This window comes from Azospirillum sp. VT-I1 (assembly GCF_055698305.1).
Map to the genome: position 1 here is coordinate 230,685 of NZ_CP168804.1, position 54,316 is coordinate 285,000.

The window sequence follows — 54,316 nt, forward strand, 5'->3', positions numbered from 1 at the left end:
TTCAACATCGGCTCTCCCAAGCAGCTGGGCGAAATCCTGTTCGACACGCTGAAGCTCGGCACCGGCAAGAAGGGCAAGACCGGCGCCTATTCCACCGACAGCAGCGTGCTGGAGGAACTGTCGGAGCAGGGCCACACCATTGCCCAGCGCGTGCTCGACTGGCGCCAGCTCGCCAAGCTGAAGAGCACCTACACCGACGCGCTGCAGGAGAAGATCTCCCCCGTCACCGGCCGGGTCCACACCGCCTTCGCGCTGGCGGCGACCAACACCGGCCGCCTGTCCTCCACCGATCCCAACCTGCAGAACATCCCGGTGCGGACGGAGGAGGGCAAGAAGATCCGCCGCGCCTTCGTGGCATCCCCCGGCCACAAGCTGCTGAGCGTCGACTATTCGCAGATCGAGCTGCGTCTGGTGGCGGAGATGGCGAACATCCAGGCGCTGAAGGACGCCTTCCGCGACGGCCTGGACATTCACGCCGCCACCGCCGCCCAGGTGTTCGGCATCCCGCTCGATCAGATGACGCCGGACATCCGCCGCAAGGCCAAGGCGATCAACTTCGGCATCATCTACGGCATCTCCGGCTTCGGCCTGGGCCGCCAGCTGGGCATCGCGCCCGGCGAGGCCAACAGCTTCATCAAGACCTATCTGGAGCGCTTCCACGAGCTGAAGGTGTGGATGGAGTCGATCAAGAGCTTCGCCCGCCAGCACGGCTATGTGGTGACGCTGTTCGGCCGCCGCTGCTACATGCCCGGCATCCAGGACAAGAACGCCGCCCGTCGCGCCTTCGCCGAGCGCCAGGCCATCAACGCCCCCATCCAGGGCACCGCCGCCGACATCATGAAGCGCGCCATGAACCGCATGCCGGCAGCGCTGGCCGCGGCGGGGAGCAGCGCGCGGATGCTGCTGCAGGTGCATGACGAACTGCTGTTCGAGGTGCCGGAAGCGGAGGCCGAGGACGCGGCGCGCATCGTGCGCGGGGTGATGGAGGGCGCAGCCCATCTCGGCGTGCCGCTGGTGGCGGAGGCGGGGATCGGGGACAATTGGGAGGAGGCGCATTGAGGGGGGACGCGGCGCCTTCTTAAGCGCGCGCAATATATTGAGTCCGCATCGTTATGTGTGTTAGCCCGGACGGATCAATAATATCCCTTTGATATGGAGGGGTTAGCGTGCCGTCCGTTGCCCAGACTGTCGCCTTCGCGCCGGCTGAAACCCGCCGTGCCCTGGTCCATGCCGCATTGTCGCGGAGCCAGGGCGCGATCGCCAAGAAGATGGACGTGGATTCCATCGAGACTTCGATAGACCGTCTCAAGCGGTTGCTGTTTCCCTGGATGGTGCTGGATTTCCGCGCCGAGCCGACCAAGACCAAGGCGATTTGCATCTTCAAGATGTTCCTGGGCGACAGGGAAGACGGCAGCGCCGCCTACGCAAAGCTCGCCAGCGAAATGAAGACGGTCGAACAGAATTCGAAGCTGGCAAAGAGCATGAGCTGGTTCAAGCGGGTGAAGACGTCTAGCACCCGCACCGTCGACAGCAACATCTTCGACGACATGTTCCTGCTGCATCTGGAAAGCGATCCGAAGAACATACTGCGATACCAGATGAACCAGGAGCTGTTCGCGCAGATTGTCCGGACGCCGCCGACCCTCAGCCACAGCAAGGAGCTGCTGGCCGCCGTCCGCAAGATCCGCCAGACCTGCAAGGAGGCCGGGTTCTCTCTGAAAAATCTCGGTTTGGGCGACAGCTTCACCTGATCCGCGGCTCCCACCCCTTGCCGGTTCTCGATTGCCCTGCGCAGCCTCGAAACCGGATACCGCTTTCGGCGTAACTCCGCCGGGCTAAGAGGGGGCAGGGCAATGCAGTGGGATGGAAATGGCCGGAAGGATGGGGCTTCCTCCCGGCATGGGCGCTTGCTCCGGCTGACCTTGGCCGCGGTGCTCCTGCTGGGCTCCGCGGTCCCGTCCGCCCATGCGGCCGACCGCCTGCAGCGCCTCCTCGACCGCTTCCTTGAGGATGAGGAACTCGATGGCGGCGTCCTGCTGGTGTCCGGCCCTGATCTCCGGCGCGTCGTCGTCTCCGGCATCGCAGACCGGCGCGGGGAGCGGCCGGTGACGGAGGACACGCGCTTCTATGTCGCCTCCGTCGGCAAGATGGCGACCGCCGCCGCCGTGATGCAGCAGGTGGAGGAGGGGCTGCTCTCGCTCGACCGGCCGGTGCGGGAGCTGGCGCCGGACCTGCCGCTGGGCAAGGTCGCCAATGCCAACCGGGCCCGGCTGGTCCATCTGCTCGACCACAGCTCGGGCATTCCCGATTACATCACCGATGCCTATGAAGAGGACGAGGCGGCAAAGCCGGAACGGCTGCCGCGCAGCGGTGCGCTGCTTGCCTATGCGGCGGGGGAGGAGGCGACCGGGCCGGTCGGCGGGCATTACGAATATTCCAACAGCAACTATGTCCTGCTCGGCCACATCGCGGGGCTGCGCGACGGCGTTCCCTTCGCGCAGGTGCTGCGGAATCGGGTGATCGACCGGGCCGGGATGGGCTCCACCACCGTCGGTGCCGATCCGCGCGACCGCAGCCTTGCCCATGGCTATACCGAGGAGGGCGACGTCAGCCGCCGGTCCTGGGCGGCGACCACCGGCGACGGGCCGCTGGTCACCACCGCCGGCGATCTGGAACGCTTCGTCTTCGCCCTGTTCCGCGACAACCGCTTGCTGAAGCCCGAGACGGTCCGGCGGATGATGACCCCGTCGGAGAACGAGGAGGGGCAGGGGCTGGGCGTCGCGCTGTCGAAGGACCGCTGGGGGCGTAGCGTCGGCCATGACGGCCGCTATGACGGGTTCGAGGCCGTTGTCCGCTATTACCCCGGCCGCCGCACCGCGCTGATCTTCCTGACGAACGGAAACCAGCAGAGCGACGAGGCCCTGCTGGATGCCGTGGCGGAAGAGGTGTTCAGGCGGTAAGCAGTCAGTGGTAACCGGTCAGTGGTGCGTCACCGCTCCCGCCGGGGTGGCGGGGATGTCCGCCGACCGCTCCGCCTTCGCGCCGGCCAGCCGGCGCAGCAGGACGTAGAAGACCGGAGTCAGCACCAGACCGAACAGGGTGACGCCGATCATGCCGGCGAACACCGCCACACCCATGGCGTGCCGCATCTCCGACCCGGCGCCGGTGGAGGTCACCAGCGGCACCACGCCCATGATGAAGGCGATGGAGGTCATCAGGATCGGGCGCAGGCGCAGGCGGCTGGCCTCGATGGCGGCTTGGATTGTGCTGCGGCCCTGCTCCTCCAGTTCGCGGGCGAACTCGACGATCAGGATGGCGTTCTTGGCGGACAGGCCGACCAGAACCATGAAGCCGATCTGGGTGAAGATGTTGTTGTCGCCGCCGGTGATCCACACGCCGGCAAGGGCCGACATCAGGCTCATCGGCACGATCATCAGGATCGCCAGCGGCAGGGTCAGGCTCTCGTACTGCGCCGCCAGCACCAGGAAGACCAGGAGGATGCTGATCGGGAACACCCACAGCGCGGAGTTGCCGGCCAGGATCTGCTGGTAGGTCAGGTCGGTCCACTCGAACCGCACGCCGCGGGGCAGGGTCTCCGCCGCGATGCGCTCGGCCGCCGCCTGCGCCTGACCGGAGGAGAAGCCCGGCGCCGGCCCGCCGTTGATGTCGGCGGCGGTGTAGCCGTTGTAGCGCACCACCATCTCCGGCCCGTAGCTGGGCGACACCCGGACCAGCGAGGACAGCGGCACCATGTCGCCGCGGTCGTTGCGGGTCTTCAAGAGGCCGATGTCGCCGGACTCCGCCCGGAAGGGCGCGTCCGCCTGCACCCGCACCTGGTAGACGCGGCCGAAGCTGTTGAAATCGTTGACATAGAGCGAACCCAGATAGATCTGCATGGTGTCGAACACCTCGCCGACCGACACGCCCTGCTGCTTGGCCTTCACCCGGTCGAGGTCGACGTCCAGCTGCGGCACGTTGATCTGGTAGCTGGAGAAGGTCGGCCCCAGCTCCGGCGTCTGCATCGCCTTGGCGACGAAGGCGCCGACCGCCGCGTTCAGCGCCTCGTAGCCCAGCGCGCCGCGGTCCTCCAGCTGCATCTTGAAGCCGCCCAGCGTGCCGAGGCCCATCACCGGCGGCGGCGGGAAGATGGCGACGAAGGCCTCCTTCAGGCCGGCATAGCGCATCTGCAGGGCGCCGGCGATGGCGTTGGCCGACAGGGCGGCGTCGCCGCGCTCGGCGAAGGGCTTAAGCGTGACGAAGACGATGCCGGCGCTGGAGCTGTTGGTGAAGCCGTTGACCGACAGGCCGGGGAAGGCGACCGCGCTCTGCACTCCCGGCTGCTTCAGCGCGATGTCGGTCATCTCGCGGATCACCGCCTCCGTGCGGTCGAGCGAGGCGCCGTTGGGAAGCTGGGCGAAGCTGATGAGGTATTCCTTGTCCTGGGCCGGGACGAAGCCCATCGGCACCGCGCGGCCGAGCAGGACGGTGGCGCCCAGCAGCAGCACATAGACCAGCATCATCATGCCCTTGTGCCGCACCACCCCGCCGACGCCGCGGCCATAGCCGGTGGAGGCGCGGTGGAACACCCGGTTGAACAGGCGGAAGAAGCCGCCGAACACCCGGTTCATGGCGCGGGTCAGCCAGTCCTGCGGCTGGTCATGGCCGCGCAGCAGCACCGCCGACAGGGCCGGCGACAGGGTCAGCGAGTTGAAGGCGGAGATGACGGTGGAGATCGCGATGGTCATCGCGAACTGCTTGTAGAACTCGCCCGACAGGCCGGTCATGGCCGCCAGCGGCACGAAGACGGCAACCAGCGTCAGGGCGATGGCGATGATCGGCCCGCTGACCTCCTGCATCGCCTTGTAGGTGGCTTCCTTCGCCGACAGGCCGGACTCGATGTTGCGCTCGACATTCTCGACCACGACGATGGCGTCGTCCACCACGATGCCGATGGCCAGCACCATGCCGAACAGCGACAGCGCGTTGATCGAGTAACCCAGCAGAAGCATGAGGGAGAAGGTGCCGACGATCGACACCGGCACGGCCAGCAGCGGGATGATCGACGCCCGCCAGGTCTGCAGGAAGACGATGACCACCAGTACCACCAGGGCGACGGCTTCCAGCAGGGTGTGGATCACCGCTTCGATGCTCGACCGCACGAACTGGGTCGGGTCGTAGACGATGCTGAAATCGACGCCGTCGGGCATGTCGGCCTTCAGCTCCGCCATCGTCGCCCGGACATTGTCGGCGATGTTCAGCGCGTTGGCGCCCGGCGCCTGGTTGATCGCCAGCGCCACCGCCGGCTTGTTGTCCAGCAGCGACCGCAGGCCGTACTGCGCCGCAGCCAGCTCCACCCGCGCCACGTCGCGCAGGTAGGTGACGCCGCCGTCCTTGCCGATCTTCAGGACGATGTTGGAGAATTCATCGACCGTCTTCAGACGGCCCTGCGCGTTGATTGACAGCTGCAGCGGCGTGGTCGGCAGGCTGGGGGAGGCGCCGATGACGCCGGCCGCGACCTGCACATTCTGCTCGCGGATCGCCGCCACCACGTCGGACGCGGTCAGCCCGCGCTCCGCCACCTTGTTGGGGTCGAGCCAGACGCGCATGGAATAGTCGCCGGCACCCCACACCTGCACCTCGCCGACGCCCTGGATGCGGCTGAGCCGGTCCTTGACGTTCAGGATGGCGTAGTTGCGCAGGTAGGTCATGTCATAGCGGTCGTTGGGCGACAGCAGATGCACGACCATGGTCAGCGTCGGCGAACTCTTCACCGTCGTCACGCCCAGCCGCTGCACATCCTCCGGCAGGCGGGGCAGGGCTTGGGAGACGCGGTTCTGCACCAGCTGCTGCGCCTTGTCCGGATCGGTGCCGAGCCGGAAGGTGACGGTCAGCGCCATGTTGCCGTCGCTGTTGGCCTGCGACTGCATGTACAGCATGTTCTCGACGCCGTTGATCTGCTCCTCAAGCGGCGCGGCGACGGTCTCGGCGATGACCTTGGGGTTGGCGCCCGGATATTGCGCCCGGACGACGACGGAGGGCGGAACCACCTCCGGATATTCGGAGATCGGCAGCTGGAACAGCGAGATCGCACCCGCCAGGAACAGCGCCACGGACAGGACGCCCGCGAAAATCGGGCGGTCGATGAAGAATTTCGAGATGTTCATGACGGCTCTCCCGGCGGGCGTGGATCATTGCGCCGTGGATGCGGTGCGGATGGGTTCCGGCGTGCCGTTCATCGCGACCATGCGCGGGGTGACGCGGCTGCCGGGGCGGGCATGCTGCAGGCCGTTGACGACGATGCGCTCGCCGGGCTCCAGCCCGCTCTTCACCACCCGCAGGCCGGATTGATGGGCTCCGGTGACGATGGCGCGGTAATTGACGGTGCCGTCCTCCGCCACCACCAGGACGAACTTCTTGTCCTGGTCGGTGCCGATGGCGCGGTCATCCACCATCAGCGCGTCATGCGGCTGGCTGCCGCCGACCTTGATGCGGGCGTAGAGGCCGGGGACCAGCAGCCCGTCGGCATTGTCGAAGCGGGCGCGCACGCGGATGGTGCCGGAGGCGGCGTCCATCCGGTTGTCGACATGCTCCACCGCGCCGTCGCGGGAATAGCCGGCCTCGTTGGCGAGCCCCAGCTGCACCGGCACGCCGGCCGCGTCCTTCACTCCGGCGATGTGGGTCAGGTAGGTCTGCTCATCCACGTCGAAGGAGGCGTAGATCGGCGAGACCGAGACCAGCGTGGTCAGCGGCGCCGCCGCGGCGCCGGCAGCCACCACGTTGCCCACCGTCACCTCGGCGCGCGACACGCGGCCGGAGACCGGGGCGCGGACCTGGGTGTGTTCCAGGTCGATGCGGGCGATCTCCAGCGCCGCCTGGGCCGCCTTCAGGTTGGCGGCGGCGGACCGGGCCTCGTTCTCCTTGCTCTCCAGCGACTGGCGGGAAATGGTGTCGTCGCGGACCAGCCGCTGGGCGCGCTCCAGGTCGGAGGCGGTGAAGCGGACGCGGGCCTGGGCGGCGGCGACCTGGGCTTCCTGCCGGGCGACCTCCGCCGCGAAGGGGCGCGGGTCGATGGTGAACAGCACGTCGCCCTGGCGGACCAGCGCGCCGTTGCGGAAATGCACGGCGGTGATGGCGCCGGCCACCTGGGGACGGACCTCCACCCGGTCGACCGCTTCCAGCCGGCCGGAATAGGACTGCCAGTCCGTGATCTTGCGCACTACCACCGGGGCGACGTCCACCTCCGGCGGGGGCGGGGCGGCTGCCGCCGTCTGCGGGGCGTCGGCATGGCCCTGGCTGACGACGATGCCGGCGGCGCCCGCCGCGGCGACCCCGGCGATCAGGAGAAGGGCGAGTTTGGAACGTGACTTGGTCATGGCGTCTGTCTCCGGAACAGGAGGAAAATGTCAGGCGCGCGTGGCGGGCAGCCGGCGGCGCAGGAAATCGGTGACGGCCTGCAAAGCCGGCCGGTGGCCGGGCAGGGCGTCGTGCGAGATGGCGGGAAAGCGGGTGACCTCGGTCGGCACGCCGGCGGCGATCAGGCCGGCGGCATACTGTTCGGCCTCGGTGCGCAGCATGTCGTTCTGGGCAGTGACGATCAGGGCCGGCGGTAGCCCGGCCAGCCGACGCGATTCCAGCGGGGCGGCGTAGGGGTGCAGGCGCTGCGCCGCCTCCGGCAGATAGGCGCGGTAGCAGCGGGCGCAGTCGGCCATGGTGCTGTCGAACAGGCGGGCCGTGGTGGCGGCCTTCCCGCCGTCCTTCCAATCGGCGTCGCCGATCCCGCCGCGGCTGGCCCGCGTCAGGCTCGGGTCCAGCATCGGGCCGAGCAGCGCCTGTGCCGCAAGGCTCACCCCGCCCAGATCGCGGGCGAGGAAGGTGAGGGAGGTGGCGACATGGCCGCCGGCATCATAGCCGACGACGCCCAGCCCGCCGCGGGCGAAACCGAGCGAGCGTGCCTCGCCGGCGGTCCACAGCGCCGCGCGGTAGGCATCCTGTGCGGCGGTGGGGAAGGGGTGGGCGGGGGCCAGCGAATAGCCGACCGACACCACCAGGGCCGGGGTTTCGGCGGCGATGGCCGACGCCGTCTCCTCCGCCTCCTCCAGCGAGCCGGAGGTGAAGCCGCCGCCATGCAGATAGAGCAGCGCTGGAACCGCCAGCCCGATCAGCGGCCGGTAGAGCCGCAGCCGGATGTCCTGGGCATGGCCGGCGATGGTCCGGTCATCGACGGCGAAGGGGCAGGGCGCCATGCCCAGTGCCCCGCCGCGCTCCGCACCCGTCCCTTGTGTCCTTGCCGACCGTCCCATCGCCGTCCGGTGCCGTGGCACCCCTCCCGCATTGCAGTGCGGTGGAGTGTGGCTCCCATAGGCACACGAATAAATACCGGGTCAGCGGCAACACAATTCGGCTGGGACGAACAATCGCCGGCCATTGGTCGGGCGGGACCGGCGCCCCCGGTCCTCACCGCTCGTTGAAGCTGTCCGACAGGGCGAAGTAGATCGGCTTCAGCAGATATTCCAGCAGCGACCGCTCGCCGGTGGTCATCTCCACCTGGGTGGTCATGCCGGGCAGCACCGGATGCCGGACGTCGTCGCGGCCGACATGGTTGCGGTTCAGCGCGATCACCGCCTTGTAGTAGGGGCGGTGCTGCTCGTCCAGGAAGGTGGTGGCGGAGATGCGCAGCAGCTTGCCGGTGACGGCGCCGTAGCGGGCGAAGTCGTAGGTCAGCACCTTGACCGTCGCCTCCTGCCCGACATGCAGATGGCCGACGTCGCGCGGGGTGACGTGCGCCTCCACCGTCATCTCATGGTCGACCGGGACGATCTGCATCAGGACGCCGCCCTCCGGCACCACGGCGCCGACGGTGTTGACGCGCAGGTCCTGCACCAGCCCACGCACCGGCGACAGAACGGTCAGCCGCTGGGAACGGTCGTCCAGCTTGGCGCGGGCCTCGCGCAGCTGGGCGATCTCGGCGGTGACGGTGCCCATCTCGGTCACCGCGTCCTGCGCCAGCTTGGCCGTCTGGTCGAGGATGCGGTTGCCGGCCTCGGTGATCGCCTGCTGGGTGGCGATGATCTGCCCCTCGATCCGCCGCTGCTCGCCCATCAGGCGGGACTGCTCGCGCTGGGTTTCCAGCGACTGCAGTTTGGACGACAGGCCCATGGATTCCAGCTTGTTGCGGATGTCGACCGAACCGGTGATGAAGGTGATCTGGTCCTTGATGCTGGCCAGCTGGCCCTCGTACAGCGCCAGTTCCGCCTCGCGCTGGGAGACCTGGGCGCGAAGCACGGCGATGGCGGTGTCGCGGGCCTGGCGCTGGGTGTCGTAGATCAGGCGCTGGTCGGCGATCTGCGCCTCCGCCTGCGGCGTGTCGGCGCCGGTGACGCGCACAAAGTCCGGCTCCCGCCCGGCGGCGAAGGCGCGCAGCCGCTCCGCCCGCAGCTCCAGCGTCAGCAGGCGGGCGTTCATCTGCTCCCGCTCCGCCTGGACCTGCTTGGGGTCGAAGACGATAAGGGGCTGGCCGGCCTCCACCAGATCGGTCTCCTTCACCAGGATGGTGGACACGATGCCGCCTTCCAGATGCTGGACGACCTGGGCGTTGCCGGACGGCACCACCTGCCCGGCGGTGACGACGGCCTCCTTGACCGGCATCAGCGTGGCCCAGGCCAGCAGCGCCGCCATCAGCAGGACCAGCACGACGATGGTGGCGCGGACCAGCGACAGCGTCGCATCGTCGGCGCTGAGCGATTTGCCGGTGGGGCGGGCGAGGTCAGAAGCAGCGGCCATGATGCGGTTCACACGGGATCGGAGAGGAATGGGGAAGGCGGATCAACGCTGCGGGTTGGCGGCGACGCCGGGCGGGCGTTGCAGCCCGATCCCGCCCAGAAGCGCCCCGGCGATGCCATTGGCGACGCTGTTGCCGCCCGCCGGACCGGCGCCGGGGCCCGACCCCGGGCCGACCGGACGCGGACCGGGCAGGCCGCCGGCCGGGCTGGCGGGGGCGATCATGCCGGCGTCCATGGTCAGCACCGTGTCGGCCAGCGTCAGGTGGCTCGGCCGGTGGGTGACCAGGAAGATGGTGCTGTGCCCGCGCAAGGCCGACAGCGCCGCATGCAGGGCCTTGTCGCCCTCGAAGTCCAGCCGGCTGGCCGGCTCGTCGAGCAGCAGGATGCGCGGGCGGCGGATGTAGGCGCGGGCAAGGCAGATCTTCTGCGTCAGGCTGGGCGACAGGCGCAGCGACTGGTTGTCGCCGATGCGGGTGTCGAGGCCGCGCGGCAGCGCCTCCACCTCATCCAGGGCGCCGGCCAGCGACAGCGCCCAGCGCAGCTCCGACACGTCGGCGGTCTGGTCGGCGAAGCGCAGGTTCTGGGCGATGGTGCCGTAGAACAGGGTGCTGGCCTGCGGGACATAGCCGATGGACTTGCGCAGGTCGATCGGGTCCATCTGGCGGATGTCGACGCCGTCGATCCGCACGTTGCCGGCCTGCGGCGCATAGAGCCCCAGCATCACCTTCAGCAGCGACGACTTGCCGGCACCGTCCGACCCGACGATGGCGACGATCTGCCCCGGCTTGACGGAGAAGGACACGCCGACCAGTGCCGGGTCGGCATCGTTGCGGTAGCGCAGCGAAACGCGGGAGAAGGACACCTCGCCCTTCAGCTTGCGCGGCTGCAGGGTGGCGCAGCGCGGCTCGCGCTCCGGCCGGATGCTCATCAGGCCGTTGATCTGGCGGGCGTTGGCGCGCAGTTGCTCAATGCGCGGCAGCATGGAGACGGCCGTCTGCAGCGGCACCATCACCCGCCACAGCAGCATCATCGACGCCATCAGCGCACCCGGCGTCATCGCACCGGTGAAAACCTGGAGCGCGCCGACGCCGACGGTCGCCAGCCCGGCGACCGGCACGACGAGGCCGGCCAGCGCCGCGTGGGTGGCCGACAGGTTGGCGGCGGTGTGGCCCGACCGGGCGGTGCGGGCGGACAGACGGTCGTAACGGTCGCGCCAATGGGCCAGCCCGCCGATGGCGCGCAGGGCCGGCATCTTGGCGACCATCTCCACGAAGAATTCCTGCCGCTCGGTGTCGGCGCGGGCGGTGGTCGCGGTGCGGGCGCGCACCAGCGGATGGACGGCGGCGCCGATGGCGGCGGTGATCAGCACGGCGGCCAGCGGCACCAGCGCCAGCGGCCCGCCCAGCACCGCCATCACCCCCAGATAGAACAGGGCGAAAGGCACGTCGAACAGGGCCGCCACCTGCCCCTGGCTGATGAAATCGCGGATCGATTCCAGATCCTTCACCCGGGCGATCTGCGTGCCGATGGCGGCGCGCTCGCTCATGCCCACCGGCAGCATCAGGATGCGGTCGATGGTGGCGTTGCTGATGGTGCGGGCGATGCGCGACCCGGCATGGGCCAGCGCCCGGCCGCGGATCTGGCGCAGGGCGAAATCGCCGCCGATCACCAGCAAGGCGCCGACGGCGATGGTGGCGAGCGTGTCGAAAGACCCGGTGCCGATCACCTTGTCGTAGATCGCCATGGTGAACAGCGGGGCGGCAACCGACAGCAGGTTGATGACGGCGCTCAGCCCCAGCACGGCCCACAGCAGCGGGACATAGCCCTGGATGACCGTGCCGACCCAGTTCTGCGTCCCGGCACCGGCGGCCGTCGCCTCCAGCGGGGTGAAGACATAGGCGGTGCCCTTGCCGAAGTTCAGCGTCACCGTCTCGCGCGACCGGCCGCTGAAGGCGACCACCCCGTCGGCGTCGGCGGACAGCAGCGTGTAGACGCCGCCGTCGCGGCCGCGGAACAGGCAGGGCATCAGCGACGGGTCCGGCCGCGCGAGGTCGATGCGCAGGCTGCGCCCTTCGAAATGCAGGCGCTGGAGGACGTCGCACAGCTCCTCCACCGTCTGCACCTCGGAGAAGTGGGGCAGGGCCTCCGCCAGGGTCTGCGGGGCGCCGCGCCAGCCCAGCGCATCCAGCAGCGGCACCATGCAGGCGCCGACCGCCGAGGCTTCCGCCAGCCGGCGGCGCAGGATGTCGCCGTCGTCATGGGCGGCACGGATGGGTTCGGCATCCGGCGCAGTGGGCCCGCCGACAGGCGGTGTGCCGGGATTGGACGCGACCAGGGCGGGCTGGCCGCCCGCGGCGTCGCCGCCTGCCGGGCTGCGGCTGACCGCATGGCCGTCAACGATCTGCACCACCCGGTCGGCCAGCGTCAGCAGCGACGGGCGGCTGGTGACCAGCAGGATGGTGACGCTGCCGCGCAGTTCTTCCAGCGCGCGGCGGAACAGCTTGTCGGATTCGGTGTCGAGGGAGGAGTTGGGCTCGTCCAGCAGCAGCACCGCCGGTTCGCGGACCAGGGCGCGGGCAAGGCAGATCATCTGGCGGGCGCCGCGCGGCAGCGCCTCCTGCGAGGCGTCGCCGACGATGGTCTCGTAGCCCTGCGGCAGGCTGGCGATGCGGCGGTCGAGGCCCAGGCGCCGGCAGACCTCCATCGCCAGATCGGCCCGGCCGGGATCGAACAGCGTCAGGTTCTGCAGGATGGTGCCTTTGAACAGTTCCGGATGTTCGCCGACATAGACGACGCCGCCGATGCCGATCATGGCGTCGGTTTCGGTCCGGCTGCGCACCCCCACCCGCACCTCGCCGGAGCTGGGCCGCAGCACGCCCAGGATCAGGCGCAGCAGGGTCGTCTTGCCGGTCGAGTTGGTCGCGACCACGCCCAGGAACTCGCCCGGCCCGACGCTCAGCGACAGGTCGCTCAGGATGTCCGGGCCGCGGTCGTAGGCGAAGCGCACCTTGTCCATCTCGATGGTGCCGGGGACGAGCGAATGCGCCACCGCCCCGCTGCTCCCCCTCGTCCGCGCCGCGCAGCGCGCCGCCGTCCGACCCGACCTCCAGCAGGACATGGCCGATGCGGCGCAGCGACAGCGACACCGACTGGTAGCGCACCCAGCGGTCGAACAGGGCCTGCACCGGCTGGACGCAGCGTCCGGCCAGCATCGAGCAGGCGGTGAGCACGCCCGTGGTCATCATGCCGTCGATGACCGACACGCTGCCCAGGATGACCACCAGCATCATCGTCGCCTGCGACAGGGTGGTGGCGACGACGGAGGCGGAGCCGCTCAGCCGGGCGACGTTGAAATCCTCCTCGCTGCAGCCCTGCTGCAGGCGCTCGTGGCGGCGCAGCAGGCCGGCCTCGGCCCCCAGACCCTTCACCGTGTGGACGCCGCCCAGCACCTCGCTGATGAAGTTCAGGCGCCGTTCCTCCAGCACATGGCGGTTCTCCAGCGCCCGGCGCATCCGCCGGCCCAGTAAGGCGCCGACCAGCAGGAACAGTGCCAGCACGCCCAGCGGAATCAGCACCAGCCAACCGGCCAGCAGCGCGATCAGGCCCAGGTAGAGCGCCGCGAAGGGGATGTCGATGGCCGATTGCAGCGCTTGGCCGGAGTAGAACTCGCGCACCATCTTGATGGCGCGGTAGACCTCGAAATGCGTGCCGATCCCCTGCTGGGAGAAGGCGTTCAGCGGCATGTGCATCAGCCGGTCGATCAGCGACGCACTCGACCGATGCTCGATCCTCGCGCCCATCCAGGTGGTCAGCGCCGAACGCGCCACCCGCAGGATCGCCTCCATCACCGCCGCCGCCCCGCAGCCGATGCCGAGCAGCAGCATGGTGCCGTAGGATTCGTTGGGCAGGATGCGGTCGTAGACGTGCAGCAGCGTCACCGGCAGGGCCAGCCCGAAGACGTTCAGCGCGAAGGAGGCCAGCACCAGCATCGCCCGGTCGCGGCGCGGCCCCAGCATGCCCGACAGCAGGCGGCGCGCAGCCTTCTCGGCCGCCCGGTCGCGGGCGGCGGCGGATTTGACCGAATCGGTCTTCGCCGCTTTGGAAGCGGCGGACTGTTCGATGCGGGTGGCGGACGGGGATACGGGCTGCAAAACGACCAACCTGTGCACAGGGTTAACCCAGCAGCCAATCAACAGCATAATTGCTAGTGATAGGTAAATCGACGAATAGCAACAAAAGGCAACCGAGTGACAAAGCTTCCTGCGCGCAGCCCTTTCGAAACTGCGCAAAAGAGGTGATAAACCGTTATGCCGCAACGGTTTTTAGATGTATGCGCACATATGGATGCGGGGGTGGTGCAGGGGGCGGCATCAGCCAAGCTGTTGAAAATCATCACAGGAAGTTTCTTATCACAAGCAAGTAGGAGCGCTAGAACCTAGGGTCGTGACGAGTAGCGTGGCGCGATTTTGCACCCGACTTATGGAGCGGTCCGATGGCTGAGGAAGCGGTTCAGGGCAACACCCCGGCGGTCGACGACCGTCAGATCCTGGACGACCTGACCCTCCTGCAGCAGGTCGATGCGACCCGGCTGGACGGTGTGATCCACGAGGCCAGCTCCGTAGAGCTTCAGCGGCCGGACGATACGCTGGGCTATGTCCAGACCGATTATCGCGGCGCCGAGGATCTGATGATCGGCGGGGCCGTGCAGTCCGGCGAGGTGGTCGGCGAGTCCGTGGCGGTGGCGACCGACCAGGCGGCGGTGGCGTCCTTGCTGGCCGGCGACGTGCTGCGTACGGATGGTACGCGAGGCTCCGGTCCGTCCGGCCCGGACGGGTCTGGGATTTCCACGGAGGAGCGCCGCGAAACGGTCGCCGAGACGGTGGAGCGGGTGGAACTGCTGTCCAACGCGCGCACCACCACCGCCTTCACGGAACTGCCGGCCTTCCCGTCCGACATCCCCGTTCCCGAGACGCCCGACCAGATCCTCAGCGACGGGACCCTCCCCGCCATCGACGCACCCGTGCTTGCCCAGGACGGGGCGGAGGCCGCCGGCGACCAGCCCGTCGCGGGGACCGCGGCCCCAGTGTCGGACACGCCGAACCTGACGGTGAACGGAGTGTCCGGCGACGAGGACACGGCCATCGCCCTGAACATCGCCGCAGCCCTGACCGACACCGGCGGGACGGAGGTGCTGACCGTCACCCTGTCGGGGATTCCCGACGGCGCGGTCCTGCGCGACTCCTCCGGCACCATCCTGGCGGTGGTGAACGGCACCATCCTGCTGACCTCCTCGCAGCTGCCCGGCCTGACCCTGACGCCGCCGCCGAACAGCGGCGACAGCTTCACCCTGACCGTCACCGCGACCAGCACCGACGGCACCGCCGCTCCCACCAGCGTCACCGCCACCCTTCCGGTCACCGTCAACCCGGTGTCCGACACGCCGACGCTGAGCGTCGCCGCCACCACGGGGGCGGAGGACACGGCGATCCCGCTGGCCATCACCTCTGCCCTGACGGACACCGACGGGTCGGAGACGCTGAGCATCACCATCAGCGGCATCCCCGCCAGCGCGGTCCTGACCAATGCGGCCGGCGAGGCGCTGGTCATCGCCAACGGCTCCATCACGCTGGCGCCGGGCCAGCTCGCCGGGCTGGCGATCACGCCGCCGCTGAACAGCGACGCCGACTTCACCCTGACGGTGACGGCGACCAGCACCGATGGCACCGCGACGCCGGCCAGCACCAGCGCGCCGCTGCTGGTCACGGTCAATCCGGTCTCGGACATGCCGACCCTGGCCGTCTCGGCGGCGAGCGGCAGCGAGGACACGGCGATCCCGCTGACCATCAACCCGGCCCTGACCGACACCGACGGGTCGGAGACGCTGAGCATCACCCTGTCCGGCATTCCGGACGGGGCGGTCCTGCGCAATGCCGCCGGCACGCTGGCGGTGGTGAACGGCACCGCGACCCTGACCCCGGCGCAGCTCGCCGGCCTGTCGATCACGCCGTCGAACAACAGCGATACCGACTTCACCCTGACGGTGACGGCGACCGCCACCGACGGCACCGCCGCTCCCGCCAGCGTCACCGCCACCCTGCCGGTCACCGTCAATCCGGTGTCCGACACCCCGACGCTGACCGTCGCCGCCACCACTGGGAACGAGGACACCGGCATCCCGCTGGTCATCGACCCGGCCCTGACCGATACGGACGGTTCGGAGTCGCTGAGCGTCACCATCAGCGGGATTCCGGTGGGCGCCAGCCTGCGCAACACCGCCGGCGATACGCTGACGATCAGCAACGGCACCATCACGCTGGCGCCCGGCCAGCTTGCCGGGCTGAAGATCACGCCGCCGCTGAACAGCGACGTCGACTTCACGCTGACCGTGACCGCCACCGCCAGGGACGGCGGGGCCGATCCCGCCAGCACCAGCGCGCCGCTGCGCGTTACGGTCAACCCGGTGACCGACACGCCGACCCTGAGCGTTCAGGCGGTGACGGGCAACGAAGACACCGCGATCCCGCTGACGATCAACCCGGCGCTGACGGACCTGGACGGGTCGGAGACGCTGACGATCACCATCGCCGGTGTTCCGGCGGGGGCGACGCTCAGCGCCGGCACCTCCGTCACCCAGGCTGACGGCACCACCACCTGGACCCTGACTCCGGCGCAACTGACAGGGTTGACCATCACGCCGCCGCTGAACAGCGACGTCGATTTCGACCTGACCGTCACGGCGACCGCCAAGGACGGTGTCGCCGCGCCGGTTTCGGTCAGCGAGACCCTGTCGGTGACGGTTAACGCGGTGTCGGACACTCCGACCCTGAGCGTCCAGGCGGCGACGGGCGACGAGGACACGGCGATCCCGCTGACGATCAGCCCGGCCCTGACCGACACCGACGGCACGGAGGTGCTGACCGTCACCATCGCCGGCATTCCGTCCGGCTCCAACCTCGCCAACGATCTGAACGGGGTGCTGACGGTCACCGGCGGTTCGATCACCCTGACGCCCGGGCAGCTTGCCGGTCTGAAGATCACCCCGCCGTTGAACAGCGACGCCGATTTCACCCTGACGGTGACCGCCACCGCCAAGGACGGCACGGCGGTCGAGGCGACCAGGACCGAAGCGCTGCTGGTGACGGTGAACCCGGTGTCCGACATGCCGACGCTGACGGTGCAGGCCGTCACCGGCAATGAAGACACGGCCATCCCGCTGACGATCAACCCGGCGCTGACCGACACCGACGGGTCCGAGACGCTGACGATCACCATCGCCGGGGTTCCGGCGGGGGCGACGCTCAGTGCCGGCACGTCGGTCACGCAGGCTGACGGAACCACCACCTGGACGTTGACCCCGGCCCAGTTGACCGGCCTGACCATCACGCCGCCGCTGAACAGCGACGTGGATTTCGACCTGACGGTCACCGCCATCGCCAAGGACGGCACCGCGACCGAGGCGACCAAAAGCGAGACCTTGCGCGTCACCGTCGATCCGGTGACCGACAGGCCGACCCTGACGGTCCAGGCGGCGACCGGCAACGAGGACAGCGCGATTCCGCTGGTCATCAACCCGGCCCTGACGGACACCGATGGTTCGGAGACGCTGGCGATCACCATCGCCGGGGTTCCGGCGGGGGCGACGCTCAGCGCCGGCACCTCCGTCACCCAGCCGGACGGCACCACCACTTGGACTCTGACTCCGGCGCAGTTGGCCGGGTTGAAGATCACACCGCCGACGAACAGCGACGTTGATTTCGACCTGACGGTGACCGCCACCGCCAAGGACGGCGTCGCCGCCGCCGTCTCCGTGACCGAGACCCTGCGCGTCACCGTCGATCCCGTTTCCGACACGCCGACGCTGACGGTCCAGGCGGTTACCGGCAATGAAGACACCGCCATTCCGCTTACGATCAACCCGGCGCTGACGGACACCGATGGGTCCGAGACGCTGACGATCACCATCGCCGGGGTTCCGGCGGGGGCGACGCTCAGCGCCGGAACCTCCGCCACGCAGGCCGACGGCACCACCACCTGGACCCTGACCCCGGCGCAGTTGACCGGGCTGAAGATCACGCCGCCGTCGAACAGCGACGTCGATTTCACCCTGACGGTCACCGCCATCGCCAAGGACGGCACAGCCGCCGCCGCGACCAAAAGCGAGACCTTGCGCGTCACGGTCGATCCGGTGACGGATACGCCGACGCTGATCGTCCAGGCGGCGACCGGCAACGAAGACACGGCGATCCCGCTGACGATCACCCCGGCGCTGACGGACCTGGACGGGTCGGAGACGCTGACGATCACCATCAGCGGGATTCCGGCCGGCGCCAGCCTCAGCAACGGCGCGGGCGATGCGCTGGTTATCGGCAACGGCTCGATCACCCTGACCCCGGCGCAGCTGGCCGGGCTGAAGATCACACCGCCGCTGAACAGCGACGTCGATTTCGACCTGACTGTCACCGCCACGGCCAAGGACGGCGTCGCCGCACCGGTCTCGGTGGCACAAACCCTGCGCGTTACCGTCGATCCCGTGTCCGACACGCCGACCCTGACGGTGCAGGCCGTCACCGGCAATGAAGACACGGCCATCCCGCTGACGATCAATCCGGCCCTGACCGACACCGACGGGTCGGAGACTCTGAGCATCACCATCGCCGGCGTTCCGGCGGGGGCGACGCTCAGTGCCGGCACGTCCGTCACGCAGGCTGATGGCACCACCACCTGGACGCTGACTCCGGCACAGCTTGCCGGGCTGACCATCACGCCGCCGACGAACAGCGACGTTGATTTCACCCTGACGGTCACCGCCATCGCCAAGGACGGCACGGCGGTCGAGGCGACCAAGAGCGAGACGCTGCGCGTCACGGTCGATCCGGTGTCCGACACGCCGACGCTGACGGTGCAGGCCGTCACCGGCAACGAAGACACGGCGATCCCGCTGACGATCAACCCGGCGCTGACCGACACCGACGGGTCGGAGGTGCTGACCATCCGCATCAGCGGCATTCCCGCCGGTGCCACGCTGGCGAACACGCTGAACGGGACACTGACCGTCGCCAACGGTTCGATAACCCTGACGCCCGAGCAGCTCGCCGGCCTGAAGATCACCCCGCCGCTGAACAGCGACGTTGATTTCGATCTGACCGTCACTGCCATCGCCAAGGACGGCACGGCTGTCGAGGCGACCAAGAGCGAGACCTTGCGCGTCACCGTCGATCCGGTGTCCGACACGCCGACCCTGACGGTTCAGGCTGTCACCGGCAACGAAGACACCGCGATCCCGTTGACCATCAACCCGGCCCTGACCGACACCGACGGGTCGGAGGTGCTGACGATCCGCATCAGCGGCATTCCCGCCGGTGCCACGCTGGCGAACACGCTGAACGGGACGCTGACCGTCGCCAACGGTTCGATCACCCTGACGCCCGAGCAGCTCGCCGGCCTGAAGATCACCCCGCCGCTGAACAGCGACGTTGATTTCGATCTGACCGTCACTGCCATCGCCAAGGACGGCACGGCTGTCGAGGCGACCAAGAGCGAGACCTTGCGCGTCACCGTCGATCCGGTGTCCGACACGCCGACCCTGACGGTTCAGGCTGTCACCGGCAACGAAGACACCGCGATCCCGTTGACCATCAACCCGGCCCTGACCGACACCGACGGGTCGGAGGTGCTGACGATCCGCATCAGCGGCATTCCCGCCGGTGCCACGCTGGCGAACACGCTGAACGGGACGCTGACCGTCGCCAACGGTTCGATCACCCTGACGCCCGAGCAGCTCGCCGGGCTGAAGATCACCCCGCCGCTGAACAGCGACGTCGATTTCGATCTGACGGTCACCGCCATCGCCAAGGACGGCACGGCTGTCGAGGCGACCAAGAGCGAGACCTTGCGCGTCACCGTCGATCCGGTGTCCGACACGCCGACCCTGACGGTTCAGGCTGTCACCGGCAACGAAGACACCGCGATCCCGTTGACCATCAACCCGGCCCTGACCGACACCGACGGGTCGGAGGTGCTGACGATCCGCATCAGCGGCATTCCCGCCGGTGCCACGCTGGCGAACACGCTGAACGGGACGCTGACCGTCGCCAACGGTTCGATCACCCTGACGCCCGAGCAGCTCGCCGGCCTGAAGATCACCCCGCCGCTGAACAGCGACGTCGATTTCGATCTGACCGTCACCGCCATCGCCAAGGACGGCACCGCCGCCGCCGCGACCAAGAGCGAGACCTTGCGCGTCACCGTCGATCCGGTGACGGATACGCCGACCCTGACCGTGACCGCCGCGACCGGCAACGAAGACACTGCCATTCCGCTGGTCATCAACCCGGCCCTGACCGACACCGATGGTTCCGAGACGCTGACGATCACCGTCGCCGGGGTTCCGGCTGGGGCGACGCTCAACGCCGGCACATCGGTCACGCAGCCTAACGGCACGACCACTTGGACTCTGACTCCGGCGCAGCTGGCCGGGTTGAAAATCACACCGCCGTCGAACAGCGACGTGGATTTCGACCTGACCGTGACCGCCACGGCCAAGGACGGCGTCGCCGCCGCCGTGTCCGTGACCGAGACCTTGCGCGTCACCGTCAACCCGGTGTCGGACACGCCGACGCTGACGGTGCAGGCCGTCACCGGCAACGAAGACACGGCGATCCCGCTGACGATCAACCCGGCGCTGACCGACACCGACGGGTCGGAGGTGCTGACGATCCGCATCAGCGGCATTCCCGCCGGTGCCACGCTGGCGAACACGCTGAACGGGACGCTGACCGTCACCAACGGTTCGATCACCCTGACGCCCGAGCAACTCGCCGGCCTGAAGATCACGCCGCCGCTGAACAGCGACGTGGACTTCACGCTCAGCGTCACCGCCGTCGCCAAGGACGGCAGCGCGGCGGAGGCCACCAGGACCCAGAATCTGGTGGTGATCGTCGATCCCGTCACCGACACCCCGACGCTGGACGTCACCCCGGCGAGCGGCAACGAAGACACCGCCATCGCGCTGAACATCGCCTCGGCCCTCACCGACACCGACGGGTCGGAGACGCTGAGCATCGTCATCAGCGGCATTCCCGCCAGCGCCACGCTGACGAACACGCTGAACGGCACGCTGACCGTCACCAACGGCTCGGTCACCCTGACCGCCAGCCAGCTGGCCGGATTGAAGATCACCCCGAAGAAGGACAGCGACGTCGATTTCACCCTGACCGTCACCGCGACCGCCAAGGACGGGAGCGCTGCCGCGGTCGCCGTCCAGAAGACGCTGGCTGTCACCGTCGTCGCGGTGGCCGATACGCCGACGGTCACCGTCACCAACGTCAGCTACAACCTGTCGGGCGGGCAGAACGATTCCCTGACCGGCACGGCCGGCAACGACACGCTGTCGGGCGGTGCCGGCAACGACACCATCCTGGGCGGCGGCGGCGACGACGTCATCTATGGCGACGGCACCGGGACCTTCACCACGTCGCTGACCATCGGCGCCGCCGTGACGGACATCGACGGGTCGGAGACAATCTCCAAGGTGACGATCTCCGGCGTGCCGGCCGGCGCCAGCCTGAGCGCCGGCACTTATGTGACGGAAGCCAACGGCACCACCACCTGGACCCTGACCCCGGCCCAGCTGACCGGCCTGAAGCTGACCGCCAAGGAAGGCGACGGCACCCACCCGATCACCCTGACCGTCGTCTCGACCACGGTGGAGGCGGAGAACGGCAGCACCGCGGACGGCGCGGCGAAGACGCTGACCGTCAGCTTCAGCGGCACGCCGCAGGGCAACGACAGCCTGGACGGCGGCGACGGCAACGACACCATCTTCGGCGGCGCCGGCAAGGACACGCTGATCGGCGGCCTGGGCGACGACAGCCTGGACGGCGGAACCGGCGACGACCTGCTGGCCGGCGGTCCCGGCAACGACACCATCGACGGCGGCGACGGCAACGACACGGTGACCTACGCCGCCTCCGCGGGGCCGGTGAACGCCAACCTGACGACCGGCGTCGGCACCGGCGACGGCACCGACGTGCTGCGCAACCTGGAGAACGTCACCGGCTCGGCCTTCGACGACGTCATCACCGGAAACAGCGTCGCCAACATCCTGATCGGCGGCGACGGCAACGACACCATCACCGGCGGGGCCGGCATCGACACCATCCGGGGCGGGGCGGGCGACGACCTGTCGATCTTCACCGTCGGCACCGACGGCGGCACCTCGACCAATCCCGAACTTCAGGACGGCGACACCGGCATCGACACCTTCCGGGTGATGCTGACCGGCAGCCAGCTGTCGGACCCGGCGATCCTGGCCGACCTGCGCACCCTGCGCGACCGGATCGAGACGGCGGCGGCCAGCCCGACCGCGGCGACCAACGACACCGACGTCGCCAACGCCGCCACGCTGACGGCGCTGGGCATCAAGGTGGCGGATTTCGAGAAGCTGGAGCTTTACGTCGACGGCCAGCCGGTCAGCGTCCGCACGGCGCTGAACTATGCCCCGTCCGCCACGGCGGCCACGACGGCGACGAACGAGGACACGGCCGTCACCGGCACCCTGCGGGCGACCGACCAGGACACGGCCAACGGCCGCACCGACGATACGCTGACCTACAAGGGCCCCGGCGACGTCGGCCAGCCGGTGCGCCTGTCGCACGGGACGCTGGTGGTGAATGCCGACGGCAGCTTCTCCTACACCCCGGACCGGGATTTCAGCGGGACCGAGACCTTCACCTTCACGGTGACGGACGCCTATGGCGGCACCTCCACCGCCGTGCAGACGATCAAGGTCGCCCCGGTCGCCGACCCGTTCCAGATCACCACGCTGGATGCGCGCGGCAACGAGGATGCGGCGGGCGGCATCGTCCTCGCCCCCACGATCACGCTGAGCGACGTCGACGCCGCCAGCCCGGAGAAGGTGGAAAGCATCACGCTGCTGATCCCGTCGGCCCAGCTGGATGCCGGCGGCGCCACGCTCACCCTCAACGGCGTGCTTCTGACGCGCGGCGGCCCCACCGGCGGCAACTACAGCTGGACCATTCCGACCAATGCCCTGGTGGCCGACGGCACCACGGCCGGCGTCTGGAAAATCCAGGGGCTGAAGATCGTCACCGATCCCGATTCCGACGCCGACCTCAGCTATACGCTGAAGGTCGGGACGGTCGATGGCAGTGGCGCCACCGCGAGCCGCCGCGAGCAGACGGCGACCGGCACCATCACCGTGGACGCCGTCGCTGACGCGCCCACCGTCACGGCGGCACCGGCCGCGACGGACGAGGACACCTCGGTCGCGCTGGTCATCACGCCCACCCTGACCGACACCGACGGGTCGGAGAGCATCAGCCGGATCACCATCACCGGCGTGCCGGCGGGGGCGACCCTCAGCGCCGGCACGTCCGTCACCCAGCCGGACGGCACCACCACCTGGACGCTGACCCAGGCCCAGCTGGCCGGCCTGCGCCTGACGCCGCCGCGCGACTTCTCCGGCAGCATCACGCTCGGCGTCGTCGCCACCTCCGAAGAGAGGGAGAACGGCTCCACCGCCAATTCGGCCGTGGCCAACCTGACGATCACCGTCACCGGCGTGGCCGACGCCCCCATCGTCACCCCCCAGGCGGCGTCGGGGCTGGAGGACAGCGCCATCGCGCTGGCCATCGACGCCCGGCTGTCCGACCTGACCGGCGAGACGCTGGACCACATCACCATCACCGGCGTGCCGGAGGGTGCGAAGCTGTCCGCCGGCACCCACAACGCCGACGGCAGCTGGACGCTGACTCCGGCGCAGCTGAGCAACCTCAGCTTCACGCCGCCGTCCAACTATTCCGGCGCGGTGACACTGCAGATCACCGCCACCTCGGTGGAGGGCACCACCACCGCCACCTCGGCGCCGGTGTCCCTGGTCGTGACCGTCAATGCGGTGGCCGACACGCCGCTGCTGACGGCCTCCGACGCGGTGGGGCGCGAGGATACCGCCATCCCGCTGTCGGTGGTCGCCGCCCTGACCGACCGCGACGGGTCGGAGAGCCTCAGCATCCTGGTCGGCGGCGTGCCGGCCGGCGCGACGCTGAACCATGGCCGCTACGACGCCGCGCTGGGCAAATGGGTGCTGACCCAGGCCGACCTGACCGGCCTGACCATCACCCCGCCGGCCAACTCCAACACCGGCTTCAACCTGACCTTCACCGCGCGGGCGACGGAATCCTCCAACGGCAGCATTGCAGATGCCGCCCCGGTGACCGTCCATGTCGAGGTGCAGGGCGTCGCCGACGCCGTGACGCCGAACGGCACCCTCAGCGCCCGCGGCGACGAGGACACGGCGATCAACCTGCGCCTCGGCGATCTGGTGATGCTCGACAATGACGGGTCGGAGCGCCTGTCGCTGGTCATCAGCAACCTGCCGGCCGACTCCTGGCTGTCGCTCGGCGCCGGGCACGAGAGCGGGCTGGTCTATCTCGGCAACGGCCGCTGGTCGGTGGATGTCGCCTACCGCGACGAGCTGACCCTGACGACGAAGAAGGACTTCGCCGGGACCGTCTCGCTGAAGGTGGACGTCATCACCACCGACAGCAACGGCGCGCCGATCATAACGGTGAACGGCGTGACCTCGGGCGGGGTGCTGAAGGACACCCGCGACCTGATCGTCACCGTCGATCCCAAGGCGGACGAGCCGAAGGTCTCCATCAGCGCCAGCGCGCTGGAGGATGCCGTCGGCGGCATTCCGCTGACCATCTCGGCGCTCACCAGCGACATCGACAATTCGGAGCAGATCTCTGCGATCGTCATCTCCGGCCTGCCGTCCTGGGCGACGCTGACCAGCACGGATGCCGGCGCGCTGACCGCCAACGCCGACGGCAGCTGGACCGTCGATCCGGCCAAGCTCGGCAACCTGCGGCTCATCGTGCCGCAACACCGGGCCGACGATTTCACCATCACCGTCAAGGTGACCGTGACGGACGGCACCGACAGCCTGACCAAGACCTACACCCCGACCGTCACCATCACCGCCGTGGCCGACGCGCCGGTGTCGAAGGCCGCCGATGGGTCTTTCGAGGCCTATCACGTCGACGACCAGTCGACCACCGGCGTGCCCACCGGCATGGTGCTGAACCTGAACGCCTTCCTGCAGGATACCGACGGGTCGGAAAGGCTGGCGGTCACCATCACCGGCGTGCCGAAGGGCACGGTGCTGTCGCACGGCCTCGACAACGGAAACGGCGTCTGGACGCTGACGCCGGACGATTATGCCGCGGCGCTGGCGGCGGGCGGGCTGAAGCTGACGGTGCTCGACGCCAATGCCGCCGGCATCACGCATGCGACGGTGAGCGACAACGGCCAGAGCTTCGACCGCGGCAGCATGACGCTGACGGTCAAGCCCTACAGCATCGAAAGCGAGGGCGACCGCAACACCAGCGTGTTCGACAGCTTCGTGCTGAGCTGGACCACGCCCGCCTCGACCGGCGGGAACACCGGAGGAAACACCGGCGGAAACACCGGGGGGAATACCGGTGGCAACACCGGCGGGGGCACCGGCGGCAACGATGGCGGGAACACGGGCGGGAACACGGGCGGCGGCACGTCCCCCACTCCCTTGGACCCCAGCGTCGGCAGCAAGCGGCCGGCGGCCGTCACCACCGCGGAGGATACGGCGGTCGCTCTCGGCATCGAGGCGGGGCTGGCGGACTGGCAGGACGTGTCCACGGTCACCCTGTCGGGCATCCCGGCGGGCGCCAGCCTGACCAACGCGGCGAATGAGACGCTGACCATCGTCAACGGGTCGATCACGCTGACCAAGGCGCAGCTGGCCGGCCTGACCCTGACGCCGCGGGCCGACAGCGACGCCGACTTCCAACTCGGCATCGACGTGGTCTCGGGCTCCTCCGGCGCCCACACGACGCTGACGCAGGCGGTGACCGTCACCGCCGTCGCCGATGCGCCCCATCTGACCGTGCAGGCGGCGTCGGGGAACGAAGACACCGCCATCGCGCTGAACATCGCCGCCGCGCTGGCCGACACCGACAATTCGGAAATCCTGGCGAGCGTCGTCATCGCAGGCGTGCCGGCGGGCGCCACCCTGTCGGCCGGCTACCTGGACTCCAGCAACGGCAACTGGGTTCTGACCAAGGATCAGCTTGCCGGGCTGAAATTCACTCCGCCGGCCGACGCCAGCGGCAGCTTCCAGCTGACCGTCACTGCCGTCTCGCGCGAGACCAGCAACGGCGACCGCGCGACGACGACCAAGACCCTGACCGTGGACGTGGCGCCGGTCAGCGACGCGCCCGCCATTTCCGCCAGCTCGGTCACGGCGCAGGAGGACCACGCCGCCAGCCTGTCGATCTCCGCCGCGGTCACCGATCTGGTCGGCACCGGGGAGGTCATCACCGCGCTGAGGGTGACGGTTCCGGCCGGCTTCACCCTGTCGGCGGGCACGTCGCTCGGCAACGGCGTCTACGACCTGACCGGCCTGTCCGCTGCGCAGCGGGCCGCCCTGACCTTGACGCCGCCGGCCAACTTCGCCGGCACCGTGACGCTGACCGTCGATGCCGCCGCCAAGGACGGCACCGCCGCGGAGGCGTGGTCGACCAAGACCCTTGCCGTCACCTACACGGCGGTCGCCGACGCGCCGCTCGTCACCGTCAACAACGCCACGGGGGCGGAGGACACGGCCATCGCGCTGGACGTGTCGGCCAGCCTCGTCGACACCGACGGGTCGGAGACGATGGCGGTCATCCTGTCCGGCCTGCCGGCCGGCGCGGTTCTCAACAAGGGCTCCAACAACGGCGACGGCTCCTGGACGCTGAAGCCGTCGGAGCTGTCGGGCCTGACCGTCACGCCGCCGCGCAACTTCTCGGGCGGCATGGACCTGACGCTGACCGCCACCAGCCTGGAAAGCTCCAACAAGAGCACGGCTTCCACCACCGCCGGCATCCATGTGGACGTGACGCCGGTCGCCGATGCGCCGACCGTCATCGTTGCCAACGCCTCGGGCAGCGAGGACACGGACATCGCGCTGAACCTGACGGCGGCCCTGGTCGATACCGACGGGTCGGAGACGATGGCCATCGTCCTGTCCGGCCTGCCGGCCGGCGCGCTGCTGATCGATGCCGGCGGCAACACCCTGACGCCCAGCGGCGGCGCGGTCAGCCTGACCGCGGCGCAGCTGACCGGGCTGAAGCTGCGGCCGCCGGCCAACGCCGCCACCGACTTCAACCTGACCCTGACCGCGACGGCGACGGAGAGCGTCGGCGGCGCCACCGCCACCACCAGCCAGCAGTTCCGCGTCAGCGTCGATCCGGTCGCCGACCAGCCCATCGTCACCGCCGGCCCGCTGACCGGGACGGAGGACACCGTCCTGCCGCTGAACCTGTCGGTCGCGCTGTCCGACACCGACGGGTCGGAGCGTCTGGGCCTGCTGACCATCGCCGGCGTGCCGGCCGGCGCGCTGCTGTCGGCCGGCACCCGCAACGCCGACGGCAGTTGGACCCTGACGCCGGCCCAGCTGAACGGCCTGACGCTGACGCCGCCCGCCAACAGCGACGAGGCCATCACCCTGACCGTCACTGCCGTCAGCATCGAGTCCAACGGCAGCACGGCGACCAAGGTGGTGACCGTGCCGATCACCCTGAACGCGGCGTCCGACACCCCCACCCTAGCCGTCGCCGCCGCCGCCGGGAACGAGGACACGGCCATCGCGCTGACGATCACCCCGGCGCTGACCGACACCGACGGGTCGGAAGTGCTGACGATCACCATCAGCGGCATCCCGAGCGGAGCGAGCCTGACCAACAGCGCGGGGGACACGCTGACCATCGCCGGCGGCAGCATCACCCTCACTCCGGGCCAGCTTGCCGGTCTGGCGATCACCCCGCCGGCCAACAGGGACGATGACTTCACCCTGACCGTCACGGCGACGGCGACCGACCGGAATGCCCTGCCGGTCAGCACCAGCGCGCAGATGCAGGTGGCCGTCGCGCCGGTGACCGACACCCCGACGCTGAACGTCCTGCCCGCCACCGGCGACGAGGACACCCCGATCGCGCTGTCGATCGCCGCGCTGCTGGGCGACACCGACGGGTCGGAGACGCTGACGATCACCATCAGCGGCATCCCGAGCGGCGCCACCCTGTCCAACAGCGCGGGGGACACGCTGACCGTCGCGGGGGGAAGCATCACCCTCACTCCGGGCAAGCTCGCCGGCCTGGCGATCACGCCGCCGCACAACGACGACGGCGATTTCACCCTGACCGTCAAGGCCACCGCCAAGGACGGCGCCGCCAGCGCGGTCGAGGTGAGCAGGACACTGTCGGTAACGGTCAACCCGGTGTCCGATGCCCCGACCCTGACCGTGGCGCCGGCAACGGGCAACGAGGACACGGCGATCCCGCTGACCATCGGCTCCGCCCTGACCGACGCTTCGGAGACGCTGAGCATCACCATCAGCGGCATCCCCGCCGGTGCGCAGTTGGCTAACACCGCCAACGGCGCGCTGACCGTCGTCAACGGCAGCGTCACCCTGACCGCAACCCAGCTAGCTGGCCTGAAGATCACGCCGCCCTCGAACGACGACAGCGACTTCACCCTGACCGTCACCGCGACATCCACCGACGGCGGTGCCGCCCCGGCCTCCGTCGTGGCGCAGCTGCCGGTCACGGTGACCGCCCTGTCCGATGCGCCGACCCTGGCTCTCCAGCCCGCCGCTGGGTCGGAGGACAGCAGGATCCTGCTGTCCATCGCCCCGGCGCTGACCGACCCGTCGGAGACGCTCACCGTCACCATCGGCGGCATTCCGGCCGGCGCCAGCCTGTCGAACGCGGCCGGCGAGACGCTGACCCCGGCCAACGGCTCGATCACGCTGACGCCCGGCCAGCTGGCGGGGCTGGCGATCACGCCGGCACCGGACAGCGGCAACAGCTTCGTCCTGTCGGTCACCGCCATCTCGAAGGACGGCACCGCTGTGGCGGCCACCACCTCCGGCACCCTGGCGGTGACGGTGACCCCGGTTGCCGACACTCCCGACCTGACGGTGGTCTCCGCCGTCACCGGGAACGAGGACACGGCGATCCCGCTGACGATCACCGCCGCCTCCACCGACGGCGACGGGTCGGAAACGGTGACGGTGCGGATCACCGGCGTGCCGAACGGCGCCAGCCTGAACCACGGCACCCACAATGCCGATGGCAGCTGGACCCTCACCACAGCACAGCTGGCGGGCCTGACCTACACCCCGGCGGCCGACGCGACGGGAGCCGTCACCCTGTCGGTCACCGCGACCGCCCGGGACGGGGCCGACAGCGCCACGGCGACCGAGACCCTGACCGTGACGGTCGATCCGGTGAACGACAAGCCGACACTGGCCGCCGCCCACACGACAGCCGTTATCGCCACCGGAGTTGCCGGCCATTCGCCGGTCGCCGCAGACGCGACGGTCGCCGACGTGGACAGCAGCACCATGTCCGGCATGTCGGTCCGCATCGCCGCCGGCTCCCATACCGGCGACACGTTGACCCTGGCCGGCCTCGTCATCGACACCGATCCGGCCACCGGCCACAGGACCGTGTCGGGCACCGGGATCGAAATCAGCTGGAACGATGCCACCCACCAGCTGTCGCTGGCCGGCAACGCCTCCACCGCCACCTACACCGACATTCTTCGCCATCTGGCCCTGTCCCCCGGCGGCAGCGGTGCGCGGACGCTGGAGGTGACGGTCAGCGACGACCAGGGCCTGTCCAGCGACCCGATGGCGCTGGAGGTGCTGGTTTCGGGCAGTGCCACCATGACCGGAAGTGCCGGCGCCGACATCCTCTATGCCGGCAGCGCCACCGCCAGCATGGCGGGCGGCGACGGCGACGACCTGTTCATCTTCGCTCCGCGCAACGGCGACCTGACGATCAACGGCGGCGTGGGATGGACCGATGTGGTGGAGGTCGGCGCCTTCGTCGCCAATGCCGGCGGCAACTGGCTGCAGCAGCTCGACGCCCAGGGGGTTGCCTACACCGTCGACCCCTCGGGCCATGGCCTGACCTTCGCCACCGAGACGACGGTCACGCTGGAGGACCAGAACAATCACCATCTGGTCCTGCAGAACATCGAGAGGCTGACATTCTGACGCGGAGGGGTGGGGAACGCGGAAGGACGGCGCGCCCGTCGCCTCAGGCGGCGGGGGGCCGTCGGCCTTATCTTCCGTCCGGTCTTCGGACTTGTCCTCCACCTCGGTCCCGGCCTGCATGTGGGCGATGATCCGTTTCATCAGGCGGCCCAGCATCGCGCGCTCGTCCTCCGCCATTCCGGCGATGGGCGGGCCCAGCGACTGGCGCAGGGGATCGCGCTCCAGCAGCGCCCGGCCTTGGTCGGTCAGGTCGAACAGCCAGCCGCGCTTGAACCCCGGATGGGGCCGGCGGGCCAGCAGGCCCTTGTCCACCAGGGTGGAGACGGTGCGCGAGACCGGGGCGAGGTGGATCCGCTGGAACCGGGCCAGCGCCGTCAGGGTGCGTGCCGGCTCCGGCGAATCGTGGAAATAGCGCAAGGCCACCCACTGCGCCGGGAACAGCCCGTCGGCGAAGCCGATGCCGTAGACAAGCCTGCTGACCTGATCCAGCAGGGTAACCAGATCATCATCGGCAGACCACCCGTCGCCCTGCGGCGTTTCCAACACGCGCCTCTCCCGCTCCCGACATCGCGCCGGACAGACCGGCCGCAAGCTTTGTCGGGGACTGTATCGAAGTCAACCCGCCAGCGGAAGCGGCAGTCTTCGCGTCCGCGTGGTGAAAAGGGTGGCTGAGTTCGCGCGGATTATCGTCGAAGGAAATCCATCTCTGTCCGCCGCAAATGTTTGGCGAAGCGCGGCGGCCACTCCCACGTCTGTTCCTGTCCGGCATGCCGGCATCGGCGATCCTGCCCAGCCAACCGATGGACCCGAGGGACATGACCAGCTTTCCCCACATGACCAACGCCTTCCTGTTCGACCTGGACGGGACGCTGACCGACACCGTGTATCAGCATGTGCTGGCCTGGAAGGAGGCGCTCGACGAAGAGGGGATTGCGCTGTCGGTGTGGCGCATCCACCGCAAGATCGGCATGAGCGGCGGGCTGTTCACCAACATGCTGCTGCGCGAGACCGGGCTTGCCATCGACCAGGACCTTCTCGACCGGCTGCGCAGGCGCCATGCTGAGGCTTACAAGCGGCTGGCGGCCGGGGTCGTGCCGCTGCCCGGCGCGCGGGATTTGCTGGAGACGCTGACCGGCATGGGCATTCCCTGGGCCATCGCCACCAGCGGACGGATGGAGACGGCGCGGCCGGCGCTGGAAAAGCTGGGGGTCGATCCCGGGCGTGCCGCCGTTGTGACCCGTGACGAGGTGCAATATGCCAAGCCCGATCCCGACCTGTTCCTGGCCGCCGCCGCCCGCATCGGCGTGGACATCGCGAGCGCCTTCGTGGTCGGCGACAGCATCTGGGACATGATCGCCGCCCAGCGTGCGCGGGCGCTCGGCATCGGTCTGCTGTCCGGCGGCTATGGCCGGGAGGAGTTGGAGCGGTCCGGCGCCCTGCGCGTCTACGAGGATCCCGCCGACATGCTGAAGCACCTGGACGAGGTGGGCGGGCGCCGCTGAGCCGCAGGACGCTCCTCTCACCCCGTGGCCGAGGCAAAAAAAGAGCCGTCGGAAAACCGGCGGCTCTGAAGTCCGAGAGGAACGTCCAACAAGTTGTGCCGCGATCAGACCACGGCGCATCCAGCGGTACGGCGACTAATATACTAATATCTTATTCCTTTGGCAAGGGGGTTCGACGCGCTGGCCAGTTTTTTTGTCCAACTGCCGCTCCCCCTTGCGCCAAGTCCGCCCTGCGCAAGAAAAACGCCCTCCGGCGGCGTGGCCGGAGGGCGTTTCGGATCGCAGGTGCGGCGGAGGCTCAGTCCGCGGTGCCGGTGGCGGCGCTCGGGACCGACGGGGCGGCATTCTTGCCGCGCTCACCCAGGACCAGGGCGATGATCACGAAGGCGGTCAGGTCGAACACGGTCAGGCAGGCGAACAGCGGCTCGTACCCGATGGTGGTGGCAAGCTGGCCGATGATCAGCGAGAAGATCATGCCGCCCATGTAGCCGGCCATGCCGCCGAAGCCGGTCGCCGTGGCGACGTCCTGCTTTTCGAAGGTGTCCGTCACCAGGGCATAGAGCAGGCTCGACAGCATCTGGTGGGCGAAGGCGCCCAGCGAGAACAGGAAGATGGCGGTGATCGGGCTGGCGGAGAAGCTGATGAGGGCCGGGCCGACCATGCACAGCGCGCCGATGCCGACGCCGGCGATGCGGGAGTTGACCAGCGACATCCGGAACCGCTTCACGAAGAAGGGCGACAGATAACCGCTGAGGATGCAGCCGAGATCACCGAACAGGAAGGGCAGCCAGGCGAACAGGGCGAACTGCTTGATGTCCATGCCCCGCGTGGTGACCATGTACAGCGGGATCCAGAAGCTGAAGGTCTGCCACGCCGGCTCGGTCAGGAAGCGGGCGGCGGCGATGCTCCAGAACTTGCCCTTGCCCAGCACGCGCTTCACCGACGGCTTCGGCAGTTCCACATGCTCCTGACCTTCCAGGATGTAGGCGTGCTCCTCCTTCGTCAGGCGCGGATGGTTCTCGGGGTTGCGGTACAGCATGTACCACAGGACCGACATGCCGACGCCGAGCAGACCGGTGACGAGGAAGGCTTCCTGCCAGCCGTAGGTCAGCGACAGCCAGATGACGAAGGGCGGGGCGACCATCGCGCCGATCGAACTGCCGGTGTTGAACCAGCCCGTGGCGATCGAGCGTTCCTTGGCCGGGAACCACAGGGTGGAGGTCTTCACGCCCGACGGCATGGCGGCCGCCTCGCTGATGCCCAGCAGGCCGCGGAAGAAGGCCATCGACTGCCAGCCGCCGGCCAGCGCATGCATGGCGGCGGCGGTGCCCCAGACGAAGGCGAACATGGCGTAGCCGAGCTTCAGGCCGATCAGGTCGGTGATGTAGCCGGCGATCGGCTGCATCAGGCTGTAGCAGAGCTGGAAGGCGCTGACGATGAAGGAATACTGCTCGGTCGTGAAGTGGAGCTGTTCCTTGAGCGTCGGCGCGAGGATGCCCAGCGTGTTGCGGTCGATGTAGTTGACCACGGTGCCGAGCATCATCAGGGCAAGGATTTGCCACCGCAAACCACGGATCTTCTTCATGTTTTCCTCACAGGCCTGCCGTGGGCAGGCGCCGGTGCGCACGTACAGGCGCTGGTCGGCCATCCCTGACGGGGATGTCTTGCCAGCGGGTGATCGGTGCCGGGCGTCGGGTACGCTTCCGCTTCGTTTCAAAGGTGCGGGAGCAGTGTTGAGAAAGGTATATTAATATATCAGAAGGAGCATCAAGTGGTTTTCCGGGGCCGACTCCAGCCCTGGCGAAAATGTCGCAGGCCGTTGTTGCGGCGCGCCAATTTCTTCGCGATTGCAGCAATGCCGGGGGCGATGCCAGCGGCCATTTCATTGCTGCGGCGCAATGTTCGTTTGAGTTGAATGGATGGTTCTGCGGTTCGGATATCCGTGAAAGGAAAGTCGTTACTGGACTCGCCCCATTGCCCGCCCGCAGGGCCGCCCATGTTGCGATGCGACAAATTGGGACCTTCCCTGCAAAAGTAATATATCAGATCGTTGTGCAGCGCAGGGCGGCGGCAGGCGGAAAATCCGCGGCGGACTGACGCGTGTCATTGCCGCCGGCCACCGGGGAGCCGACCATTCTCCCCGGTCGACCGCCGTTTCCTGCAGCCCTTTCCTTCGGTCGCGCCCCTGCCGGCCCCGTCCATGAAAGTCGACCCACGGAGACGACCGTCGCCACGCAAGAGGATTTCCCCGGCATGTCCCAGACCCCCGCATCCACAGCTTCCGCACTGCTCGCACAGCCTTCCGCCCCACCCCCGCCCGCATCATGGACGGCAACGAGGCGGCGGCGTCGGTGGCCTACCGCGTCAGCGACGTGATCGCGATCTATCCCATCACGCCGTCCTCGCCGATGGGGGAGTTCGCCGACGAATGGTCGGCGGCGCGCCGTCCAAACCTGTGGGGCAGCGTTCCCCAGGTGGTCGAGATGCAGTCGGAAGGGGGAGCGGCCGGGGCCGTCCATGGCGCGCTGCAGGCCGGGGCGCAGGCGACGACCTTCACCGCGTCGCAGGGCCTGCTGCTGATGATCCCCAACATGTACAAGATCGCCGGGGAGCTGACGCCCTTCTGCATGCATGTGGCGGCCCGCACGCTGGCGACGCATGCGCTGTCGATCTTCGGCGACCATTCCGACGTGATGGCCTGCCGCCAGACCGGCTTCGCCATGCTGGCCTCGGCCAACGTGCAGGAGGCGCACGACATGGCGCTGGTCGCCCATGCCGCCACCCTGCGGGCGCGGGTGCCGTTCCTGCATTTCTTCGACGGCTTCCGCACCTCGCATGAATTCAATTGCGTGGAGACGCTGGCTGACGACGATCTGCGCGCGTTGGTCGACGACGCCTGCGTCGATGCCCACCGCCGCCGCGGCCTGACGCCGGACCATCCCGTCGTCCGCGGCACCGCGCAGAATCCGGACGTCTTCTTCCAGGCCCGCGAGGCCGCCAACCCCTATTACGATGCCTGCCCGGCCATCGTGCAGGAGATGATGGACCAACTGGCCGCGCGCACCGGCCGTGCCTATCGCCTGTTCGACTATGCCGGCCATCCGCAGGCGGAGCGGGTGGTGGTGGTGATGGGCTCCGGTGCCGAGACCTGTGCCGGCACGGTCCGGCGGCTCGTGGCGGAGGGGGAGCGGGTCGGCTGCCTGACCGTCCGCCTGTTCCGCCCCTTCGCCATCGCCGACTTCGTGTCGGCCCTGCCGCCCACCGTCCGGCGCATCGCCGTGCTGGACCGCACCAAGGAGCCGGGGGCCGTCGCCGATCCGCTCTATCTAGACGTGGTCGCGGCATTGGCCGAGTCCCGCGCCACCGATCCGGCGCTTGCCGAACCGATGGTGATCGCCGGCCGCTACGGCCTGTCGTCGAAGGAGTTCACCCCGGCGATGGCGAAGGCGGTGTTCGACGAGCTGAAGCGGGACCGCCCGAAGCGCCGCTTCACCGTCGGCATCACCGACGACGTCACCCACCGTTCGATCCCCTGGGATCCGGCCTGGGGCATGGAGGAGCCGGGCGTCTCCCGCGCGGTCTTCTTCGGGCTGGGCGCAGACGGCACGGTGGGCGCCAACAAGAACTCGATCAAGATCATCCAGGCGCGCACCGCCAAGTCGGGATCCGGCGGCCACGCCCAGGCCTATTTCGTCTATGACAGCCGCAAGTCCGGCTCCACCACCATTTCGCACCTGCGCTTCTCCAAGGAGCCGATCCGCGCCCCCTATCTGATCGGCCAGGCGCAATTCGTCGCCTGCCACCATCTGCCGCTGATGGAGCGGGTGGAGGTGGTGGAGATGGCGGCCCCCGGCGCCACGGTCCTGCTGAACGCGCCCGGCACGCCGCAACAGGTGTGGGACGCCCTGCCGGCCGAGGTGCAGCGCATCTGCATCGAGCGCAGGCTGTCGCTCCATGCCATCGACGCGGGCGCGGTGGCGCGCGAGGTCGGGCTCGGCCGCCGCGTCAACACCATCATGCAGACCTGCTTCTTTGCGCTTTCGGGCGTGATGCCGGTGGAGGACGCCATCGCCGACATCAAGGCGGCCATCGCCAAGACCTATTCCCGCCGTGGCGAGGAGGTGGTGAGGCGCAACATCGCCGCCGTCGATCAGGCGCTCGCCCATCTCCGGACCGTTCCGGTGCCGGACCACGTCACCGCCGACCACGACCGGCCGGCCCCGGTGCCGGAGACGGCGCCCGATTTCGTCAAGCGTGTCACCGCCATGATGATCGCCGGCCATGGCGACCGGCTGCCGGTCTCCGCCTTCCCGGTCGACGGCACATGGCCGACGGGCACGTCCAAGTATGAACGCCGCAGCATCGCGGCGGAGGCGCCGGGCTGGAACGCCGACCTCTGCATCGAATGCAACAAATGCGTGCTCGTCTGCCCGCATGCGGCCATCCGCGCCACGGTGGTGCCGGAGTCGGCGCTGGCCGACGCGCCGGCCGGCTTCGAGACCATTCCCTTCAAGGGCCGCGAGTTCCCCGGCGGGCGCTATCGCCTGCAGGCCTCGCCGGCAGACTGCACCGGCTGCAGCCTGTGCGTCGCCGTCTGTCCCGCCCATGACAAGGGCGGCTCCGGCCGCAGGGCGCTGGAGATGCGGCCGGTCCAGGCGCTGGCCGGCGAGCAGGAGGCCTTCGACTTCTTCCGCAGCCTGCCGGCCATCCCGCGCGAGGCGGTGCCGGCCACCGTCAAGCACACCCAGCTGCTGGAGCCGCTGTTTGAGTTCTCTGGCGCCTGCGCCGGCTGCGGCGAGACGCCTTACATCAAGATGCTGACCCAGCTGTTCGGCGACCGCATGGTGATGGCGAACGCCACCGGCTGCTCGTCGATCTTCGGCGGCAACCTGCCGACCACGCCCTACACCACCGACGCCGCCGGCCATGGTCCAGCCTGGGCCAACTCGCTGTTCGAGGACAATGCGGAGTTCGGGCTCGGCCTGCGGGTCGCCATCGACCAGATGGCCGAACAGGCGCGCGACACGCTGGCGCTTCTGTCCGCCCGGCTGGAACCCGGTCTGGTGACGGAGCTGCTGGAGGCCGACCAGTCCGACTCCGCCGGGATCGCCGCGCAGCGCGCCCGCGTCGCCACCCTGATGGGTCAGCTCGCCACGGTAAAGGACCCGCTGGCACGCCGGCTGGAGCAGCTGGCCGACTATCTGGTCCGCAAGAGCGTCTGGATCGTCGGCGGCGACGGCTGGGCCTACGACATCGGCTATGGCGGGCTCGACCATGCGCTGGCGTCGGGGCGCGACGTCAACATCCTGGTGATGGACACGGAGGTCTATTCCAACACCGGCGGCCAGCAGTCCAAGGCGACGCCGCTCGGCGCCTCCGCCAAATTCGCCACCGCCGGGCGGTCCGCCGCCAAGAAGGACCTGGGGCTGATGGCGATGGCCTACGATCATGTCTATGTCGCCCGCACCGCCTTCGGCGCCCGCGACAGCCACACGCTGAACGCGCTGATGGAGGCGGAGTCCTACCGCGGCCCGTCGCTTGTGCTGGCCTACAGCCATTGCGTCGCCCACGGCTATGAGCTGTCGCACGGGCTGGAGCACCAGAAACTGGCGGTGGACAGCGGCCACTGGTCGCTCTACCGCCGCGACCCGCGCCGGCTCGCCGCCGGCCAGACCGCCCTGCAGTTGGACAGCGGCGCCCCGTCGGCCGGCCTTGCCGCCTTCATGGCCGGCGAGTCGCGCTTCAGTGCGGTGGAGCGCGGCAACCCCGAGCGCTATCACGCGCTGCTGGACGAAGCCGAGGCGGAGATCCGCCGCAAGCGCCACCTGTTCGAGCATATGGCGGGGTTCAAGGAGTAGCGGAGCCGCCCCCGGCGCTTCCCCTGCCCGGCGCCACGGGATGCCGAAGGGCCGTTGCCCTGTGATTGTTCGGGAAAGGACGCGGTGCGCATAAAAAGCCCCGGCGGGACGGGTGTCCGGCCGGGGCGACAAGGCAGGTGAGACGACGATGACTGCAGGAATGAACGGTTGCAAGACAGCCGTTGCGGAAGACCCGTCAGCCGGCGCGGCGCAGGTCGGCCGGGCCGGGGAGGCCGAGGGCCGGTGAGCCGCGGTGACGGGGAAGGCCAGAACCGACGGGCGGCCGTCGGACACCCGCAGGGCGTCCGCAGGCTCCCGCCCGCTCAGCAGCCACTGGTAGGCGGCGGCGATGGCGACCCGGTCGCGGCCCTCCGTCGGGAGGACACGCAGGCCGGCGGCCATCCCGCTGCCGCCCGTGCCGCCGCTGCGGCGGACCGCATCGCACAGCGCATGGCCGAGCCGGAGATCCGGCACCAGAACCGCACTGAACCCGGCCTGGACCAGGACCGACGCCAGGGCGCCGAGATGGGACGGCGGCAGGGGGAATTGCCGACCTCCCGCAGATCCAGGAACAGGCTGGACCCGGTGCCGGCGCCGGACAGCGCGGTGCGCAGCGTCCCGAGCCAGACGGAGGGGGGAACAAGAGGAAGGCCGGTGCAGGCGACGGCGTGGAGACCCCAGTCGGTGGCTGCGACGGTGATGTCCTTCATGCTCTTCCCCTTCGGCAAGGCTCGGGTCGTTTCCAGGGCCGTCTCGCCGGTCCCGCCGCCTGGGGGGACGGGAGGGGGCCGGTGGAGCGGCTCTGTGGGAAGAGTATAGGGAAGAATCCTAACAATCGGTAACGCAAACAAGTTTCCGGACTGTAATCCACATTCCGGATTCAGCATCCGATGGGCTGTCCGTCCGCCGCCCGTTGCAGCAGCAAAGCGGACGGGCGCCATTGCGGTCCGCCGATGTCGCGATGGTAACGCTGCACGGCGGCGGCGATTCTGGCCAGCCCCTCGCGGTCGGCCCAGAACAGCAGCCCGCCGCGCCAGGACGGAAAGCCGTAGCCGTGCAGCCAGATGGCGTCGATGTCCACCGGTCGCGCGGCGATGCCCTCCTCCAGGATTTTGGCCGCCTCGTTGACCATGACGTAAAGGCAGCGCTCGCGGATCTCGCCCTCGCCGACGATGCGGGGAACGATGCCGCGGCGGCGCCGGTCCTCCGCGATCACCGCCGCCACCTCCGGGTCGGGAATGGGGGTGCGGCTGCCGGGTTCGTAGCGGTAGATGCCGGCCGAGGTCTTCTGGCCGTAGCGGCCGCATTCCGCCAGCACGTCCAGCCAGTCGTGCGCCTCCGCTTCCCCATCGCCGGCCCGCCGGCGCTCCTCGCGGATGCGCCAGCCGACATCGATGCCGGCAAGGTCGGTCATCGCGAAATGGCCGAGCGGGAAGCCGAATTCCGTCAGCACGCGGTCGACCTGCTCGGGGCTGGCGCCCTCCTCGACCAGCGCCATCGCCTCCACCCCGCGCCGGTGCAGGATGCGGTTGCCGACGAAGCCGTGGCAGACGCCGACCGCCACGCCCACCTTGCCGATCCGGCGCGCCAGCCCCATCGCCGTCGCCAGCACGTCGTCGGAGGTGCGGGCGCCGCGCACCACCTCCAGCAGGCGCATGACGTTGGCCGGGCTGAAGAAATGCATGCCGAGGACATCCGACGGCCGGTCGGTCGCCGCGGCGATGGCGTCGACATCCAGCGTCGAGGTGTTGGTGGCGAGGATCGCGCCCGGCTTGCAGTTGCGGTCCAGCGTTTGGAAGATCTCCTGCTTGACCGCCATGTTCTCGAACGCCGCCTCCACCACCAGATCGGCGTCGGCGAGGTCGCCGTAGGACAGGGTCGGGCGGATCCGCGCCATCCGCTCCTCCACCTGTGCGGCGGTCAGCCGGCCCTTGCGGGCGGTGCCCTCGTAGCTGCGGCGGATGGCGGCGACGCCGCGGTCGAGCGCCTCCTGCGCGCAGTCGAGCAGCACCGCCGGGATGCCGGCGTTGGCGAAGCACATGGCGATGCCGGCGCCCATGGTGCCGGCCCCGACCACGCCCACCTTGCGGATTTCCCGCGTTGGCGTGCCGGCGGGCAGGCCGGGGACCTTCGCCGCCTCGCGCTCCGCGAAGAAGGCGTGGATCTGGCCGGCGCGCTGGGGCGAGTCCATGCAGGCCAGGAACAGCTCCCGCTCGCGTGCCATGCCCTCGGCGAAGGGCAGGGTGACGGCGGCCTCCACCGCATCGACGATCCGGTGGGGGGAGAACAGGTGCGGCAGGCGTTTGCCAAGCTCCGCCCGCTTCGCGTCGAACAGGGCGGGGTCGGTGCCGGCGATGCGGCCGGTGCGGGCGCTGACCGGCTGCGGCACCCGCCCCTGCGCCAGCAGCCGTTCGGCGGCGCGAAGGCCGGCCTCCAGCACAGAGGTGCCCTCCTCCACCGCATCGACGAGGCCGATCGCCAGCGCCTCTTCCGCTCCCACCGGTTCGCCGGACAGGATCATCTCCAGCGCCTTGGCGGCACCGACCAGCCGCGGCAGCCGCTGCGTTCCGCCGGCGCCGGGCAGCAGGCCCAGCTTCACCTCCGGCAGGCCGAGCTTCGCCGATCCCAGTGCGACACGGAAATGGCAGGCCAGCGCCACCTCCAGCCCGCCGCCCAGCGCCATGCCGTGGATGGCGGCGATGACCGGCTTGTCCGCCGCGTCGAAGCGGGCGACCAGCTCCGGCAGGGTGGGCGGGGCGGACGGCTTGCCGAACTCCCGGATGTCGGCCCCGGCCATGAAGCCGCGTCCGGCGCAGACCAGCAGCAGCGCGTCCGCGCCTGTGTCGGCAAGCCCCGCCTCCAGCGCCTCCGCCAGTCCGCTGCGCACGCCATGGCCCAGCGCATTCACCGGCGGATGATCGACGGTGATGACGCCGACGCGCCCCTCGCGCGCATACCGGACGGGGGTGGGCTGGACCGCTTCAGTCTGTGCCGGCGACGGCATCGGGGCTCTCCGGAAAGGCTCAAATCAGGGAAGGTCGGTCCGCGTCAGCGCCGCGACCAGCGCGTCACCCATCCCGCCAGCCGGTCGAAGCCGGCGTCGATCACCACCGCCAGCGCCGCGACGATCAGCGCGCCCTGGATGACATAGGCCTGGTTGGAGCCGTTCAGCCCGACGATGATGGGCAGGCCGAGCGTCTTCGCCCCGACGGTGGAGGCGATGGCGGCGGTACCGACATTGATGATGACCGCGGTGCGCACGCCGGCCAGGATCACCGGGGCGGCCAGCGGCAGCTCCACCTTGACCAGCACCTCCGCCGGTCCCATCCCGAGGCCGCGGGCGGAGTCCAGCACCGCAGGCGATACGCCGTCCAGCCCGGCCACCGTGTTCTCCACCACCGGCAGCAGGGCGTAGAGCGTCAGCGCGATCAGCGCCGGTTCGGGGCCGAAGCCCATCACCGGCACCGCCAGCGCCAGCACCGCCACCGGCGGGAAGGTCTGGCCCATGGTGGCGACCGTCTCCAGCAGGCCGCGGAACTCCCGCCCCCAAGGGCGCGTGACGGCGATGCCGGCCCCGCCGCCCAGCAGGATGGCGGCAAGGCTGGAAAGGCCGACCAGCACCATATGGTCCAGCGTCAGGCGGACGAAGCTCTCCGCCTCGTAGAGCGGGCGGTCCAGGCCGGGATAGAGGGTGGCGAACAGCGGCTTCAGGGAGGGCATGCCCAGAACCAGCGCCACCAGTGCCGCCAGCCCCAGCATCAGCCGGTCGGTCAGGAACTCCCGCGGGGCCATGCCGGCGCCGGTCATGCCGTCCCGCCCGGAGCGGCGCCGCCGGGCGCCCCGTGGGGGCGGGACGCACGAGGTCGGACAGGTGCAGCACCCCGGCCGGGCGGCCGTCGCCATCCACCACCGGCAGCCGTTCGGCGCCGCGGGCGACCATCTCCGACAGGGCGCGGTGAAGCGGGGTTTCCGACGGCAGCGGTTCGCCGCCCACCCGTTCCTGCGGGCGGGCGCGGTCGCCGGCCGTCTCCACCGCAAGCCGCTTCAGCCCCCATTCCTCGCGCCCCACGAGGTCGCGCACCAGCGGGCTGGCCGGCCGGGTCAGGATCTCCAGCGGGGTGGCGCATTGGACCAGCCGGCCATGGTCCATCACCGCGACGCTGTCGCCAAGCCGCAGCGCCTCGTCCATGTCGTGGGTGACGAAGATGATGGTGGTGCCGGTGCCGCGGTGGATGGCCGACAGCTCCGCCTGCAGGCTGGCACGGGTGATGGGGTCGAGCGCGCTGAACGGCTCGTCCATCAGCAGGATGCGCGGTTCCGCCGCCAGGGCGCGGGCGACGCCGACGCGCTGCTGCTGCCCGCCCGACAGCTGGTGCGGATAGGCGGAGCGGTAGCGGCGGGGATCGAGGTTCAGCAGCTCCAGCAGCTCCGTCACCCGGTCGCGGATGCGCGCCTTGGGCCAGCCCAGCAGGGCCGGGACGGTGGCGATGTTGCGCTCCACAGTCCAGTGCGGGAAGAGGCCGACCGACTGGATGACGTAGCCCATCCGCCGGCGCAGCTCCTCCGGCTTCAGGGAGGCGATGTCCTCGCCGTCGATGCGGATGGCGCCCTCGTCCGCCGGGATCAGCCGGTTGATCATGCGCAGCACCGTCGACTTGCCGGAGCCGGACGGGCCGATCAGCACGCGGAACTCCCCCTCCGCCACGGTGAAGGACACGGTGTCGACCGCCGTCCAGGAGCCGAAGCGCTTGGTCACGCGCTCGAATTCGATCATGGCGCACTCCTTCCCGGCGGAAGACCGATGTGGCTCGTGGCGGCGGCGATGCCGATGGACAGCAGCGCGTCGGCCGCAACCGCCAGCAGGATGACGGGAACGGCCCCCAGCAGCACGAGGTCCAGCGCGTTGGCGAAAAGCCCCTGGAACATGATGGCTCCCAGGCCGCCGGCCCCGATCAGTGCCGCCACCGCCGCCAGCCCGACCGCCTGCACCACGGTGATGCGCAGCCCCGACAGGAAGACCGGCAGGGCAAGCGGCAGGTCGACGCGCAGGAAGATCTGGCGCGGCGTCAGCCCCATGCCGCGCGCCGCCTCCCGCACCGGGGCGGGCACGCCGTCCAGCCCGACCGCGGTGTTGCGGACGATGGGCAGCAGCGAATAGAGCGTCAGCGCAATCACCGCCGGCAGCGGCCCGACCCCGGCGATGCCGGAGCCCGGCAGCAGGGCGCCGAGTGCCGCCAGCGGCGCCATCAGCAGCCCGAACAGGGCGATGGAGGGTACCGTCTGCACGACGTTCAGCAGCGGGAACACCGCGCGCCCGACCGCCTCGACCCGGTGGGCCGCCACGCCCAGCGGCACGCCGACCAGCAGCGTGGGCACCAGCGCCGCCGCCACCAGCGTGGCGTGGCGCAGCACGGCGTCGCCGAACACGTCGCGCCGGTTTGCGTATTCCTTGAGGATCGACAGCTGGTCGAGATGACCGGACGCCAGCTGCAGCGCCACCAGCCCGGCGACCGCGCCGCCCACCGCCATCCGGCCGACGGCGCCGAGGCCCAGCCGCCGCGCCGCATCCACCGCCGTCAGCAGTCCCGCCGCCGCCATCACCCAGAAGCCTGACGCGAAGGAGGTCCGCGCCGCCGCCGAGGCCCCTTGCGCCAGCACCGCCGCGTGATGCCCGGCCAGCCAGACCAACCCGGCCGCGAACAGTCCCCCCGCCGCGACGGTCAGGCCGAGCCCGAGGCGGGTCGGCCGCAGGAACGGCGTCGCCAGCAGCACCAGACCGGGCAGAAGGGCAAGTCCGCCCAAGCCCTGCACCGCCGCCCACAGCGGCACCGGTCGTCCGGACAGCAGCCGGTTGGGCGCGAAGCCCAGGAACGGCAGCGCCATGGCGGCGACGGCCGCGGCCAGCGCCATCAGCAGGGCGACACGGTTGTGCAGGGGCAGGCGGCGGGGGAGGCGAACGGTCACGTCACCGGCTTACTTCAGGAAGCCCTTGGACTTCAGGTAGTCGGTGGCGACCTGCTTCTGGTCCTGCCCGTCCACCGAGATCTTGGCGTTCAGCCCGCGCAGCGTCTCGGCGTCCAGCCCGGCGAAGACCGGGTTCAGCAGGTCGGCAATCTTCGGGTTCGCCGTCAGCACCGGTGCGCGGACGGTCGGCGCCGGCTCATACACCATCTGCGCGCCCTTAGTGTCGGCCAGCACCACGAGGTCGAGCGCGGCGATGGCGCCGTCGGTGCCATAGACCATGGCGGTGTTGACGCCGGAGGTCTGTTCCGCCGCGGCACGGATGGTGGCGGCGGTGTCGCCGCCGGCCAAGATCAGCATCTGGTCGGGCTTCAGCGCGAAGCCGTAGGTCTGCTGGAAGGAGGGCAGGGCGGCCGGGCTCTCCACGAACTCGGCGGAGGCCGCGACCTTCGCCTTGCCGCCGCCGGAGACCCACTTGGCGAAATCCTCCATCGTCTTCAGCTTGTTGGCGTCGGCCACGTCGCGGCGGACCGCCAGCGCCCAGGTGTTGTTGGCGGGCGCCGGCTTCAGCCAGACGACGTTGTTCTTCTCCTGGTCCAGCTGCCGGACCTTCTCATAGCCCGCACCGGCATTCTTCCAGACCGGGTCGCTGTCCACATTGAAGAAGAAGGCGCCGTTGCCGGTATATTCGGGATAGACGTCGATCTCGCCCGACAGCAGCGCGCCGCGCACGATCTTGGTCGGCCCGAGCTGGATCTTGTTCTCGGTCGGGATGCCGTTGGCCTGCAGCACCTGCAGGATCATGGTGCCGAGCAGACCGCTCTCCGCATCCAGCTTGGAGCCGACGCGGACCGCATCGGCCGCCTGCGCCGACCCGGCGATCAGGCCCAGCGCCAGCGCCGCCGCACCCATCATGGCGCGGCCCCTGTTGAACAGTGTGAACACCCCTGATCCTCCCCCGGGTAAGCTTTGGTCAGAGGATGGGTGACGGCCGCGCCCACGGCAAGACGCGCTTTCCGTCTGTCCGGTCCCGGATATGAGATTCAGCCTAATCCGGTGAGGAACCTCACGGTTGCCGATGCTGTTGAGCGGGAAACTGCGACAGGAGGACCCGATGTCCCAGGGCGACAAGGACAAGTACACCGATAAGCAGAAGCGCAAGGCCGAACATATCGAGAAAGGCTACGAGAAGCGCGGCGTGTCGCATGACGAGGCGGAGCGGCGCGCTTGGGCCACCGTCAACAAGCAGGACGGCGGGGGGAAGAAGAAGGGCGGGTCGGGGCGGGATGAGTGATGGGGAGTGGTTGGAGCGGGTGCCCCCTCCCTAACCCTCCCCGCTACGCGGGAGAGGGGACTGCCGCCGCTCCTTTGCATTACTGCTGCAAGCGTCCTACCCCCTCTCCCGCGGAGCGGGGAGGGATGGGGAGGGGGTATTCGAAGCCCACGCCCCTCACACCCCCCGATACCGCCACTCCGCTTCCAGCGCCGCGGCGTCGCGGTCGCGCAGCACGGCGACCTCCGCATGGGCGGGGGACAGTTCGCACACCGGGTCAGTCGCATCGGCACTGCCCGCCAGCGCCAGCGCCTGGCAGCGGCAACCGCCCCAATCCTCCTCCTTGTGATCGCAGGATTGGCAGGGTTCCGGCATCCAGGCGGTGCCGCGGTAGCGGGTGAAGGCCGGGCCGTCGCGCCAGATGTCGGACAGGCTGCGGTCGTGGACCGTCTCGAACTCCATGCCCGGAATGGTCTCGGCGGCGTGGCAGGGCAGGACGCGGCCGCGCGGGGTGACGTTCATGAAGCGCCGCGCCCAGCCGCCCATGCAGCTTTTCGGCCGGCGGGCGTAGTAATCGGGCACGACGTAATCGACGACGATCCGCCCGGCCAGTTCCGGCAGGCGCGCCCGCACCGCGGCATCCATCGCCAGCAGCTGGTCGCGCGACGGCATCAGCGCGGCGCGGTTGGCCAGCGCCCAGCCGTAATACTGCACATTGGCGATCTCGATCCGCCCGGCGCCGAGATCCATCGCGAGGTCTATGACGTCGTTGACCCGATCGATGTTGTGGCGGTGCAGCACCGCATTGATTGTCAGCGCCAAGCCTTGCGCCACCACCGCGCGCGCCACCTCCAGCTTCTTCGCATGGCCGCCCTTGTAGCCGCCGACGCGGTCGGCACCGGCGGCTTCGGCGTCCTGCAGGCTGATCTGCACATGCTGAAGCCCGGCCCGCTGCAGCCGCTCCAGCCGCGGCCGGTCGAGCAGGACGGCGGAGGTGATCAGGTTGCTGTAGAGCCCGATTTCCGTCGCGTGGGCGACCAGCTCCTCCAGATCCTTGCGGACGCAGGGCTCGCCGCCGGAGAAGTGGACCTGCAAAGCGCCGACGTCGGCCGCCTCGTCCAGCACGCGCTTCCAGGTGGCGGTGTCCAGTTCCGCGCTGGCGGAATCGAGCGCCACAGGATTGGAGCAATAGGGGCAGCGCAGCGGACAGCGGTGCGTCAGCTCCATCAGCACGGCGAAGGGCGGTGCCGGATCATCAGCCGACGCGGCGGCGAAGGCGGGCAGGGCGCAGCTCATTGGATAGACCTCCTGAGGACGCACCTCCCGGGGCACCTCATGTGACGACATAACCCTTGTTGCGCAGGTCGGTCAGCATCTCCAGCACGTCGGCGGCGACCTCCGCGCGCGGGGCGTCGTATTCCGCCGTCAGCCGGTCGATGCCGGCGGCGACATCGGCGACCTCCGCCCCGACGCAGGCGCGCACCACCGCCAACGCCATCTCGTCCAGCACCAGCAGCCGTTCGGGCGCCATCAGCATCCATTGGCCGCGGCGGCGGTCGTTGCGCAGCATGACGCCGGGGGCCAGCCGCAGCCGGTCGGTTTCGCCGATATGGGACCCGATTTGGGGGGAGAGTGCGTTCACCGGCTGTACCGCGTCGGTTCCATGTCCTCCGGCACGAAGGCGCCGGGCGGGATCAGGTTGGGGGTGACATAGGCATGGTGCAGGGCGTCCAGCTGGGCCCACAGCAGTTCCGTCTTGAAACGGAGCGCCCGCAGGCATTGCCGCTGTTGTTCCGCTGTATGGGCATTGGTCAGCACATAGTCCAGCCCGAACTCCACATCGCGCGGCGCCTCGTCCAGCCGCTTGCGGAAATAGGACAGGGTGCTGTCGTTGGCGAAGGCGTAGTTGCGCTCGAAGCCGGCGATGCGTTCGCGGTGGATCGACGGCGCGAACAGCTCGGTCAGCGAAGACGCAACCGCCTCCAGCAGCGAATGGTCGCGGACGAAGTTGACGTAGGCGTCCACGGCGAAGCGGGTGGCGGGCAGGATGCCTTCCAGCGACTTCACATAGTCGCGGTCCAGCCCCAGCCCGTCGGTCAGCCGCAGCCAGCGTTCGATGCCGCCGACCTTGGTCTCGTCCAGCTCGCCGGCCTGGGTCAGCCCGTCATGGTCCAGCACCCGCTGCAGCCAGGCGCGGCGCAGCGCCGGGTCGTCCATGCGCGACATGATGGTCAGGTCCTTGCGCGGGATCGACACCTGATAATAGAAGCGGTTCAGCGCCCAGGCCTGGATTTGCCCCTTCTTCAGCCCGCCGCCGTGCAGCAGCTGATGGAACGGGTGGAGGTCGTGATACTGCCGCTCGCCGATGGCATAGAGGGCTGCGCGGAACTTCTCACGGGACATCAATTCAGTCATAGGGTCAGCTCCATCCCGTCATGGGCGATGCGCCAGCCGGCCGCCTCGGCTTCCGCCCGTTCGGGCGAATCCTCCAGCAGGGCGGGGTTCGTGTTGTTGATGTGGATGTAGATCCTGCGGGCGACGTTCAGCGGCGCGAAGGCGGCGATGCTGCCCGACGGCCCCGACATCGGCATGTGCCCCATGCGCGCCGCCGTCTTCACGCCGGTGCCGCTGCGGATCATCTCGTCGTCGGTCCAGGTCGTGCCGTCGAACAGCACCAGCGGCGCGCCGTGCAGCCGGTCGGCCAGCCAGCCGGGCATGCCGGCACAGCCGGGGATGTAGAAGAAACCGTCGTTCGAGCCGTCGCTGGGCCGGATGCGCAGCGCCACCGTGTCCTCGGCGACGGAGCCGAAGCCGGGGCCGGCCGACGCATCTTCCAGATAGAGCGCCACCTTGCCCGGCACGGCGAAGGCCTCCACCTCCAGCCCCAGCGGGCGGCCGTCGGCACCGGCGGGCTGGAACGGCTCGCCCAGCGCCATCGGGCGGCGGGCGACGAACTCCGGGTTCAGAACGTTGAAGACGCTGTTGGCCGCCAGCACGCCATGGACGCGCGGCGTGGCGTAGACGGCGAAGGGGTGGGATTCGCGCAGGGTCAGCAGACCCGCGACATGATCGATGTCGGCATTGGTCAGCAGGGCCGCGGCGATCGGGTTGCCGCGCAAGGACCCCTTGGGGTGAAGCTGCGGGTTGGCGAGCAGCTGGGCGCCGAGGTCTGGCGAGGCGTTCAGCAGCAGCCAGCGCTCACCATCGGCACTGACCGCCAGCGACGACTGGGTGCGCGGCTTCGCCGCCGGGTCGCCGGTGCGGGCACGGCGGCAGCCCTCGCAGGCGCAGTTCCATTGCGGGAAGCCCCCGCCGGCCGCCGAACCGAGGACGAGAATCTTCATCGCCACCGCCTTCACGTCCTTTGTTGAGAACCGTCTTTCCGCGGCTTTCTGGATCGGATGCCGGGGGAGGGGATGCCAGCATCCCGTCTCCCCGGCTCCTTGCCGGCCGGCTTAGAGGCCGGCGCAGGCGTAGGCGTTGATCTCGGTGCCGACGGCAATCTCGGTGGTCTTCGGTTTGCGCCAGGTCTTCATTGCGTGATGCTCCTGCTTGCTGACTGTTGCTGACCAAGATGGTTGGCGAGATGAAGAGTAGCGGTCCGGGGCGGAGGACCGCCATGCTACGATGGTGCAATCCGCCACCCCTTTCGGCGACGCCGCCCGCAAGCGGGTCGCCATGAACGCCTCAGGGCGCGGCGGGAGGCGGCAGGGGATGAGCCTCCTCCGTCGGCAGACCGGCCTCCATCCAGCCGTCGATGCCCGTCGGGTACCAATGGACCCGGGCATAGCCAAGCAACACCGCGCGCTTGGCCGCGTTCCACGACAGCCAGCAATCGGACAGGCAATAGAACAGGAGGCCGCGTGTCCGGTCGCCGGCCGTCAGCCGCTCCAGCTGCGATTCGAACCAGGCCAGGGTCGGCTGGTCGGGTGCTCCCATGCCGACGTTTGGCAGCCACACGCTGCCGGGGATCTGGCGGTAGGGCTTGGATTGCAGCCAGGGCGCGCCGGGGAGCGTGCTGCGCTCCAGCCGCTGGACGAAGATCGGGATGACGCGGCCTTGTGACAGCAGGGACTGCACGGCCGGGGTGTCGACCGTCTCGCCGCCGGCGATGCCGTCAGGCGTGGGGGAGCGGTAGTCGGACAGGCGATAGCCGTCGGGCTGGGGGATGCCGGCGGCGAGGGTGGGGGTGGTGAAGGCGAATAGAAGGAGGAGGGCGGCGAGTTTTGGAAAGTTCTGCCCCCTCCCTAACCCTCCCCCGCCTTGTGGCGGGAGAGGGAACTCCGCCGCTTCCGCGCTCAACTCCCTCTCCCTCGAAGAGGGGGAGGGTCGGGGAGGGGGCAGCACCGCGGCAATCCAGGCTGTCAGCGGGCGCACCAGCCCCTCACCGCCGCTCGGCCAGAACGCGGTTGGCGATCACCACCGCCTGGGTGCGGCTGTAAACCTTCAGCTTCTGCAGGATGGCGGAGACATGCGCCTTCACCGTCGTTTCAGTGATGCTGAGGTCGAAGGCGATCTCCTTGTTCAGCTTCCCGGTGCCGAGCAGTTCCAGCACCCGCAGCTGCTGCGCCGTCAGGGTGGCGATGCGCCGCGCGATCTCCGCGGTTTCGGCGTCCTCCGCCTCCTCGACGCTCTCGTCGCCGGCCTGGGGCGGAATGTAAAGCTCGCCGTTCAGCACCTGCCGCAGGGCCGCGGCGATGGCGTCGCGCGGGGTCGATTTCGGGATGAAGCCGGCGGCCCCGCTCTCTATCGCCTCGCGAACCCAGCGCCGCTCCTCATGGGCGGAGACGACGACGACCGGCGTCGCCGGAAAGCGCTGGCGCAGCGTGCGCAGCCCGCCCAACCCGTTCATGCCCGGCATGTTGACGTCCAGAAGGACGAGGTCGAGGTCGCCCCGCTCCTCCAGCGCCTGCATGACGCTGTCGAGCCGGTCGGCCTCCATCACGTCGGTGGCCTGGCAGGAATAGAGAACCGCGCTGCGCAAGGCATCGCGCACCATCGGATGATCATCGGCAATCAGGATCCGGGTCATGGCCGGCGGTCCCCTGTGCAGCGGCGGATGGAACGGGATGCGTGAAAAAGTTCCACGATCATTGTGTCAGACCGAAATGGGAAGGCGCAACACCGCGAATGACGCGAATTGTTTTGTGCGCGAACATGTCGCACCGCCATCGGTGTTACTCCATCCGGTCCTTGGCCTTGGCGGTCAGTCCTCGTGCACGGTTTCCAGCCAGGAGCGGATGGCCCACAACGCCTCCTGCCCCAGCGCTTCACCGAAGGCCGGCATGTAGGTGACGCCGTTGCGGATCGACCCGTTGATGACGCGCTCCTTGAACCACTCGTCGCCAGCATCGCCCTTTTCCAGGTAACGCAGGTCGGGCGCAATGCCGCCGGAGACCGCACCCAGCCCATGGCAGCGCGCGCAGTTCTGGTTGAAGGCCGACGCGCCGATCTCGATGGCGCGCTGATTGCCGCGGTAGGGATTGCTGTCGCGCCACTTGTCGCCCAGCTTTTCGAGCCCGCTGGTGTCGACCGCCTGCGGCACCACGTCGCCATGGGCGTGGACGAGGCCGGGCAGCGCCAGCGCCAGCGCTCCGGCCAGGGCGGCGGCATGCAGCGCCGGACGGCGGCGGGGGAGGGAGGCGGCGTGGCCGGGCGGTGCGTCATCGGTGCGTCCTCTTCCTGCATCCTTCTTATGGCCGCCGTTCTCCGTCTGCCCTTCTTCCGATGGTTTGCGGGAAGGCGGGACGGTTGCGGGGCCGGATTGCGGCCGAGGATAGCAATCGTTCGTTCGCGTAATTATTCGACAATGGTACAAGGCCGCGGGGCGCCGCCTTGCTCAAGCCCGGCCGAAGGGTCCTGCCGATCCTCGTTCGATGGTCGGATGACGCATGCGGCAGGGAGCGTGCTCAGGTCACGCCAGCGGCGGCAGCCGTCCGGCATTGATCGCCGCCTTCACCTTTGCCAGCTGTCGCACCGCCGGATCGCCCAGCCGCAGCGCCACGCCGGTCGACAGCACGTCGATCAGCGTCAGGTGAACCAGCCGTGAGGCCATCGGCGTGTACATCTCCGTATCTTCAACCGGCTGGCTGGCGACGACCACGCTCGCCATGCTGGCCAGCGGCGACCGCGGCGCGGTGATCGCGACCACCGCCGTCCCCTGCGCCCGCGCCGCCGCCGCCAGCTCGTTGATCGCCCCGCTGCGCCCGGTGTTGGACAGCGCCAGCAGCACCCCGGCCCCCATGTTGACCAGCAGCATGCGCGCCAGCACCGGGTCGGCGCAGGGTTGGGCATCGGCGCCGAAGCGCAGCAGCTTGTGCGCCGCGTCCTGGGCCAGCGCGCTGGACCCGCCGGTGCCGACGCACAGCACCCGCGGTGCCGCCGCCAGCAGGGCGATGGCCCGATCCAGCGCCTGTTCGTCCAGCGCCGCGGAGGCCGCCGTCAATGCCGCGGCGCTCGATGAAAAATTTTTCGTGCCAGCGTTCCGACATCGTCGTCGGGCGCCACGTCCTGGCTGACATAGGGGGTGCCGCTCCGCACCTCGTCGCGCAGGGCGTCGCGCGCCTGGCATTCGGCGAGCCGCAGCTTGAAGTCCGGAAAGCCGGCGCAGCCGACGCTGCGGCAGAAGCGCACCACCGTCGCCTCGCTCACCTCCGCCGCCTGGGCCAGCGAGGTGACGTTCAGGTCCAGCACCCGGCGCGGGTCGGCCAGCACCAGATCGGCGATCCGCCCCTCCGACGGTTTCAGCCCGCCGCGCAGACGGCGGATCGCCTCCAATATATCCAATGGTGGAGGGTTGGCGGCGACGGTGTTGACCGGGGGTGGCATGGCGTAAAGTTACTTTCCTGGAAGGCCCCCGCGGGGGCGGCGCCCGGCGCGACATCCCTGCCGGGGCGCGGTGTCCACTATGAAGAATTTCGCCGCGCATGGCGAGAAATCCAGCGGCGGCTCCTATATATGAAAAAAATTTTCTTCACAGCCCGCCATCCCTGGCGTATGGTCCGTTCCGGAAATCATCGCCTCCCTCTAACGGTCGAGATGCGATCATGAGCAAGCCCGCCCCCCTGAATTCTGTCGTCGCCCGCGTGACGGAGCGCATCGCCGAGCGCAGCCGCGACCGCCGTGCGGCCTATCTGGCGCGGCTGGAAAGCGCCGGCGGGAAGCCGCGCCGCCACCGCCTGGGCTGCGCCAACCTCGCCCATGCCTTCGCGGCCTGCGGCGCGAACGACAAGGCGGCTTTGCGCGGCGAGACCCAGCCGTCGATCGGCATCGTCACCGCCTACAACGACATGCTCTCGGCCCACCAGCCCTACGAACGCTATCCCGCGATGATCCGCGAGTCGGTGCGCGCGGCCGGCGGCGTGGCCCAGGTGGCGGGCGGCGTGCCGGCGATGTGCGACGGCGTCACCCAGGGCTATGAGGGGATGGAGCTGTCGCTGTTCAGCCGCGATGTTATCGCGCTGGCGACCGGTGTGGCGCTGTCCCACGCCACCTTCGACGGCGTGCTGTGCCTGGGCATCTGCGACAAGATCGTTCCCGGCCTGATGATCGGCTCGCTCGCCTTCGGCCATCTGCCGACGATCTTCGTGCCCGCCGGCCCGATGCCGTCCGGCCTGTCGAACGCCGACAAGGCGAAGGCGCGCCAGCTCTACGCCCAGGGCAAGGTCGGGCGGGAGGAACTGCTGGACGCCGAGTCCAAATCCTACCATGCGCCCGGCACCTGCACCTTCTACGGCACCGCCAACACCAACCAGATGCTGATGGAGATCATGGGCCTGCACCTGCCGGGCGCCAGCTTCGTCAACCCCAACACGCCGTTGCGCGACGCGCTGACCGACGCCGCCGCCCGCCGCGTGGTGGCGATGACCGCGCCCGGCGCCGGCACGCCCATCGGCCGCATCGCCGATGAACGTGCGCTGGTCAACGGGATCGTCGGGCTGCTGGCCACCGGCGGCTCGACCAACCACACCCTGCACATTCCGGCCATCGCCGCCGCCGCCGGCATCGAACTGAACTGGGAGGATTTCTCGGAACTGTCGGCGGTCGTCCCGCTGCTGGCCCGCGTCTATCCCAACGGCAGCGCCGACGTGAACCGCTTCCATCAGGCCGGCGGCATGCCCTTCATCATCGGCCAGCTGATCGACGCCGGCCTCGTCCACACCGACATCGCCACGGTTTGGGGCGACGGCGGGCTGGAGCCCTACCGCAGCATGCCGGAGCTGGACGAGGGCGGCGCCCTGACCTGGACCCGTGCCGCCACCGACCAGAGCGGCGATCCGACGGTCGTCGCCACCACCGCCGCGCCCTTCGCGGCCGAAGGCGGCCTGCGCGTGCTGACCGGCAATCTCGGCCGTGGCGTCATCAAGACCTCGGCGGTCAAGCCGGAGCATCGCATCGTCGAGGCGCCCGCCCGCGTCTTCGACAACCAGGAGGCCGTCCAGTCCGCTTTCCGTGCCGGCGAACTCGACCGCGACGTGATCGTCGTCGTCCGCTACCAGGGCCCCGGCGCCAACGGCATGCCGGAGCTTCACAAGCTGACCCCGCCGCTGGGCGTGCTGCAGGACAAGGGCTTCAAGGTCGCGCTGGTGACCGACGGCCGCATGTCGGGCGCCTCGGGCAAGGTGCCGGCGGCAATCCATGTCACGCCCGAGGTGAAGGGCGGCGGCCCGCTCGGCCGCGTGCGCGACGGCGACATCCTGCGGCTGGACGCGGAGGCCGGGACGCTCGACGCCCTGGTGGACGCCGCCGAGTGGGAGAGCCGCGGTGCCCCGCCGCCGCCGAGCGAGGATGCCACCCACGGCTGCGGGCGCGAGCTGTTCTCGCTGTTCCGCAGCAATGCCGGCCCGGCGGAGAGCGGCGCCTCCGTCCTCAACCTGCTGGGCCGATAGGGCCGCGGCATTCCTGGATGATACGGGCCGGCATCGGGCCAAGCCGGCCCGGATTGTGACCGGCCCATCCCTGTGGCACCATGACGCACGGGTTGCCTGAGGCACCGTGCCACCGACGCGAGAGGTCCGAAGATGCAATCCCGCTCCACCGTCGCCGCCCCCGCACTGCCTCCCTTCGACTACACCGTGTTCGGCGGCACCGGCGATCTGGCCCTGCGAAAGCTGCTGCCGGCACTCTATCTGCGCGACAAGGCAGGGCAGGTGGCCGACGGCAGCCGCATCATCGGCGTTTCGCGCAGCCCGCTGAGCCCGTCCGACTATCGCGCCAAGGCGGAGCAGGCGATCCGCCAGCATGTCCCCGCCGACGAACGCGACACCGGCCTGATCGCCCGTTTCCTGGAGCGGCTGGATTATGTCCCGGTCGACGCCACCTCCGACGACGGCTGGCGCGATCTGGCGGAGCGGCTGGATAACCCGCCGGCCCAGCGCAACGGTGCAGTGCGCATCTTCTACCTCGCGACCTCGCCCGGCCTGTTCGGCCCGATCTGCGACCAGCTGCGGGCCTTCGGCCTCGCAACGGCGGACTCCCGCGTCGTGCTGGAAAAGCCGATCGGCCGGGACCTCGCGTCGGCGCAGGAGATCAACGATCAGGTCGGCGCCGTCTTCTCCGAACAGCAGATTTACCGCATCGACCATTACCTGGGTAAGGAGACGGTGCAGAACCTGCTGGCTCTGCGCTTCGGCAATTCCCTGTTCGAGCCGCTGTGGAATGCCAACCACATCGATCATGTGCAGATCACCGTCGCCGAGACGGTCGGCGTGGAGGAGCGCGGCGGTTATTACGACCAGTCCGGCGCGCTCCGCGACATGGTGCAGAACCACCTGCTGCAACTCGTCTGTCTGGTCGGCATGGAATGCCCGATCTCGCTGGCCCAGGAATCGGTGCGCGATGAG

General features: G+C 69.4%; 31 protein-coding genes and 3 pseudogenes (2 of these 34 only partly in view). 9 read left to right on the plus strand and 25 right to left on the minus strand.

Translation table 11 applies throughout. The features are described from left to right. From polA to AB8P05_RS23425, 3 genes are all read left to right on the plus strand, one after another. A protein-coding gene (gene polA, locus AB8P05_RS23415) for a DNA polymerase I (RefSeq protein WP_472761095.1) crosses the window boundary here: on the plus strand, nucleotides 1-1,059 show its end. Its footprint begins 1,836 nt before the window's first position; the window shows 1,059 of its 2,895 coding nt (coding positions 1,837-2,895); the start codon falls outside the window, past its left edge; its stop codon occupies nucleotides 1,057-1,059. Between the two features lie 107 nt (nucleotides 1,060-1,166). Further along, entirely contained in the window at nucleotides 1,167-1,751 is a 585-nt protein-coding gene (locus AB8P05_RS23420; RefSeq protein WP_472761096.1) for a hypothetical protein, read from the plus strand. A gap of 156 nt (nucleotides 1,752-1,907) precedes the next feature. Beyond that, nucleotides 1,908-2,960 (plus strand): serine hydrolase domain-containing protein, encoded by a 1,053-nt coding sequence (locus AB8P05_RS23425; protein WP_472761097.1) that lies wholly within the window; start codon nucleotides 1,908-1,910, stop codon nucleotides 2,958-2,960. Between the two features lie 18 nt (nucleotides 2,961-2,978). On the opposite strand, the gene AB8P05_RS23430 is transcribed toward AB8P05_RS23425, so the two are convergent. The 6 genes and pseudogenes from AB8P05_RS23430 to AB8P05_RS23455 form a co-directional block, all read right to left on the minus strand. Then, nucleotides 2,979-6,164: an efflux RND transporter permease subunit gene (locus AB8P05_RS23430; protein ID WP_472761098.1), complete on the minus strand. Its 3,186-nt coding sequence runs from the start codon at nucleotides 6,162-6,164 to the stop codon at nucleotides 2,979-2,981. A gap of 24 nt (nucleotides 6,165-6,188) precedes the next feature. Beyond that, nucleotides 6,189-7,373 carry an efflux RND transporter periplasmic adaptor subunit gene (locus tag AB8P05_RS23435; protein WP_472761099.1) on the minus strand — a complete coding sequence of 395 codons (1,185 nt, stop codon included), beginning with the start codon at nucleotides 7,371-7,373 and terminating at the stop codon, nucleotides 6,189-6,191. 30 nt (nucleotides 7,374-7,403) lie between these two features. Then, nucleotides 7,404-8,243 carry an alpha/beta hydrolase gene (locus tag AB8P05_RS23440; RefSeq protein ID WP_472761100.1) on the minus strand — a complete coding sequence of 280 codons (840 nt, stop codon included), beginning with the start codon at nucleotides 8,241-8,243 and terminating at the stop codon, nucleotides 7,404-7,406. A 211-nt stretch (nucleotides 8,244-8,454) separates the two neighbouring features. Beyond that, the gene (locus AB8P05_RS23445) at nucleotides 8,455-9,780 is read right to left on the minus strand and encodes an HlyD family type I secretion periplasmic adaptor subunit (RefSeq protein ID WP_472761101.1); all 1,326 of its coding nucleotides are present in this window, start codon (nucleotides 9,778-9,780) and stop codon (nucleotides 8,455-8,457) included. A 42-nt stretch (nucleotides 9,781-9,822) separates the two neighbouring features. After that, nucleotides 9,823-12,828, minus strand: a complete 3,006-nt coding sequence (locus AB8P05_RS23450; protein ID WP_472761102.1) for a peptidase domain-containing ABC transporter — start codon at nucleotides 12,826-12,828, stop codon at nucleotides 9,823-9,825. A 211-nt stretch (nucleotides 12,829-13,039) separates the two neighbouring features. Next, nucleotides 13,040-13,978, minus strand: a pseudogene (locus AB8P05_RS23455) (ABC transporter transmembrane domain-containing protein); the annotation flags it as partial. Nucleotides 13,979-14,271: 293 nt separating this feature from the next. Here AB8P05_RS23455 and AB8P05_RS23460 point away from each other — a divergent pair. Continuing rightward, nucleotides 14,272-29,880 (plus strand): beta strand repeat-containing protein, encoded by a 15,609-nt coding sequence (locus AB8P05_RS23460; protein ID WP_472761103.1) that lies wholly within the window; start codon nucleotides 14,272-14,274, stop codon nucleotides 29,878-29,880. Between the two features lie 324 nt (nucleotides 29,881-30,204). Here the strand turns inward: AB8P05_RS23460 and AB8P05_RS23465 are convergent. Further along, nucleotides 30,205-30,426, minus strand: a pseudogene (locus tag AB8P05_RS23465) (MarR family transcriptional regulator); the annotation flags it as partial. A gap of 269 nt (nucleotides 30,427-30,695) precedes the next feature. On the opposite strand from AB8P05_RS23465, the gene AB8P05_RS23470 reads away from it, so the two are divergent. Further along, on the plus strand, nucleotides 30,696-31,382 hold the full coding sequence (locus tag AB8P05_RS23470; RefSeq protein ID WP_455175066.1) for an HAD family hydrolase: 687 nt from the start codon (nucleotides 30,696-30,698) through the stop codon (nucleotides 31,380-31,382). Between the two features lie 298 nt (nucleotides 31,383-31,680). Here the strand turns inward: AB8P05_RS23470 and AB8P05_RS23475 are convergent, their stop codons facing one another. Together AB8P05_RS23475 and AB8P05_RS23480 are read right to left on the minus strand one after the other, a co-directional pair. Further along, nucleotides 31,681-32,967: an MFS transporter gene (locus tag AB8P05_RS23475; RefSeq protein WP_455175065.1), complete on the minus strand. Its 1,287-nt coding sequence runs from the start codon at nucleotides 32,965-32,967 to the stop codon at nucleotides 31,681-31,683. 182 nt (nucleotides 32,968-33,149) lie between these two features. Beyond that, complete coding sequence (locus tag AB8P05_RS23480) at nucleotides 33,150-33,395, minus strand: hypothetical protein (RefSeq protein WP_472761104.1); 246 nt, start codon at nucleotides 33,393-33,395, stop codon at nucleotides 33,150-33,152. Between the two features lie 311 nt (nucleotides 33,396-33,706). Here AB8P05_RS23480 and nifJ point away from each other — a divergent pair, with 311 nt between their 5' ends. Continuing rightward, the gene (nifJ, locus tag AB8P05_RS23485; protein ID WP_472761105.1) at nucleotides 33,707-37,240 is read left to right on the plus strand and encodes a pyruvate:ferredoxin (flavodoxin) oxidoreductase; all 3,534 of its coding nucleotides are present in this window, start codon (nucleotides 33,707-33,709) and stop codon (nucleotides 37,238-37,240) included. Between the two features lie 323 nt (nucleotides 37,241-37,563). On the opposite strand, the gene AB8P05_RS23490 is transcribed toward nifJ, so the two are convergent. The 6 genes and pseudogenes from AB8P05_RS23490 to osmF form a co-directional block, all read right to left on the minus strand. Continuing rightward, entirely contained in the window at nucleotides 37,564-37,950 is a 387-nt protein-coding gene (locus AB8P05_RS23490) for a hypothetical protein (protein ID WP_472761106.1), read from the minus strand. 170 nt (nucleotides 37,951-38,120) lie between these two features. Next, nucleotides 38,121-40,244, minus strand: a complete 2,124-nt coding sequence (locus AB8P05_RS23495) for a 3-hydroxyacyl-CoA dehydrogenase NAD-binding domain-containing protein (protein ID WP_472761107.1) — start codon at nucleotides 40,242-40,244, stop codon at nucleotides 38,121-38,123. 44 nt (nucleotides 40,245-40,288) lie between these two features. Further along, nucleotides 40,289-41,047, minus strand: coding sequence for an ABC transporter permease (locus tag AB8P05_RS23500; protein ID WP_455175062.1), 759 nt, complete (start codon nucleotides 41,045-41,047; stop codon nucleotides 40,289-40,291). 49 nt (nucleotides 41,048-41,096) lie between these two features. Continuing rightward, a pseudogene (locus tag AB8P05_RS23505) lies at nucleotides 41,097-42,014 on the minus strand (ABC transporter ATP-binding protein); the annotation flags it as partial. Further along, nucleotides 42,011-43,150: an ABC transporter permease gene (locus AB8P05_RS23510; RefSeq protein ID WP_472761197.1), complete on the minus strand. Its 1,140-nt coding sequence runs from the start codon at nucleotides 43,148-43,150 to the stop codon at nucleotides 42,011-42,013. The gene AB8P05_RS23510 and the pseudogene AB8P05_RS23505, both read right to left, overlap by 4 nt. Nucleotides 43,151-43,213: 63 nt before the next feature. Beyond that, on the minus strand, nucleotides 43,214-44,116 hold the full coding sequence (gene osmF, locus AB8P05_RS23515; protein WP_472761198.1) for a glycine betaine ABC transporter substrate-binding protein OsmF: 903 nt from the start codon (nucleotides 44,114-44,116) through the stop codon (nucleotides 43,214-43,216). A gap of 199 nt (nucleotides 44,117-44,315) precedes the next feature. Between osmF and AB8P05_RS23520 the strand changes: the two genes are divergently transcribed. After that, complete coding sequence (locus AB8P05_RS23520; protein ID WP_472761108.1) at nucleotides 44,316-44,495, plus strand: hypothetical protein; 180 nt, start codon at nucleotides 44,316-44,318, stop codon at nucleotides 44,493-44,495. Nucleotides 44,496-44,651: 156 nt separating this feature from the next. Here the strand turns inward: AB8P05_RS23520 and pqqE are convergent, their stop codons facing one another. The 10 genes from pqqE to AB8P05_RS23570 form a co-directional block, all read right to left on the minus strand. Further along, nucleotides 44,652-45,770 carry a pyrroloquinoline quinone biosynthesis protein PqqE gene (gene pqqE / locus AB8P05_RS23525; RefSeq protein WP_472761109.1) on the minus strand — a complete coding sequence of 373 codons (1,119 nt, stop codon included), beginning with the start codon at nucleotides 45,768-45,770 and terminating at the stop codon, nucleotides 44,652-44,654. A gap of 37 nt (nucleotides 45,771-45,807) precedes the next feature. Next, on the minus strand, nucleotides 45,808-46,116 hold the full coding sequence (gene pqqD / locus AB8P05_RS23530) for a pyrroloquinoline quinone biosynthesis peptide chaperone PqqD (RefSeq protein ID WP_472761110.1): 309 nt from the start codon (nucleotides 46,114-46,116) through the stop codon (nucleotides 45,808-45,810). After that, nucleotides 46,113-46,889: a pyrroloquinoline-quinone synthase PqqC gene (gene pqqC, locus AB8P05_RS23535; protein ID WP_472761111.1), complete on the minus strand. Its 777-nt coding sequence runs from the start codon at nucleotides 46,887-46,889 to the stop codon at nucleotides 46,113-46,115. The genes pqqD and pqqC overlap by 4 nt, the downstream gene beginning before the upstream one ends. Then, nucleotides 46,886-47,818: a pyrroloquinoline quinone biosynthesis protein PqqB gene (pqqB, locus tag AB8P05_RS23540; protein WP_472761112.1), complete on the minus strand. Its 933-nt coding sequence runs from the start codon at nucleotides 47,816-47,818 to the stop codon at nucleotides 46,886-46,888. Before pqqB ends, pqqC begins: the two co-directional genes overlap by 4 nt. Before the next feature lie 111 nt (nucleotides 47,819-47,929). Next, nucleotides 47,930-48,262, minus strand: coding sequence for a pyrroloquinoline quinone precursor peptide PqqA (pqqA, locus tag AB8P05_RS23545; RefSeq protein ID WP_472761113.1), 333 nt, complete (start codon nucleotides 48,260-48,262; stop codon nucleotides 47,930-47,932). Next, nucleotides 48,162-48,776 carry a rhodanese-like domain-containing protein gene (locus AB8P05_RS23550; RefSeq protein WP_472761114.1) on the minus strand — a complete coding sequence of 205 codons (615 nt, stop codon included), beginning with the start codon at nucleotides 48,774-48,776 and terminating at the stop codon, nucleotides 48,162-48,164. Before AB8P05_RS23550 ends, pqqA begins: the two co-directional genes overlap by 101 nt. Nucleotides 48,777-48,858: 82 nt before the next feature. Further along, entirely contained in the window at nucleotides 48,859-49,506 is a 648-nt protein-coding gene (locus AB8P05_RS23555) for a response regulator transcription factor (protein WP_455175054.1), read from the minus strand. 174 nt (nucleotides 49,507-49,680) lie between these two features. Beyond that, nucleotides 49,681-50,091 carry a cytochrome c-550 PedF gene (gene pedF, locus AB8P05_RS23560; protein WP_472761199.1) on the minus strand — a complete coding sequence of 137 codons (411 nt, stop codon included), beginning with the start codon at nucleotides 50,089-50,091 and terminating at the stop codon, nucleotides 49,681-49,683. Between the two features lie 297 nt (nucleotides 50,092-50,388). Beyond that, complete coding sequence (locus AB8P05_RS23565) at nucleotides 50,389-50,919, minus strand: SIS domain-containing protein (RefSeq protein WP_472761115.1); 531 nt, start codon at nucleotides 50,917-50,919, stop codon at nucleotides 50,389-50,391. Further along, nucleotides 50,916-51,302 (minus strand): hypothetical protein, encoded by a 387-nt coding sequence (locus AB8P05_RS23570; protein ID WP_472761116.1) that lies wholly within the window; start codon nucleotides 51,300-51,302, stop codon nucleotides 50,916-50,918. The genes AB8P05_RS23565 and AB8P05_RS23570 overlap by 4 nt, the downstream gene beginning before the upstream one ends. A gap of 218 nt (nucleotides 51,303-51,520) precedes the next feature. On the opposite strand from AB8P05_RS23570, the gene edd reads away from it, so the two are divergent. Next, the gene (gene edd / locus AB8P05_RS23575) at nucleotides 51,521-53,362 is read left to right on the plus strand and encodes a phosphogluconate dehydratase (RefSeq protein WP_472761117.1); all 1,842 of its coding nucleotides are present in this window, start codon (nucleotides 51,521-51,523) and stop codon (nucleotides 53,360-53,362) included. A gap of 132 nt (nucleotides 53,363-53,494) precedes the next feature. Then, nucleotides 53,495-54,316, plus strand: partial view of a glucose-6-phosphate dehydrogenase gene (gene zwf, locus AB8P05_RS23580; protein ID WP_472761118.1) — the 5' portion only. 699 nt of this gene lie beyond the right edge of the window; only the first 822 of its 1,521 coding nucleotides appear in the window; it begins with the start codon at nucleotides 53,495-53,497; its stop codon lies beyond the right edge, outside the window.

Excerpts from the sequence above, each read along its gene's own strand:
- AB8P05_RS23500 (WP_455175062.1), bottom strand. The coding sequence starts at position 41,047 with ATGACCGGCGCCGGCATGGCCCCGCGGGAGTTCCTGACCGACCGGCTG.
- AB8P05_RS23490 (WP_472761106.1), bottom strand. The coding sequence starts at position 37,950 with ATGAAGGACATCACCGTCGCAGCCACCGACTGGGGTCTCCACGCCGTC.
- AB8P05_RS23440 (WP_472761100.1), bottom strand. The coding sequence starts at position 8,243 with ATGGCGCCCTGCCCCTTCGCCGTCGATGACCGGACCATCGCCGGCCAT.
- AB8P05_RS23445 (WP_472761101.1), bottom strand. The coding sequence starts at position 9,780 with ATGGCCGCTGCTTCTGACCTCGCCCGCCCCACCGGCAAATCGCTCAGC.
- pqqA (WP_472761113.1), bottom strand. The coding sequence starts at position 48,262 with ATGCCCGGGTCCATTGGTACCCGACGGGCATCGACGGCTGGATGGAGG.
- AB8P05_RS23495 (WP_472761107.1), bottom strand. The coding sequence starts at position 40,244 with ATGCCGTCGCCGGCACAGACTGAAGCGGTCCAGCCCACCCCCGTCCGG.
- AB8P05_RS23470 (WP_455175066.1), top strand. The coding sequence starts at position 30,696 with ATGACCAGCTTTCCCCACATGACCAACGCCTTCCTGTTCGACCTGGAC.
- AB8P05_RS23430 (WP_472761098.1), bottom strand. The coding sequence starts at position 6,164 with ATGAACATCTCGAAATTCTTCATCGACCGCCCGATTTTCGCGGGCGTC.
- AB8P05_RS23520 (WP_472761108.1), top strand. The coding sequence starts at position 44,316 with ATGTCCCAGGGCGACAAGGACAAGTACACCGATAAGCAGAAGCGCAAG.
- AB8P05_RS23460 (WP_472761103.1), top strand. The coding sequence starts at position 14,272 with ATGGCTGAGGAAGCGGTTCAGGGCAACACCCCGGCGGTCGACGACCGT.
- pqqC (WP_472761111.1), bottom strand. The coding sequence starts at position 46,889 with ATGACTGAATTGATGTCCCGTGAGAAGTTCCGCGCAGCCCTCTATGCC.
- AB8P05_RS23435 (WP_472761099.1), bottom strand. The coding sequence starts at position 7,373 with ATGACCAAGTCACGTTCCAAACTCGCCCTTCTCCTGATCGCCGGGGTC.
- AB8P05_RS23475 (WP_455175065.1), bottom strand. The coding sequence starts at position 32,967 with ATGAAGAAGATCCGTGGTTTGCGGTGGCAAATCCTTGCCCTGATGATG.
- pqqB (WP_472761112.1), bottom strand. The coding sequence starts at position 47,818 with ATGAAGATTCTCGTCCTCGGTTCGGCGGCCGGCGGGGGCTTCCCGCAA.
- nifJ (WP_472761105.1), top strand. The coding sequence starts at position 33,707 with ATGGACGGCAACGAGGCGGCGGCGTCGGTGGCCTACCGCGTCAGCGAC.
- AB8P05_RS23570 (WP_472761116.1), bottom strand. The coding sequence starts at position 51,302 with ATGCCACCCCCGGTCAACACCGTCGCCGCCAACCCTCCACCATTGGAT.
- edd (WP_472761117.1), top strand. The coding sequence starts at position 51,521 with ATGAGCAAGCCCGCCCCCCTGAATTCTGTCGTCGCCCGCGTGACGGAG.
- pqqE (WP_472761109.1), bottom strand. The coding sequence starts at position 45,770 with ATGAGCTGCGCCCTGCCCGCCTTCGCCGCCGCGTCGGCTGATGATCCG.
- AB8P05_RS23555 (WP_455175054.1), bottom strand. The coding sequence starts at position 49,506 with ATGACCCGGATCCTGATTGCCGATGATCATCCGATGGTGCGCGATGCC.
- osmF (WP_472761198.1), bottom strand. The coding sequence starts at position 44,116 with ATGATGGGTGCGGCGGCGCTGGCGCTGGGCCTGATCGCCGGGTCGGCG.
- AB8P05_RS23510 (WP_472761197.1), bottom strand. The coding sequence starts at position 43,150 with ATGGCGCTGGCCGCGGCCGTCGCCGCCATGGCGCTGCCGTTCCTGGGC.